The sequence below is a fragment of the Pseudonocardia sp. OZ21 genome, assembly GCF_059359135.1.
In genome coordinates this window covers 55,860-112,365 of record NZ_JCADBN010000019.1, presented here as the reverse complement: position 1 = coordinate 112,365, position 56,506 = coordinate 55,860, and the positions used below count along the sequence as shown (strand labels likewise).

54 protein-coding genes and 1 pseudogene (2 of these 55 only partly in view) are annotated in these 56,506 nt (G+C 73.3%); 24 read left to right on the top strand and 31 right to left on the bottom strand.

What is annotated here, in order from left to right:
- Positions 1-575 carry the 3' portion of a TIGR03086 family metal-binding protein gene (locus tag AC5L35_RS32045; RefSeq protein WP_495063474.1) on the top strand. It extends 55 nt beyond the left edge of the window, so only the last 575 of its 630 coding nucleotides appear in the window; the start codon falls outside the window, past its left edge; it ends in the stop codon at positions 573-575.
- Between the two features lie 24 nt (positions 576-599).
- Here the strand turns inward: AC5L35_RS32045 and AC5L35_RS32040 are convergent, their stop codons facing one another.
- The gene (locus AC5L35_RS32040; protein ID WP_495063473.1) at positions 600-1,967 is read right to left on the bottom strand and encodes a replication-associated recombination protein A; all 1,368 of its coding nucleotides are present in this window, start codon (positions 1,965-1,967) and stop codon (positions 600-602) included.
- A gap of 94 nt (positions 1,968-2,061) precedes the next feature.
- Between AC5L35_RS32040 and AC5L35_RS32035 the strand changes: the two genes are divergently transcribed.
- Both AC5L35_RS32035 and AC5L35_RS32030 read left to right on the top strand, forming a co-directional pair.
- Complete coding sequence (locus AC5L35_RS32035) at positions 2,062-2,631, top strand: Uma2 family endonuclease (RefSeq protein WP_495063472.1); 570 nt, start codon at positions 2,062-2,064, stop codon at positions 2,629-2,631.
- 39 nt (positions 2,632-2,670) lie between these two features.
- Positions 2,671-3,594, top strand: coding sequence for a TIGR03619 family F420-dependent LLM class oxidoreductase (locus AC5L35_RS32030; RefSeq protein WP_495063471.1), 924 nt, complete (start codon positions 2,671-2,673; stop codon positions 3,592-3,594).
- Between the two features lie 18 nt (positions 3,595-3,612).
- Here AC5L35_RS32030 and AC5L35_RS32025 read toward each other — a convergent pair whose 3' ends face one another.
- Positions 3,613-4,215, bottom strand: a complete 603-nt coding sequence (locus tag AC5L35_RS32025) for an AAA family ATPase (RefSeq protein ID WP_495063470.1) — start codon at positions 4,213-4,215, stop codon at positions 3,613-3,615.
- A gap of 173 nt (positions 4,216-4,388) precedes the next feature.
- On the opposite strand from AC5L35_RS32025, the gene AC5L35_RS32020 reads away from it, so the two are divergent.
- The 4 genes from AC5L35_RS32020 (at position 4,389) to AC5L35_RS32005 (ending at position 7,573) form a co-directional block, all read left to right on the top strand.
- On the top strand, positions 4,389-5,678 hold the full coding sequence (locus tag AC5L35_RS32020; protein WP_495063469.1) for an aminotransferase-like domain-containing protein: 1,290 nt from the start codon (positions 4,389-4,391) through the stop codon (positions 5,676-5,678).
- Complete coding sequence (locus AC5L35_RS32015) at positions 5,612-6,103, top strand: Lrp/AsnC family transcriptional regulator (RefSeq protein ID WP_169398528.1); 492 nt, start codon at positions 5,612-5,614, stop codon at positions 6,101-6,103. Before AC5L35_RS32020 ends, AC5L35_RS32015 begins: the two co-directional genes overlap by 67 nt.
- Positions 6,103-7,257: an aminotransferase class I/II-fold pyridoxal phosphate-dependent enzyme gene (locus AC5L35_RS32010; RefSeq protein ID WP_495063468.1), complete on the top strand. Its 1,155-nt coding sequence runs from the start codon at positions 6,103-6,105 to the stop codon at positions 7,255-7,257. Before AC5L35_RS32015 ends, AC5L35_RS32010 begins: the two co-directional genes overlap by 1 nt.
- 88 nt (positions 7,258-7,345) lie before the next feature.
- Positions 7,346-7,573: a hypothetical protein gene (locus tag AC5L35_RS32005; RefSeq protein WP_495063467.1), complete on the top strand. Its 228-nt coding sequence runs from the start codon at positions 7,346-7,348 to the stop codon at positions 7,571-7,573.
- A gap of 37 nt (positions 7,574-7,610) precedes the next feature.
- Here AC5L35_RS32005 and AC5L35_RS32000 read toward each other — a convergent pair whose 3' ends face one another.
- The 6 genes from AC5L35_RS32000 to AC5L35_RS31975 form a co-directional block, all read right to left on the bottom strand.
- A complete protein-coding gene (locus AC5L35_RS32000; protein WP_495063466.1) occupies positions 7,611-8,411 on the bottom strand; it encodes an SGNH/GDSL hydrolase family protein in 801 nt (266 codons plus the stop codon).
- A 105-nt stretch (positions 8,412-8,516) separates the two neighbouring features.
- Entirely contained in the window at positions 8,517-9,710 is a 1,194-nt protein-coding gene (locus tag AC5L35_RS31995; protein WP_495063465.1) for a hypothetical protein, read from the bottom strand.
- A gap of 11 nt (positions 9,711-9,721) precedes the next feature.
- A complete protein-coding gene (locus AC5L35_RS31990) occupies positions 9,722-10,663 on the bottom strand; it encodes a DUF389 domain-containing protein (RefSeq protein ID WP_495063464.1) in 942 nt (313 codons plus the stop codon).
- A gap of 40 nt (positions 10,664-10,703) precedes the next feature.
- Positions 10,704-12,512, bottom strand: coding sequence for an aspartate--tRNA ligase (aspS, locus tag AC5L35_RS31985; protein WP_495063463.1), 1,809 nt, complete (start codon positions 12,510-12,512; stop codon positions 10,704-10,706).
- Between the two features lie 69 nt (positions 12,513-12,581).
- A complete protein-coding gene (locus tag AC5L35_RS31980; protein WP_495063462.1) occupies positions 12,582-13,625 on the bottom strand; it encodes a CHRD domain-containing protein in 1,044 nt (347 codons plus the stop codon).
- A 334-nt stretch (positions 13,626-13,959) separates the two neighbouring features.
- Positions 13,960-16,011 (bottom strand): intein-containing Rv2578c family radical SAM protein, encoded by a 2,052-nt coding sequence (locus AC5L35_RS31975; protein WP_495063461.1) that lies wholly within the window; start codon positions 16,009-16,011, stop codon positions 13,960-13,962.
- Between the two features lie 69 nt (positions 16,012-16,080).
- Here AC5L35_RS31975 and AC5L35_RS31970 point away from each other — a divergent pair, with 69 nt between their 5' ends.
- Entirely contained in the window at positions 16,081-16,617 is a 537-nt protein-coding gene (locus AC5L35_RS31970) for a gluconokinase (protein ID WP_495063460.1), read from the top strand.
- A 74-nt stretch (positions 16,618-16,691) separates the two neighbouring features.
- Positions 16,692-18,206 carry a YibE/F family protein gene (locus AC5L35_RS31965; protein WP_495063459.1) on the top strand — a complete coding sequence of 505 codons (1,515 nt, stop codon included), beginning with the start codon at positions 16,692-16,694 and terminating at the stop codon, positions 18,204-18,206.
- A 19-nt stretch (positions 18,207-18,225) separates the two neighbouring features.
- Here the strand turns inward: AC5L35_RS31965 and AC5L35_RS31960 are convergent, their stop codons facing one another.
- The 3 genes from AC5L35_RS31960 to AC5L35_RS31950 are packed head-to-tail and all read right to left on the bottom strand — an operon-like array spanning position 18,226 to position 20,809.
- Positions 18,226-18,783, bottom strand: a complete 558-nt coding sequence (locus AC5L35_RS31960; protein WP_495063458.1) for a class I SAM-dependent methyltransferase — start codon at positions 18,781-18,783, stop codon at positions 18,226-18,228.
- 32 nt (positions 18,784-18,815) lie between these two features.
- On the bottom strand, positions 18,816-20,087 hold the full coding sequence (gene hisS / locus AC5L35_RS31955; RefSeq protein WP_495063487.1) for a histidine--tRNA ligase: 1,272 nt from the start codon (positions 20,085-20,087) through the stop codon (positions 18,816-18,818).
- Positions 20,088-20,119: 32 nt separating this feature from the next.
- The gene (locus tag AC5L35_RS31950) at positions 20,120-20,809 is read right to left on the bottom strand and encodes an MBL fold metallo-hydrolase (protein ID WP_495063457.1); all 690 of its coding nucleotides are present in this window, start codon (positions 20,807-20,809) and stop codon (positions 20,120-20,122) included.
- 160 nt (positions 20,810-20,969) lie between these two features.
- On the opposite strand from AC5L35_RS31950, the gene AC5L35_RS31945 reads away from it, so the two are divergent.
- The 3 genes from AC5L35_RS31945 to AC5L35_RS31935 all read left to right on the top strand — a co-directional run bounded on the left by AC5L35_RS31945 (position 20,970) and on the right by AC5L35_RS31935 (position 24,080).
- Complete coding sequence (locus AC5L35_RS31945) at positions 20,970-21,512, top strand: hypothetical protein (protein WP_495063486.1); 543 nt, start codon at positions 20,970-20,972, stop codon at positions 21,510-21,512.
- Between the two features lie 94 nt (positions 21,513-21,606).
- Positions 21,607-22,434: a peptidylprolyl isomerase gene (locus AC5L35_RS31940; protein ID WP_495063456.1), complete on the top strand. Its 828-nt coding sequence runs from the start codon at positions 21,607-21,609 to the stop codon at positions 22,432-22,434.
- An 11-nt stretch (positions 22,435-22,445) separates the two neighbouring features.
- On the top strand, positions 22,446-24,080 hold the full coding sequence (locus tag AC5L35_RS31935; protein WP_495063455.1) for a carboxylesterase/lipase family protein: 1,635 nt from the start codon (positions 22,446-22,448) through the stop codon (positions 24,078-24,080).
- Between the two features lie 12 nt (positions 24,081-24,092).
- Here AC5L35_RS31935 and AC5L35_RS31930 read toward each other — a convergent pair whose 3' ends face one another.
- From AC5L35_RS31930 to ruvC, 8 genes are all read right to left on the bottom strand, one after another.
- On the bottom strand, positions 24,093-26,435 hold the full coding sequence (locus AC5L35_RS31930) for a RelA/SpoT family protein (protein WP_495063454.1): 2,343 nt from the start codon (positions 26,433-26,435) through the stop codon (positions 24,093-24,095).
- A 90-nt stretch (positions 26,436-26,525) separates the two neighbouring features.
- Positions 26,526-27,101, bottom strand: coding sequence for an adenine phosphoribosyltransferase (locus tag AC5L35_RS31925; RefSeq protein WP_495063453.1), 576 nt, complete (start codon positions 27,099-27,101; stop codon positions 26,526-26,528).
- Positions 27,098-28,342, bottom strand: a complete 1,245-nt coding sequence (secF, locus tag AC5L35_RS31920) for a protein translocase subunit SecF (RefSeq protein WP_495063452.1) — start codon at positions 28,340-28,342, stop codon at positions 27,098-27,100. Before secF ends, AC5L35_RS31925 begins: the two co-directional genes overlap by 4 nt.
- Positions 28,343-28,345: 3 nt before the next feature.
- The gene (secD, locus tag AC5L35_RS31915) at positions 28,346-30,190 is read right to left on the bottom strand and encodes a protein translocase subunit SecD (RefSeq protein WP_495063451.1); all 1,845 of its coding nucleotides are present in this window, start codon (positions 30,188-30,190) and stop codon (positions 28,346-28,348) included.
- Positions 30,191-30,225: 35 nt separating this feature from the next.
- A complete protein-coding gene (yajC, locus tag AC5L35_RS31910; protein WP_495063450.1) occupies positions 30,226-30,645 on the bottom strand; it encodes a preprotein translocase subunit YajC in 420 nt (139 codons plus the stop codon).
- A gap of 51 nt (positions 30,646-30,696) precedes the next feature.
- Positions 30,697-31,728, bottom strand: coding sequence for a Holliday junction branch migration DNA helicase RuvB (gene ruvB, locus AC5L35_RS31905; RefSeq protein WP_495063449.1), 1,032 nt, complete (start codon positions 31,726-31,728; stop codon positions 30,697-30,699).
- Positions 31,725-32,330 carry a Holliday junction branch migration protein RuvA gene (gene ruvA, locus AC5L35_RS31900; protein WP_495063448.1) on the bottom strand — a complete coding sequence of 202 codons (606 nt, stop codon included), beginning with the start codon at positions 32,328-32,330 and terminating at the stop codon, positions 31,725-31,727. The genes ruvB and ruvA overlap by 4 nt, the downstream gene beginning before the upstream one ends.
- A complete protein-coding gene (gene ruvC, locus AC5L35_RS31895) occupies positions 32,327-32,929 on the bottom strand; it encodes a crossover junction endodeoxyribonuclease RuvC (RefSeq protein WP_495063447.1) in 603 nt (200 codons plus the stop codon). Before ruvC ends, ruvA begins: the two co-directional genes overlap by 4 nt.
- A gap of 162 nt (positions 32,930-33,091) precedes the next feature.
- Here ruvC and AC5L35_RS31890 point away from each other — a divergent pair, with 162 nt between their 5' ends.
- The gene (locus tag AC5L35_RS31890; protein WP_495063446.1) at positions 33,092-33,583 is read left to right on the top strand and encodes a hypothetical protein; all 492 of its coding nucleotides are present in this window, start codon (positions 33,092-33,094) and stop codon (positions 33,581-33,583) included.
- A gap of 18 nt (positions 33,584-33,601) precedes the next feature.
- Here AC5L35_RS31890 and AC5L35_RS31885 read toward each other — a convergent pair whose 3' ends face one another.
- Positions 33,602-34,018 (bottom strand): VOC family protein, encoded by a 417-nt coding sequence (locus AC5L35_RS31885; RefSeq protein WP_495063445.1) that lies wholly within the window; start codon positions 34,016-34,018, stop codon positions 33,602-33,604.
- A 47-nt stretch (positions 34,019-34,065) separates the two neighbouring features.
- Complete coding sequence (locus AC5L35_RS31880; RefSeq protein WP_495063444.1) at positions 34,066-34,509, bottom strand: helix-turn-helix domain-containing protein; 444 nt, start codon at positions 34,507-34,509, stop codon at positions 34,066-34,068.
- A 128-nt stretch (positions 34,510-34,637) separates the two neighbouring features.
- Between AC5L35_RS31880 and AC5L35_RS31875 the strand changes: the two genes are divergently transcribed.
- Together AC5L35_RS31875 and AC5L35_RS31870 are read left to right on the top strand one after the other, a co-directional pair.
- Positions 34,638-35,216, top strand: coding sequence for a class I SAM-dependent methyltransferase (locus AC5L35_RS31875; RefSeq protein ID WP_495063443.1), 579 nt, complete (start codon positions 34,638-34,640; stop codon positions 35,214-35,216).
- A gap of 114 nt (positions 35,217-35,330) precedes the next feature.
- Positions 35,331-35,930, top strand: a complete 600-nt coding sequence (locus AC5L35_RS31870) for an MOSC domain-containing protein (protein WP_495063442.1) — start codon at positions 35,331-35,333, stop codon at positions 35,928-35,930.
- Here AC5L35_RS31870 and polA read toward each other — a convergent pair.
- Positions 35,897-38,713: a DNA polymerase I gene (polA, locus tag AC5L35_RS31865; protein ID WP_495063441.1), complete on the bottom strand. Its 2,817-nt coding sequence runs from the start codon at positions 38,711-38,713 to the stop codon at positions 35,897-35,899. The two genes, AC5L35_RS31870 and polA, sit on opposite strands and share 34 nt — an antisense overlap.
- Positions 38,714-38,888: 175 nt before the next feature.
- Here polA and AC5L35_RS31860 point away from each other — a divergent pair, with 175 nt between their 5' ends.
- The 7 genes from AC5L35_RS31860 (at position 38,889) to AC5L35_RS31830 (ending at position 45,211) form a co-directional block, all read left to right on the top strand.
- Positions 38,889-39,464, top strand: a complete 576-nt coding sequence (locus tag AC5L35_RS31860; protein WP_495063440.1) for a TerD family protein — start codon at positions 38,889-38,891, stop codon at positions 39,462-39,464.
- A gap of 8 nt (positions 39,465-39,472) precedes the next feature.
- Positions 39,473-40,153, top strand: a complete 681-nt coding sequence (locus AC5L35_RS31855) for a TerD family protein (protein WP_495063439.1) — start codon at positions 39,473-39,475, stop codon at positions 40,151-40,153.
- A gap of 64 nt (positions 40,154-40,217) precedes the next feature.
- The gene (locus AC5L35_RS31850; RefSeq protein ID WP_495063438.1) at positions 40,218-41,381 is read left to right on the top strand and encodes an HpcH/HpaI aldolase/citrate lyase family protein; all 1,164 of its coding nucleotides are present in this window, start codon (positions 40,218-40,220) and stop codon (positions 41,379-41,381) included.
- Positions 41,378-42,733, top strand: coding sequence for a phosphoribosyltransferase family protein (locus AC5L35_RS31845; protein ID WP_495063437.1), 1,356 nt, complete (start codon positions 41,378-41,380; stop codon positions 42,731-42,733). Before AC5L35_RS31850 ends, AC5L35_RS31845 begins: the two co-directional genes overlap by 4 nt.
- The gene (locus AC5L35_RS31840) at positions 42,730-43,875 is read left to right on the top strand and encodes a cysteine protease StiP family protein (RefSeq protein ID WP_495063436.1); all 1,146 of its coding nucleotides are present in this window, start codon (positions 42,730-42,732) and stop codon (positions 43,873-43,875) included. The genes AC5L35_RS31845 and AC5L35_RS31840 overlap by 4 nt, the downstream gene beginning before the upstream one ends.
- Positions 43,872-44,723, top strand: coding sequence for an HAD family hydrolase (locus AC5L35_RS31835; protein WP_495063435.1), 852 nt, complete (start codon positions 43,872-43,874; stop codon positions 44,721-44,723). Before AC5L35_RS31840 ends, AC5L35_RS31835 begins: the two co-directional genes overlap by 4 nt.
- A gap of 32 nt (positions 44,724-44,755) precedes the next feature.
- Complete coding sequence (locus AC5L35_RS31830) at positions 44,756-45,211, top strand: tellurite resistance TerB family protein (protein ID WP_495063434.1); 456 nt, start codon at positions 44,756-44,758, stop codon at positions 45,209-45,211.
- 57 nt (positions 45,212-45,268) lie between these two features.
- Here the strand turns inward: AC5L35_RS31830 and AC5L35_RS31825 are convergent, their stop codons facing one another.
- The 4 genes from AC5L35_RS31825 to AC5L35_RS31810 form a co-directional block, all read right to left on the bottom strand.
- Positions 45,269-45,862, bottom strand: coding sequence for a TerD family protein (locus AC5L35_RS31825; protein ID WP_495063433.1), 594 nt, complete (start codon positions 45,860-45,862; stop codon positions 45,269-45,271).
- A gap of 168 nt (positions 45,863-46,030) precedes the next feature.
- On the bottom strand, positions 46,031-46,786 hold the full coding sequence (locus tag AC5L35_RS31820; RefSeq protein WP_495063432.1) for a YebC/PmpR family DNA-binding transcriptional regulator: 756 nt from the start codon (positions 46,784-46,786) through the stop codon (positions 46,031-46,033).
- Between the two features lie 151 nt (positions 46,787-46,937).
- Positions 46,938-47,576, bottom strand: a complete 639-nt coding sequence (gene pdxT, locus AC5L35_RS31815) for a pyridoxal 5'-phosphate synthase glutaminase subunit PdxT (RefSeq protein WP_495063431.1) — start codon at positions 47,574-47,576, stop codon at positions 46,938-46,940.
- Positions 47,577-47,769: 193 nt separating this feature from the next.
- A complete protein-coding gene (locus AC5L35_RS31810) occupies positions 47,770-49,164 on the bottom strand; it encodes an NAD-dependent malic enzyme (protein ID WP_495063430.1) in 1,395 nt (464 codons plus the stop codon).
- 166 nt (positions 49,165-49,330) lie between these two features.
- Between AC5L35_RS31810 and AC5L35_RS31805 the strand changes: the two genes are divergently transcribed.
- Positions 49,331-51,460 (top strand): elongation factor G-like protein EF-G2, encoded by a 2,130-nt coding sequence (locus tag AC5L35_RS31805; protein WP_495063429.1) that lies wholly within the window; start codon positions 49,331-49,333, stop codon positions 51,458-51,460.
- A gap of 303 nt (positions 51,461-51,763) precedes the next feature.
- Here AC5L35_RS31805 and AC5L35_RS31800 read toward each other — a convergent pair.
- The 3 genes and pseudogenes from AC5L35_RS31800 to AC5L35_RS31790 all read right to left on the bottom strand — a co-directional run.
- A pseudogene (locus AC5L35_RS31800) lies at positions 51,764-52,033 on the bottom strand (alpha/beta fold hydrolase); the annotation flags it as partial.
- Between the two features lie 30 nt (positions 52,034-52,063).
- Positions 52,064-52,372, bottom strand: coding sequence for an AzlD domain-containing protein (locus AC5L35_RS31795; RefSeq protein ID WP_495063428.1), 309 nt, complete (start codon positions 52,370-52,372; stop codon positions 52,064-52,066).
- On the bottom strand, positions 52,369-53,007 hold the full coding sequence (locus tag AC5L35_RS31790; protein ID WP_495063427.1) for an AzlC family ABC transporter permease: 639 nt from the start codon (positions 53,005-53,007) through the stop codon (positions 52,369-52,371). Before AC5L35_RS31790 ends, AC5L35_RS31795 begins: the two co-directional genes overlap by 4 nt.
- 102 nt (positions 53,008-53,109) lie before the next feature.
- On the opposite strand from AC5L35_RS31790, the gene AC5L35_RS31785 reads away from it, so the two are divergent.
- Complete coding sequence (locus AC5L35_RS31785; protein WP_495063426.1) at positions 53,110-53,664, top strand: helix-turn-helix domain-containing protein; 555 nt, start codon at positions 53,110-53,112, stop codon at positions 53,662-53,664.
- Between the two features lie 41 nt (positions 53,665-53,705).
- On the opposite strand, the gene AC5L35_RS31780 is transcribed toward AC5L35_RS31785, so the two are convergent.
- Positions 53,706-55,769, bottom strand: coding sequence for a glycoside hydrolase family 16 protein (locus tag AC5L35_RS31780; protein ID WP_495063425.1), 2,064 nt, complete (start codon positions 55,767-55,769; stop codon positions 53,706-53,708).
- Between the two features lie 235 nt (positions 55,770-56,004).
- Positions 56,005-56,506 carry the 3' portion of a pyridoxal 5'-phosphate synthase lyase subunit PdxS gene (pdxS, locus tag AC5L35_RS31775; protein ID WP_495063424.1) on the bottom strand. Its footprint extends 413 nt past the window's final position, so 502 of the gene's 915 nt are visible here — the last part of the coding sequence; its start codon lies off the right edge, out of view — the gene reads right to left on this strand; it ends in the stop codon at positions 56,005-56,007.

Here is a 56,506-nt window from a genome sequence, read left to right as displayed (position 1 = left end):
CCCGGGTTCGCCCGGCCGACCTCGCGCTCCCCACCCCCTGCACCGGCTGGGACCTGCGGGCCCTGCTGGAGCACATGACCGGCCAGGACCACGGCTTCGCGGCAGCCGTGCGCGCCGGGAACGAGACCGACGTCGACGCCGCAGAGTTCGCCCCGCGACCGCTCGGGGCCGATCCCGCTGCGGCCGCCACCGAGTCGGCGACCGAGGTCGGGGCCGCTTTCGCCGAGGCCGCCACCGACCCGTCCCGCACGGTCTGGCTGGCGGAGTTCCGGCACCGGTTCCCGCTGGAGGAGGTCGCCGGCTTCCACCTGATCGACACGCTCGTGCACGGCTGGGACGTCGCCGCCTCGCTCGGGATCGCCGTCGACTACGACGACGACCTCGTCGCCGCCGGCCTCGCGGTGGCCGAACGCGTGCCGACCGGCGCCTTGCGCGAGCAGCCCGGGTCACCGTTCGCCCCCGCCCTGGCGAGCGGAGCGACGGACGCGTGGGACCGCACCCTCACCCTGCTCGGCCGCGACCCGGCATGGTCCCCGGCCCGCACGACCAGCGCTCCCACCCACCAGGCCCGGTGAGTGGGGTCCGCCGGGCGTCGGGGGTCAGCCCTCGCCGCGGACGGCCCGGCGCAGCTTCGGGAGGCGCTCCGCCAGCACCCGCTCGCCACCCCGGCCGGTGGGGCGGTAGTAGTCGCGCCCGACCAGCGCGTCCGGCGGGTACTGCTGCTCCAGCACCCCCTCGGGCGTGCCGTGCGGGTAGCGGTAGCCCACGGCGTTGCCGAGCTTCTGTGCCCCGGCGTAGTGGCCGTCGCGCAGGTGCGCCGGGACGGCGCCGGTGGCCCCGGCCCGGACGTCGGCCATCGCCTCGTCGATGCCCGTGATCACGGCGTTGGACTTCGGCGCGGTGGCCAGGTGCACGGTGACCTGGGCCAGCGCGAGGCGGCACTCCGGGAGCCCGACGAGCGCTACCACCTGCGCCGCGGCCACGGCCGCCTGCAGGGCCGTGGGGTCGGCGAGCCCGATGTCCTCGCTCGCGTGCACCATCAGCCGCCGCGCGATGAACCGTGGGTCCTCCCCCGCCACCAGCATCCGGGCGAGGTAGTGGAGCGCGGCGTCGGGGTCGGAGCCGCGGATCGACTTGATGAACGCACTGATCACGTCGTAGTGCTGGTCGCCCTGGCGGTCGTAGCGGACCGTGGCCTCGGTGACCGCCCGCTCCACGGCGGGCACGTCGATCTCGGTGGCGCCCGTGCCTGCGACCCCGTCGGCGGCCGCCTCGAGCGCGGTGAGCGCGCGGCGGGCGTCGCCGGAGGCGAGCCGCACCAGCGCGTCCTCGGCATCGGACGTGAGCTCGACGGCGGCGCCGAGCCCTCGCGGGTCGGCGACGGCGCGGCGCAGCAGCGACCGCACGTCGTCGTCGGTGAGCGACTGCAACTGCAGCACCAGCGAGCGCGAGAGCAGCGGGGACACCACCGAGAACGACGGGTTCTCCGTGGTGGCGGCGACGAGCAGCACCAGCCGGTCCTCCACGGCGCCGAGCAGCGCGTCCTGCTGGGTCTTGGAGAAGCGGTGCACCTCGTCGATGAACAGGACGGTCTGCTGGTCGAGCCGGTCGCGTCGCCTGCGGGCGTCGTCGATCACCGCGCGCAGCTCCTTGACCCCCGACGAGAGCGCCGAGAGCGCGACGAAATGCCGGCTGCCCACGCCGGCCAGCAGCCGCGCGATGGTGGTCTTACCGGTGCCGGGCGGCCCGTAGAGCAGCACCGAGGCTGCCGCTCCGCCTTCCACGAGCCGCCGGAGCGGGGCACCGGGACGCAGGAGATGGGCCTGGCCGACGACCTCGTCGAGCGAGCGCGGGCGCATCCGCACGGCGAGCGGCGCCGTGGCGCGAGCCGGCTCGGCCGGGGACCCGCCCGCAGCGGCCGACTCCGGCTCGTCCAGCTCGAACAGCCCGTCTGCCTCGGTGCTCATCGCCATCAGCGTGCCACTGCCGGACGGGAACCACCGAACCGCCCGGAGATGTCGGTGCTGCGTGCGACCATGCCGTCGTCGGAAGGAGAAGGCGATGACGTTCCCGCGGACGCTCCCATGGCCGAGCCATCTGCTCACCCTCGAGGAGTGGGAGGCGCTGCCGGAGGACGAGGAGTTCCGGTTCGAGCTCGCCGAAGGAGTTCTGAGCGTGTCTCCCCAGCCCCACTCCTGGCATCAGCACGCCGGCAACCGCTTCACCCACCGGTCGAACGATCAACTTCCGCGCGAGCTGATCGCGCTGGCCGAGGTCGAAGTCGTCCTCGCCGACAGACCGCTCACCATCCGGGTCCCCGACGTGATCGTCACGCGCACCGCGCTGTTCGACACCAACCCTGCTCGGTACGTCGCACCCGACGTACTGCTGGCCGTCGAGGTGCTCTCCGACGGCACCCGCCGTGTCGACCGGGTGCTGAAGTTCTCCGAGTACGCCGACGCCGGTATCCCGCAGTACTGGATCATCGACCTCGGCGAGCCCACCAGCCTCACCGCGTATGTACTGGTCGACGGCGACTACGAGCTGTCCGGCGAGCACACCGGCACGGTCGCGCTCGAGGTCGCCGGGCACGCCCTCACCGTCGACCTCGACGCACTCACCCGCCGCTGACCGGTGTCGATCGCCGCGGGTGCCGTTCGTCGTCACGGCATGGAACGTCACCGCACGGAACTCGGAGTCGCACTCCCCAACGCCGGCCGCGCCGTGGTCGCGGAGGACCTGGTCCGGCTGGCGACGGGCGCGGAGGCGGCCGGGCTCGACTCGGTGTGGGTGATGGACCGCTGGCTGCGCCCACACAGCGCCGTCACGATGCCCGGCGTGCCCGTGCCGGTCGAGCTGCCCGCCGACGGCTACGCGTGCGTCCTCGACCCCCTCGACGTCCTCGCCCACCTCGCCGCGCTCACCCGCCGCGTGCGGCTGGGCACCAGCGCGGTGCTGGCTCTGCTGCAACCGCCGGTGCTGCTCGCCCGCCGCCTCGCCACCGTCGACCAGCTGTCCCACGGCCGGGTGGTCGCCGGCCTCGCCGCAGGCTGGATGCGCGAGGAGTTCGCCGCCGCGGGAACGCCTGCGAGCCACACCGGACGACGCCTCGAGGAGCATCTCGCGGCAGTGCGCGCCGTCTGGGGCCCCGACCCCGTCGAGATCCCCGGCGGCCCCCACCCGGTGCCGCCGTCGGACGTGGGGCCGAAGCCGTTCGGCCGCGCGGCGATCCCCGTCCTCCTCGGCTACAGCACCGCGGCCGGGATCCGGCGAGCGGCTCGGGTCGCCGACGGACTCCACCCGTACCGCACCGACATCGACGAGCTGGCTGCCGACCTCGCCGTCTTCCGCGCCGCGGCGGCCGAGGCAGGCCGGAATCCCGCCGCGTTGCCGGTCGTGCTGCGCGGTGACGCCGTGCCCGGCCAGGACGCGGGCGAGGGCCGGCCGCTGTTCCGCGGCACGGCAGAGCAGTGGGCGCAGGACGCCCGCCGGGTGGCTGAGCTGGGGGTCGGGCATCTCGTGCTCCAGGTCGCCGCGCCCCCCGAGGCCGCGCTCGACACCCTCGCCGACCTCCGCGAGCGGCTCGACCGTTGACGCCGGCGTCCGCCGGTATCACTCGAAGCGGACGTGCCGCAGTCCCGTTGCGTACCTCCGGAGCCTGCCGCGCAGCGGGCCGTCGGTGTTCGGGGCGATCGGCAGCCCGGCGGAGCCCGCGATGTGCTCGGCGACCTGTGCGATCGGGAGATGGTCGGTGTGGATGTGCTCGGCGAACTCCGGCTCCCGGAGCCGTTCCAGACAGTCGTCGAGACGGCGGACGGCGAAGCTCTCCCGCTTCAGCCCGCGGCCGAGACCCCGCTCCCGCAGCCGCCTCAGCACGGTGCCGCGCTCGGCGAGCAGCGTGAAATGGCGCACCTCGTGGCCGTCCTCGCGCAGCCGGCCGACGACCTCGCCGAAGTAGACCGGGTGCACGAGGGTCATCGGCGCGATGACCGGGCCGTCGTGCTTGCGGAGCGCGATGTCCAGCACCTCGCGCACACCCTGGCGCCAGGCGGAGAGATCCTGGAAGTCGCCGCGGAGCGCGGGCGGCAGCGTGCGGTGCAGCCCGAAACCGACGTGCTCGGGGTCGCACACGACGCTGCCCGGCAGCCGTCGGCGCAGCTCATAGGCCGTGTGGGTCTTGCCACCGCCGAACGGGCCGTTGATCCACAGCAGCATGCGCCCGACCGTATTCCCGGCGGGTTGATCACGCTCGTCCGGCCCCTCCCATTTGGTGGGAACCGGGTTCCGGATCGCAGGAAGGTCGGGCAGGCTGTCGGAGGGCCGGGCCCGCAACCGGGGCCTGCCGCCCGCCTCGCCCTGCCGATCCAGGGACGACCACACCCGTCCCCGTGTCGACGCCCGAAGGCGAGATCTCCGTGACCGTCCACCTCTCCGCCCGGCTGCGCGACGTGCGCGGCTCGGCCATCCGCGACCTGCTCGCGCTCACCGCACGCGACGACGTCATCTCGCTCGCAGGCGGCCTGCCCGGCACGGACCTGCTCCCCCGGGAGCGGATCGCCACCGCGCTCGCGACCGCGGCACGCGATCCCGCGGCCCTGCAGTACGGCGAGACCGTCGGGCTGGGGCGGCTGCGGGAGGTTCTCGCCACCACCGACGGTGCCCGGCTCGGGAGGTCTCTCACCCCCACCGAGGTCGTGGTGACCACCGGCTCGCAGCAGGCCCTCGACCTCGTCGCACGCACGGCGCTCGACCCCGGCGACGCGGTGGTGGTCGAGGACCCGGTGTACGTCGGCGCGCTCCAGGTGTTCCAGGCCGCGGGCGCGACGCTGCACGGAGTGCCCGTCGACGCCGACGGCATGGACGTCGACGCGCTCGCCTGGCTGCTGGCCGCAGGCCTGCGCCCTCGGCTCGTCCACACCGTGAGCAGCTTCCACAACCCGCGCGGGGTCACCCTCAGCGGGGACCGCCGCGCCCGGCTGGCCGAGCTCGCCGACCGGTACGGCTTCCTCGTGGTCGAGGACGACCCCTACGGCCTGCTCGCCTTCGACGGTCCGCCCCCGGTGCCGGTGGCCGCCCACGGCGAACGCGTCGTCCGGCTGGGGAGCGTGTCGAAGGTCCTCGCGCCTGCACTGCGGGTCGGCTGGCTGACCGGCCCCGCGCCCCTGCTGGCCGCGGTCGAGCGGCTCAAGCAGTGCAGCGACCTCTGCGGCTCCACGCTCACCCACGCCGTCGCCGCCGAGCTACTGGCCGACACGCACTGGTTCGAGGGTCACCTGCGCATGCTGCGCACCGCGCTGCGCGAGCGGGCGAGCGCGCTCACCGACGCCGTCCGGGAGGCGTTCGGGGACGCCCTCACCTGCTCCGTTCCCACGGGCGGCATGTTCTGCTGGCTGGAGTTCGCCGACGGCACCCGGCCGGTCGAGCTGCTCCCGCACGCACTGCGGAACGGTGTGGGGTTCGTGCCGGGTGCGGCCTTCGCGGTCACCCGGCGGCTGGACGGCGCCGCGCGCCTCTGCTTCGCCTCGAACCCGCCGCCGCTGCTGCGCGAGGCCGTGGACCGGCTGGCCGGTACGTGGCGCGAGCAGGCGGCACCGCGACGTAGGGTCGAACCGTGCGTCAGATCCTCGAACTGCTGGAGCGCGACGCCCAGCTCTCCCACGACACCATCGCCACCATGACCGGCCTGCCGGTCGCCGAGGTGAGCGAGGCCATCGCCACCTGGGAGGCGTCGGGCGCGATCCGCCGCTACAAGGCGGTGGTCGACTGGGACGCGGTCGACGACGACCCGACGAGCGAGACGGTCACCGCCTTCATCGACGTGTCGCTGGCGCCCGCCCGCGGCGTGGGGTTCGACGACGTGGCCGCGCGGATCGCCCGGTTCGACGAGGTCCGCAGCGTCCACCTCGTGTCCGGCAGCCACGACCTGCGCTGCACGGTGACCGGGCGTACCATCCGCGCGGTCTCGGACTTCGTCTCGCAGAAGCTCTCGACGATCGACCGCGTGCAGGCCACGGCCACCCACTTCGTGCTCAAGACCTACAAGCGCGACGGCGACGCCTTCACCCTCCCGGAGCAGGACCATCGGCTGCCGGTGACACCCTGATGAAGGAGCTCAACGCCGTCATCGCGGCCTGCCCGCCGTCGGGCATCCGGCGGTTCTTCGACATCGCCGCCGAGATGGACGACGTGATCTCCCTCGGCGTCGGCGAGCCCGACTTCGTCACGCCGTGGCGCGTGCGGGAGGCGGGGATCTACGCGCTGGAGAACGGGTTCACCACCTACACGTCCAACGCGGGGCTGCTGCAGCTGCGGGAGCTCATCTGCGCCGATCTCGCCTCCCGGTACGGCGCCGACTACGCGCCGGACGGCGAGTGCCTGATCACCACGGGGGTCTCTGAGGGCCTCGACCTCGCGCTGCGGGTGCTGCTCAACCCGGGCGACGAGGTGATCATCCCCGAGCCCTGCTACGTGGCGTACGAGCCGTGCGTCGCGTTCGCGGGCGGCGTCCCGGTGCGGGTGCCGACGCGCTGGGAGGACGGGTTCGCGGTCGACGCCGAGGTCGTCGCGGCAGCGATCACCCCGCGCACCAAGGCGATCCTCATCGGCTCGCCCGCCAACCCGACCGGCGCCGTGCAGCCCCGCGCCGCGCTGGAGGCGCTGGTCCGGCTCGCCGAGCAGCACGACCTGTACCTGGTCTCCGACGAGATCTACGACCGGCTCACCTACACCGGTGGCCACACCTGCCTCGGCACGCTGCCCGGCGCCCGCGAGCGCACGGTGCTGCTGGGGGGCTTCTCGAAGGCCCACGCCATGACCGGCTGGCGGGTCGGCTGGATCTGCGCGCCGCGGCCCGTGGCCGAGCTCTGCGTGCGGGTGCACCAGTACACGATGCTGTGCGCGCCGCACGTCTCGCAGCTCGCGGCGGTGGAGGCCCTGTCCGGCCCGGACGACGCCGTCCAGTCGATGGTCGCCGACTACGACCGCCGTCGCCGTGTGTTCGTGAAGGGTCTGCGCGAGATCGGCCTCGACTGCCCCGAGCCGGGGGGCGCGTTCTACGCGTTTCCCTCGATCCGCCGGTCCGGCCTCGACTCGGAGACCTTCGCCGAACAGCTGCTGCGCACCGAACGGGTGGCGGTGGTGCCGGGGAGCGTGTTCGGCCCGTCCGGCGAGGGACACGTGCGCTGCTCGTACGCCACGGCGTTGCCGCTGCTCGAGGAGGCCCTCGTACGCATCGACCGGTTCCTGGGCTCGCTCTGACGGACACCCGGTAGTCGGACGTCAACGCACCGCATCCGTTGCGCCGGGTTCACGGCCCGGCAAACTGGGTCCTCCAGAATCGTGGGGCATGGAGACTCGCCGCATCGAGAATCGTCGCTGCCCCCTCTGCTCCCGCCCGCGAACACCCGCCGATGCCACCGGCGTCGCCTGGAGCAGTCAGCACGAACCCGACGGATCCATCACCTGGATCTGCCCCACCTGCACCCGGGCCCAGCTGTGGCGCATCGAGGCCATGCTCGCCGTGGCCTCCCCCACCGCTCCGGTCGCCCCCACCCCGCTGCGCCCCGCAGCCTGACCGCACCCCCTGCCCGTTCGGGAGGCCGGCCCCGGGGTCAGCGGGCCACCCGCGCCAGCTCGCCGACCAGCCCCTGCAGGATCACCGGTCCGAGGTCGTGGCTGCGACGCACCAGCCAGGGCACACCCTTCACCACCAGCCACGCCGTACGCTGCGCCGCCGTCACCTCGCGTCCGCCGGCGCACTCGAGGCTCACCCGGTGCGGCACCGCGTAGCCGGCCCCGGTCAGCAGCGCCGCGAACCCCGCGGCGAGCATCCGATGTCCGAGCTCGGAGGGGTGCAGCCGGTCGACCGACCACGCCGCCCGCTCGTAGCCGCCCGGCAGCACGTCCAGATCCAGCACCCCGACCCCCGACGGGTCGGACGCCGCCACCGCGTCGGTCACGGCGTTGACGGCGACGATGCGCCGGTGCAGAGCCAGGCGCAGCGGTGCCGGCAACGGGAAGACCCTGGTGTGGTCGTGGTAGCGCACCATCAGCACGTGCGCCCCCGTTTCCCGCAACGCGGTGACGATCGCGGCGCAGTCGTCGTGCATGATCGCGGGGTCGAAGTCCGAGCGCAGGGTGTCGTTCATCCCGACCGACAGCACCACCACGTCCGGAGCGGCGGCCAGCGCCGGCGGCAGCTGCTCGTGGCGCACGCAGGCCATGCGCGCGCCCGTGCGGCCGAGGTTGACCAGCGCCGGCCCACCGAGGGCGTCACGCAGCAGCACGGGGAAGCCCCGCCACCCTCCGCCCGGGGCCGGATCGCCGAGCCCCACCGAGGTGGAGTCGCCCAGCGTCACCAACGTGGAGACCGGACGGGTCGCGGCCGGCGCGAGCACGGGCTGCAGAGTCACGCGGACACGATCACCGACGTCGGCTCACCAGGGGTGTGCGCCGGATGACGCGCTGTGGGCAGCTGAGGGAACGATCGGTGCCCTGACCTGCAGGGTCTCGGCCCCTCAGGCCACCGAGCGGAAGGCCGGGTACACCGGCAGTGAACCGGGGGCGTCCGGGAACCGTCTGCCGAGCGCGTCGGCCACCGCCGTGCCCAGCTCGGCCGTGGCGGGCAGGCCACCGGCCGCTGCGCTGCGGGCCATCTCCCGCCAGTAGTGCCCCAGCGCGGTGCTGATCCGCGGAGACCGGGTGGCGTCCTGGCCCACGGGCTTGTCCCGCACGCTGATGCGCGGCAGCAGCCACCAGGTGCACAACCACACCCAGAGCAGCTGCGCGTGCAGCAGCCTGCGGTCGAGCCGCTCGGGCTCGTCGAGATCCGGCCAGACGGCGGCGATCTCGTTGCGCCACGCCTCGAGCATCGACTCGGCCATGCCGGGTGGCAGGGCGAAGCTCGCCTCGCAGCCGGGGAAGGGCACGCGGAAGTAGGCCGCGTCGAGCGCGACGTCGCGGAAACAGCCCCATTCGAAGTCGACGAACCGCACCCCGCGGCTGGTGACGAGGTTGTTGTCCGGACACGTGTCGGACGGGCTGAACGCGCGGTAGCGGGTGCCACCGAGCAGTCGTGCGGTCTCGTAGGCCTCCACGGTGGCGGCTTCCGGCACCACCACCCCGAGCTGCTGCTCCAGCAGCCCGGCGACCCCGGCCAGCGCGACCCGCGCGTCCTCGGCCATCGGGTCGCGCCACGCCCGCTCCCCGAGCCTGCGCAGGAGCGCGCCGAAGTCGTTCTCCCGGCCCGCCGTGGCGGCCTGCATCCGGCCGAGCGCCCTGGCCCAGCTCAGGAGGCAGCGCTGGGCGGCGGCGGGGTCGGGACCGAACAGCTTGTCGGCCAGCGTGGAGCTGCGGCCGAGGTCCTCGAGCACCAGCAGCCGGGCCTGCGGGTCGTGTGCGATCAGCACCGGGCTGGGCCGGGAGTCGGCCGGCAGCGCGGTGAAGAGCTGACAGCTCGCCACCTCGTAGTGGAACGGGTCGGGACGGTCCGGGTCCGGCCGGCCCAGGTAGTGCTTGACGACGAGCGTGCGCGGCAGCGAGAACGGGTTGCGGGCCACGCGGGCGCGGGCCACCACCGAACGATCGCTTCCTCCGAGATCCTCAGGGTCGGCCAGTACGATGCCGGCTCCTGATCGGCGAGTGAGCAGCCGTTCGGCAGCAGTGAGCGCGGCGAGTACCGGCCTGGGGAAGCTGCCCAGGTCCTGAACCATCGTTCGTGACCCTACCCCGCCGACAACCGGCGGATGACCCGTTCGCGGCCGGCTGTCCGGCGCGAGAGGAGCAGCACGGCCCCCGCGGCCACGACGATGCCCACGAGGTTCACCAGTAGCTGCAGCGCCGACCCGCCGGCCTGCGCGTACCGGCCCTCCACGAGGGCGATCGACGCGTACGACGCGGCGGGCACGGTGGTGACGGAGATGAACACCCCGACCAGCGACGCGGACTTGGCCGAGGTCAGCGCGAGCATCCCCGCGGCGCCGGCGAGCAGCGCCACGATGAACGAGAACGGGCCGACCTGGTAGATGAAGTCCACCTGGGTGGCATCGTCGAGGGTCGCGGTGGACAGCAGACCGGTCGCGTCGAACGCCAGGGCGGCCAGTGCGGTGATCACCATGGCCAGCGGGAAGCCCGCGGCGAGCGCGAGGCCGCCGCGACGCAGCAGGTCCGCGCGGCGCAGCACCGCGCCCACGGCGATCGCGGCCAGCGGCCCGAACTCCGGACCGAGCACCATCGCGCCCACCACCGTCACCGGCGAGTCCGTGATGACGCCGATCGCCGCCAGCAGGCACGCGATCGTCAGGAACGCCTGGAAGCTCACCGAGAGGCGCGACTCCTCACCCGTGCGCGCCACCAGCTCGTCCCAGATCACGGCGTCCGTCGGGTCGCCCGGCGCGGCCTTCTCGGCGGCGTCGGCCGCGTCCGACAGCGAGGTGTCGATCGCCTCCAGCGTGACGCCACCCGCACGGTCGATGCCCAGTTCGCACAAGGCGTTGAGCAGGACGTCGACCGACTCGCGCGTCACGTCGGCCTCGACGACGTCGCCGACGGGCTGCAGCGCGACGCCGGGCAGGACGGTGACGTGGGTGGCGCCGGGCTCGTCGAGGAGCAGATCCCGGACCTCGCCGGTCTGCGCCTCCGGCGAGATCACCCTCATGTGCAGCACGAACTCGCTCCCCGCGGCGGCTTTACGGACGGAGGCGCGCTCAGAGCTTCGTCGGCGGCTCGTCGGCGGCCGGGGACGCGGCGGCAGGCGCCTTCGGCGGCTGCGCGTCGACACCCGCCTCCTTGCGCTGCTCCGGCGTGATCGGCGCGGGCGCCGACGTCAGCGGGTCGAAACCGCCACCCGACTTCGGGAAGGCGATGACGTCGCGGATCGTGTCGGAGTGGGCCAGCAGCATGCAGGTGCGGTCCCAGCCGATCGCGATGCCGCCGTGCGGCGGCGGCCCGAACTGGAACGCGTCGAGCAGGAAGCCGAACTTCTCCCGCTGCTGCGCCTCATCCATACCGAGGAGGGCGAACACCCGCTCCTGCACGTCGGAGCGGTGGATACGGATCGAGCCGCCACCGATCTCGTTGCCGTTGCAGACGATGTCGTAGGCGTAGGCGAGCGCCTTGTCGGGCGCCTCCTCGAAGCAGTCCATCCACTCCGCGTTGGGCGAGGTGAACGGGTGGTGCACCGCCGTCCAGCCGAGCTCGTTGCCCTTGTCGTCGCGGATCCGCTCGAACATCGGCGCGTCGACGACCCACACGAAGGACCAGGCACTCTCGTCGACGAGACCGCAGCGGCGGGCGATCTCGCCACGGGCCGCGCCGAGCAGCTCGCGCGCGTCGGCCGGGTGCCCGGCGGCGAAGAAGATCGCGTCGCCCGGCTCGGCGCCCACGGCCTTCGCGAGGCCCGCACGCTCGGCCTCGGAGAGGTTCTTCACGACCGGACCCCGCTCGCTCGCGGAGCCGTCCTCGTCCACCAGCACGTAGGCGAGGCCGCGGGCGCCCCGCTGCTTCGCCCACTCCTGCCAGGCGTCGAGCTGCTTGCGTGGCTGGCTCGCCCCGCCCGGCATCACGACGGCACCGACGTACGGCGCCTGGAACACGCGGAAGGCGGTGTCGGCGAAGTACTCGGTGAGGTCGGTGAGCTCGACGCCGAACCGCAGGTCGGGCTTGTCCGAGCCGTAGCGGGCCATCGCGTCGGCGTAGGTGAGCCGCGGGATCGGGCGCGGGATCTCGTACCCGGCGAGCTCCGACCACAGCGCGGCGACGATCGTCTCGCCGAGCTCGATCACGTCGTCCTGCTCGACGAAGCTCATCTCGATGTCGAGCTGGGTGAACTCGGGCTGGCGGTCGGCCCGGAAGTCCTCGTCGCGGTAGCACCGCGCGATCTGGTAGTAGCGCTCGGTGCCCGCCACCATCAGCAGCTGCTTGAACAGCTGCGGGCTCTGCGGCAGGGCGTACCAGGAGCCGGGACGCAGGCGGGCCGGCACGAGGAAGTCGCGGGCCCCCTCCGGCGTCGACCGGGTGAGCGTGGGGGTCTCCACCTCCACGAACTCGCGGTCGTGGAGCACCGTGCGCGCGATGCGGTTGGCCTCGCTGCGCAGCCGCAGCGCCGCCGCCGGCCCGCTGCGGCGCAGGTCGAGGTAGCGGTGCTTGAGGCGGATCTCCTCGCCGATCTCGCTGTGCTCGTCGAGCGGGAACGGCAGCGGGGCCGACTCCGACAGCACCGTGAGCTCGGTGGCCGTCACCTCGATCTCACCGGTGGCGAGCTCCGGGTTCTCGTTGCCCGCAGGCCGGCGGACGACCTCACCGGTGACCAGTACGCAGAACTCGGCGCGCAGCCGGTGGGCGCGCTCCGCCATCTCGCCCTCGCGGAACACCACCTGGGCGGATCCCGAGGAGTCCCGGAGATCGATGAAGATCACGCCGCCGTGATCACGGCGGCGGGCCACCCACCCGGCGAGGGTCACGGACTGTCCGGCGTGCTCGGCACGCAGTGTGCCGGCTGGGTGGGTGCGCATCACGTGTCGAGGCTATCCGCCACCCCGGGTCGGCCTGCCAGCAGGTTTCCCTGCGGCCGGACGCCGACCCAGCTACTTCGAGTTGATGAACAGGTAGTCGGCCGAGTACGGCACCGCGGTGACGGCCTGGGTCATCGGGTCGCAGGTGCCCGTCGGGGCGACGCCGCCGATCGTGTCCAGGCGCAGCACGGCCCGGGTGGCCGCGAGCTCGCCCTTGGACGCGCCCTCCTGCTTCGCGGAGAGGACCAACTCGGGGACGTTGTCGGGACCGTTCGAGATCGTGGTCACGGCCTTGCCGGTGACCGCGGACCTGTCGGGAGCGACCCACTGGGGCTGACCGGTCTTGCCCGCCGTGACGAACGTGTGCTCGATGCCGCCGGTGAGCAGGCTGTTCACGTTGTCCTGGGTGAACGTGAACGAGCCGTCGGAGTCCTGCCGGGTGCAGGTGTAGATCTGGTCGCCCTCGACGACCGGGTGGTTCCGGTCGTGGCTGATCGCGCTCCGCAGGTCCACCTGCACCGGCAACGCGTGCAGCTGACCGCGGAGGGCACCGCCGGGAAAGTCCTTGGTGTGCAGGTTGACGTAGAACTGCTCGGGGTGGCTCGTGATGTTCGCGAGCAGGTTCGCGTCGGTCACCGTCACCGTGCCGATCACGGAGTTGCGCCCGTCCGGCAGTTTCGTGGTGAAGAACGGGATCTTGACGTCACCGTTCACGCCCGCCGGTCCCTGGTGGATGTGGCCCTCAGTCGGCGTGCCGATTCCCGTCCAGGTGAAGGCGTACGACACCTGGTCGCCCTGGATCCGCACCAACGAGGTCCCGCTGCCGCCCTTGTCGCCGCCACCCGGTTGTTCCTTGCTCGGGACCTCGTTGCTGCCCCGCATCACGGTCGCGAAGAACATCGCGTCGCTCTGGTTCTGCGCGTCGTATTTCCCGATCGAGTCCACGGGCGTCTGCATGGGCATGTGCATCGGTGCGGATGCGGCCGGGCCGCCATGTGCCGCAGCGGGCGTGGCCTGAGCGGTGGGTGCGCCACACGCCCCCACGAACACCAGTCCGGCGAGCGCCGTACCTGCAGTTGCTGTGCCCAGCACGCGCCGGCGCATGGTGCGATTCATTCGTGGTCCTCCATTCGCGAGCCGTTGCCTGTGCATCGGCCGTCGGCTCACACACGGATGGGGACGGCGGGACCGGTCAATCAGAAGCATGAGGTGAACATCATGCTTTCCGCGTCAACCACGGTGGCCGCAGGCACGTGTCTTCTGAACCGCGCGGGCAGGCCGACGGAGGCAAGAACACGGAGAATGGCGGTGCATCATCTGCGGGAGAACTTGGGCGCGGCCCGGCAAACGGACTCCCAACGTCCGCACCCGGGCAGCGTAAGAATGCGCGAAAGCCGTCCGGGAATGGCGTTCATCACCGGATGCGGCACGGCCCCGGCAATCGGAGCGATCAGAGCAGTCGGAGCTGCTCCCCGGACGGCTGCGGCGCGTCCGTGGCCTCGTGCGCGGACCGGGTGTGCCCGCGCACGGTGGTGGCGGCGCCGGTGAGCCCGTGGCGGCGCAGCAGCGGCGCCACGCGCTCGCCGAGCGCGCGCCGGTACTCCGGATCGACGTAGGCGCCGCGGCGGTACAGCCGGGCATAGGGCTCCACGAGCGTCGGGTACTCCCGAGCGAGCCAGGCCAGGAACCACTCGCGGGTGCCCGGCCGCAGGTGCAGCGCCAGCACGCTGGCGCCGTTGGCCCCTGCCTGCTTCACCTGCCCGAGCAGGGCGTCGAGGGCTTCGGTGGAGTCGGTGAGCAGCGGCAGCACGGGCGCCACCATCACCCCGCAGGACTGGCCGGCGTCGGTGATCCGCCGGACCAGGTCGAGCCGCGCGGCAGGCGACGGGGTGCCCGGCTCGAGCCGCCGCTGCAGTGACGGATCGACGAGCGCGACGGAGACACCGAGGCCCACCGGGACGTCGGCCGCAGCCGCCGCCAGCTCCGGCAGATCGCGGGCGAGCACGGTGCCCTTCGTGAGCAGCGAGAACGGGGTGCCGGACCGGGCCAGCGCCCCGATCACCCCGGGCATCAGCCGGTAGCGGCCCTCGGCCCGCTGGTACGGGTCGGTGTTGGTGCCCATCGCGACCGGCTCCCGCTCCCACTTCGCCGACCGCAGCTCACGCTCCAGCACCCGCGCCACGTTGACCTTCACCACGATCTGGCTGTCGAAGTCGGCCCCCGCATCGAGGTCGAGGTAGGTGTGGGTGTTGCGCGCGAAGCAGTTGTGGCTGACCACGCCGTCGGCCACGAAGTCGCCCGTGCCCGTGGTGATGTCGTACATCGGCATCTCGACACCGAGCGGCTGCACCGACTCCACCGTGAGCGCGGTGGCGCCGGTGACGGACGCGCCGCCCACGTCCCGATGCCGGCTCACCGCGGGATCGACCACCCCGAGCAGCCGCAGCAGCGCCGAAGGGCCGCCGAGCAGCCGGACCGCACCCGCGCCCGCGCCGGCCTCCACCCGGAACCGGAAACCGAGGCGGCGGAGCGCGGCCGCCGCCCGCCGGGCGGTGTCACCGTCGGCGGGACGGATCCACAGCTCCCCCCGCACCACCGAACCGCGCGCGTCGACCGTGCCGGCGAGGAACCCCGCACACCAGTCGTCGCCCGCGTGCTCCGGCCACCGCACCACATGGGTGATCGGCGCGATCCCACCGCGGGGCACCGGAGCGGGGATCCGCCCCGGCTCCCCGCCACCGACCGGGACCGGCACCGTGGACGGCAGCTCCACGACGTGCTGGGCCGCGTCGGCGAGGAAGTGGTGGGCGCGGCCCAGCGCCTCGAGCTCCAGGTGCTCGGACGGGAAGCGCCACTCCCCGCCGGCCTCGGCACCGTCGCCCCGCACCAGCCCGCACAGGTAGCCCTGGCGGTAGGCCGCGGTGTGGGGGCGGCGCTCCTGCCCCATCGTGACGTCGAACGGCCCGGGGCCCACAAGAGCGCTCCCCGGCCGCAACCGCGGCCGCCTCCCGGAGCGGCACCATCCTCCGCTCACGTGGCGCCAGCCCTGGTCGGTGAGGAACCGGTGCTCGCCGCTCGCCACCAGCTCGGTGCCGCCCGTGAGCCGGACCCGGTGCGCCGGCTTGGTGGTGGACCAGTGGGCGAGAACCGTGGTGCGGACGTACCGCCGCTGCCCGTCGACCAGCTCCGTGCCCATCACGGAGTCGCCGACGCGCAGCTCGGAGATCGGACGGGTGCGCCCGTCGCCCAGCAGCACACGGGTGGGGCCGGCCAGGCAGTACACGCAGGCGTGGGAGCAGCCGCGATACGGGTTGACCGTCCAGCGGAACGGCATGGGCGAGGTGCCCGGCACGCGGTTGAGCACCGACCGGGCCTCGACCTCGTGGAACACCACCCCGGCGAACTCCGGGGTGCGCACCGAGCGGAGGAGCCCACGCATGCCGGGCAGCGCCGCCTCCGCCCCGACACCGTCGCCCAGCACCTGCTGTCCGCTCCACCGCATGGGCACAGTCGAACACATGTTCGACACCCGGGGCAAGTGACTGTCAGGGGGATGGTCCACTCTGCCTCCATGACGGTGACCCTGGTGGTGATGGGCGTATCGGGTGTGGGCAAGAGCTCGGTGGCCGCCGAGCTCGTCCGGCGCACGGGATGGGAGTTCGTCGAGGGCGACGACCTGCACCCCGAGAGCAACCGCGCGAAGATGGCGAGCGGCATCCCGCTCGACGACGACGACCGCTGGCCCTGGCTCCGCCGCGTCGCCGCATGGATCGGGGAACAGGAGGCGGCGGGCCGCAGCGCGGTGGTCACGTGCTCGGCGCTCAAGCGCTCCTATCGCGACCTGCTGCTCGACGGTCATCCGTCCGTGCAGTTCGTCCACCTGCTCGCGCCGCCCGAGCTGATCGCGTCGCGGGTCACCGCTCGCACCGACCACTACATGCCGCCGTCCCTGCTGGACAGCCAGCTCGCCACCCTCGAACCACTCCTGCCCGAGGAGCCGGGCATCCGGGTCGACACCACCGGCGATGCCGCCACCGTCGCCGAGCGGGCCCTGGAGCAGCTGGGCAACCACTCACCCGAGGACGCCTCCGGTGATCATCCCCGCTGATCAGCCCCGGACGGGTGGCGCCCGTCCGGTGGACGTGCCCGCGTCGGCGTGCGCCGCGTTGACGGGATGTGCCCGTGTCACCTGAACCACCCGGGATCCCGCGCGGCCCCGAGCAGCCCCCGCCCGGAGCACACGACCCCCGGCGCCACCGGCACGGCCGGTCCGCCGGCGGTCCGGCGCGGGGCCGCGACGCCGCGGACGACGGCTACCCGGACGACTACGACGACGCGGCGTCCGAGGCCCCCACGTCGCCAACGGGATGGTCTCCGGTCGGCGCCGACACCGGCGACCAACTCGTCGCCACCCGCGCCACACCGGGCCGCCGCAGGCGCGCCGACCGGGGCGCGGAGCCTGCCGACACCGGCCGGCACGCCGTAGCGGCGCCACCCGCTGCAGCCGCTCGCGGCCCAGCGTCCGGGCACGGACACGGGCACGGGCACTCCCCCGCGCCGCCGGCGGGGCGGCGGGTGCGCCTGCTCATCGCCGCGCTGCTCGTCCCGTGCGCGCTGGCCACCCTCATCGGCGTCGTGCTGCTGTGGCCCTCCGGTGGTCCGCCCAGCACCGCGCAGCCCGTCAGCCAGCAACCGGTGCGGGCCGAGGTCACCAGCGCGAGCGCGGCCGACTGCAGCCAGGGCTCCGGCGACGGCGGGTGCGTCGCGCTCATCGTCCGGATGGCCGACGGGCCCATGCCGGGCCGCGACCTCGTGCAGGTCGTGCCCGTCGAACCCGGCTCCCCCACCTTCGCCGTCGGCGACCGGGTGGTGCTGGGCTGGTCCGGGGCCGACCCGAACGACCCCGGCTCGTACCAGGTGGTCGACTTCCAGCGCGGCGCACCGCTGGGCTGGCTCGCCGCCGTCTTCGCCGGTGCCGTGCTCGTGCTCGGGCGCTGGCGGGGTCTCGCCGCGCTCGCGGCGCTGGCGCTGAGCTTCGTGGTGCTGCTGATGTTCGTGCTGCCCGCGATCCTGGACGGGCACAGCCCGCTCGCCGTCGCCGTCGTGGGTTCCTGCGTGATCATGTTCGTGGTGCTCTACCTGACCCACGGGCCCTCGGCGCGCACGTCGACGGCCGTCCTCGGCACCTTGCTGTCGCTGGCCCTGATCGGCGCACTCGGCGCGGCGTTCTCGGTGGCCGCCCGGCTCACCGGCCTCGACGACCAGACGAGCAACCTGATCGCCACCCTGGGCACCGGCGTCGACGCCCGCGGCCTGCTGCTCGCCGGGGTGGTGATCGGGGCGCTCGGCGTGCTCGACGACGTCACCGTCACCCAGACCAGCGCGGTGTGGGAGCTGCGCCGGGCCAACCCCGAACTGGGGGCGCCCGGCCTCTTCGCGGCGGCGATGCGGATCGGGCGCGACCACGTGTCGTCGGCCGTCAACACGCTGGTGCTGGCCTACGCGGGAGCTTCGCTGCCGCTGCTGCTGCTGTTCACGCTGTCCGGCCGCGGGCTCTCCGACGTGGTCACCACGCAGGACGTGGCCACCGAGGTGGTACGCACGCTGGTGGGCAGCATCGGCCTGGTCGCCTCCGTGCCGATCACCACGGCGCTCGCCGCGGTGGTGGCCAGCCGGGAGGCCCCGGTCCACGAGTGAGGCGGTCCAGGAGTGCGGCTCACGGGCGGCGCGCCAGCAGGCTCGCCTCGCCGTCGCGCTCGGTGTGGGCCAGCCGGGTCAGGTTGCTGAACGCCGCGGGCAGCTCCCCGGCGGCCGCGCGGAACCGCCCGCCCTCGTCCCCCACCACCGACAGCACCGTCACCACGAGCAGCCCGCCGGGCGCGAGGCAGCGCGCGAGCACCGGGTACAGGGCGGGATCGCGGAACCGCTGGCACACCACCACGTCGTAGGGTCCGGCGCAGCCCTCGGGCAGGCCGTCGTCGAGGTCGTGGGCCCACCAGTGCACCTGGTCGCCCACCCCGCGGTCGGCCGCGAGCGCAGCGCCGAGCGCCAGCGCGGAGTCCGAGACGTCCACCGCGTCGACGTCGAGACCCCGCTCGGCGAGCCACAGGGCCACCGCGCCCCGCCCGCAGGCCACATCGAGCGCGCGTCCGGTGGCGGGGAGCAGGCGCTCGCGGCCGCGCAGCGCGTCCGGGGGCATCGGGAGGGTGGGGCCATCGGCCGCGGAGACCGCGGCGTGCCGGGCGTCCCAGCGCTCGCGATCCTCCGCTGCCACGAGAGGGAAGCGTAGTGGGGCTGCCCGGCCCGTCAGCGCAGCCGGGCGAGCACCGCGTCGGTCGCGCCTGCCAGGTCGACGTCCTGCTGGTCCCCCGACACCAGGTCCTTGAGGCCCACGGTGCCGGCCTCGAGGTCCCGCTCGCCCAGCACCAGCGCGAAGCGGGCCCCGGAGCGGTCGGCGGCCTTCATCGCGCCCTTGAGCCCGCGGCCGCCGTAGGCGAGGTCGACCCGCACCCCGGCCTTGCGCAGCTCCCCGGCCAGCACGACGAGGCGTCGCTTCGCCGCCTCCCCCAGCGGCACGCCGAAGACCTCGCAGCGCGCCTCGGACCATGGCGCGATCCCCTCGGCGCGGCAGGCCAGCAGCGTGCGGTCCACCCCGATGCCGTAGCCGACGCCGGAGAGCGGCTGGCCACCGAGGGTGGCCATCAGCCCGTCGTAACGGCCGCCGCCGCCGATCCCGGACTGCGCGCCGAGCCCGTCGTGCACGAACTCGAAGGTGGTCTTCGTGTAGTAGTCCAGCCCGCGCACCATCCGCGGGTTCTCCACGTAGGCCACGCCCAGGTCGTCGAGGTGCTGCTTCACCGCGGCGTGGTGCTCGGCGGAGACGGCGGAGAGGTGGTCGACCAGCAGCGGGGCGTCGGCCAGCAACGCACGCACCTCGGGGCGCTTGTCGTCGAGCACCCGCAGCGGGTTGATCGCCGCCCGGTTGCGGGTGGCCTCGTCGAGCGGGAGCCCGGCCAGGAACTCCTGCAGCAGCGCCCGGTACGGGGGACGGGACTCGGCGTCGCCGAGCGAGGTGATCTCCAGGCGGTAACCGGTGAGCCCGAGCGCGCGGAAGCCCTCGTCGGCGATCGCGATGACCTCGGCGTCGAGCGCCGGGTCGTCGACGCCGATCGCCTCGACACCCACCTGCTGCAGCTGGCGGTAGCGCCCGGCCTGCGGACGCTCGTACCGGAAGAACGGGCCCGCGTAGCGCAGCTTCACCGGGAGACCTGCCCGGTCGAGCCCGTGCTCGATCACCGACCGGACGACGCCTGCCGTGCCCTCCGGGCGCAGCGTCACCGACCGCTCCCCGCGGTCGGTGAAGGTGTACATTTCCTTGCTCACCACGTCGGTGGACTCGCCGACGCCGCGCGCGTAGAGCCCCGTCTCCTCGAAGACGGGAAGCTCGATGAGGCCGTAGCCCGCGCGGTCGGCCGCCCCGGCCAGCGTGGCGCGGACGTGCTCGAACCCCGCCGAGTCCGGCGGCACGTACTCCGGGATGCCCTTGGGGGCGGCGAACGCGGCAGGACGCTGTTCCACGGTGTCGGTCCGCTCCTCGCTGCGCGCGGCCGTCACAGCCCGCGTCCCTTGGTCGGCAGGTCGAGCCCCTGCAGGAACGGGTTGGACGCCCGCTCGCGCCCCACCGTGGTGGTGGGCCCGTGCCCGGGGAGGACGACAGCGGAGTCGTCGCGGGTGAGCAGCTTGTCGCGCAGGCTCTCGAGCATCTGGGCGTGGTCACCGCCGGGGAGGTCGGTGCGGCCGATCGACCCCGCGAAGAGCGTGTCGCCCGCGAGGATCACCTCGACGCCCTCCTCGGTCGGGGTCGTGAAGACCACCGAGCCGCGGGTGTGGCCGGGGGTGTGGTCGACGCGCAACGTGAGCCCGGCGAGATCGAGTGCGGCGCCGTCGGTGAGCTGGCGCACCTCCCGGGGCTCGCGGAGCTCCAGCCGGCCGCCGAAGAGCGCCGCGGCATCGGCCGAGATGCCCTTCATCGGGTCGGCCAGCATCTCCCGGTCGTCCGGGTGGATCCAGGCGGGGACGTCATGACCGTCGCAGACGGGCGCCACGCTGAACGTGTGGTCGAAGTGGCCGTGGGTGAGCAGCACCGCCACCGGCGTGAGCCGGTGCTCGGCGAGCAGCTCCTCGAGCGGTTCGACGGCGTCCTGGCCGGGGTCGACCACCACGCACGCCTCGCCCGCAGCCGCTGCCACGACGTAGCAGTTGGTCTGGAAGGAACCGGCGGGAAACCCTGCGACGAGCACACCACCACACTAGGACGTGCCCCGTATCGCAGGCTCGCCGGTTTATCCCCGCCCGGCCGGGACACCCGGTGCCGTGGACATCGGAGGGAAGCACCCGCAGGACACGACGACGGACGGCACGGTCGTCCGGATGGGCCGGGACGCCCCGAAGGGCGGCAGGATGCTGCTGCGTGGGGTGGGCAGCGGTGTGCTGGCCGGCCTGGCCGGAGCCGCGGTGATGACGGTCGCCGAGAAGGTCGAACAGGCCGTCACCCACCGCCCGGACAGCCAGGTCCCGGGCCGGGTGGCCGAACGGCTCCTCGGGCTGCCGCCGACCGGGGAGGCAGGTCTCGCGCGGCGGAGCCGGGCGATGCACATCGGGATGGCGGCCGGGGTCGGCGCGCTGCGCGGGGTGATGGCCTTCGCCGGGCTGCGCGGTCCGTGGGCCTCGTCGATGTTCACCGTGATCCGCCTGACCGCCGACCAGATCGCCGAGAACTGGACGGGGGTCGGCGCCCCGCCGTGGACGTGGCCGCGCGACGAGCTCGCCGTCGACGTGGGCGGCAAGACCGTGTACGCCTTCGTCACCGGGGCCGTGGCCGACCGGCTGGCCGCGGCAGCAGGCGTTTCCCCCGGCCTGCAGCACGCCCGCCTCGCCGGCGGCAGGCGCGTGCGGGACGTGGGCCCGGTCCCGGGCGGACGGATGTACCCGCGGCCCGCCTGACCGGCACCACCCGCACGCGCCCCCGACCTCTCCGGGACCTCACAGGGAGACTCGTTATCCTGCGGCCCGAGCAGCGAGAACGAGGGAGTACCGGGTGGCGACCAACCAGATGCGGCGCGATGCGGCGAAGCGCAAGCTGGCGAACCAGCAGCAGCGGCGGATCGAGCGGGCCAAGCGCCGGCAGCGGATCGCCATCATCACGTCCGCCGCCGTGGTCGTGGTCGTCGTCGTGGGAGTCGTGCTGCTCTCCACGCTGGGCGGCCGGGGCGCGGCACCGGCGGACCAGGCGGCAGCCCCGTCGTCGGCGCCTGCCGCCCCGGCCGCGCTGGGCCACTGCACGTTCACGCCCACGCCGAACGACCCCGCGTCGAAGCCCGCGCCCGTCCCGACCGTCGCGGACGCGAGCACCAGTGGCACCGTGCCGGTGGCGATGCAGACCGACCGGGGCGCGATCCCGCTGACGCTGGACCGCGCGAAGGGCCCGTGCGCCGTGGAGAACTTCCTGAGCCTGGCCAAGGCCGGCTTCTACAACGGCACCCCGTGTCACCGGCTCACCACCACCGACGGCCTGAAGGTCCTGCAGTGCGGCGACCCCACGGGCTCCGGTTCGGGCGGCCCCGGCTACACGATCAACGACGAGCCGCCCACCGGGCTGGCGCCCGCCGCGAACGGCACCGTGGTGTACCCGCGGGGCACCGTGGCGATGGCGAAGACCTCCGCGCCCAACTCGGGCGGCAGCCAGTTCTTCCTCGTGTACGCCGACTCCACCCTCCCGCCCGACTACACGGTCTTCGGCACCATCGGGGACGCCGGACTGGCCACGCTCGACGAGGTCGCCAAGGCAGGGTCGGACAACTCGAACGGCACCGGTGACGGCAAGCCGGTCACTCCTGTCACGATCCAGACCGTCACCGCCGGCTGAACCGGGCGAGGGTGATCGGGGGAGGCCGCGCGTCGGTCGTCGTGCTGCTGGCGGCCGCAGCCGTGCTGACGGCCTGCTCCCCCGCCCCGCCTGCGGTGACACCACCGCTCGGTGACCACGTCCGGATCGAGCAGGGTGAGCTCGCCGGGGGCAGTGACTCCGGGATGCTGCGCTTCCAGGGCATCCCCTATGCGGCGCCGCCGGTCGGGCCGCTGCGCTGGCAACCGCCGCAGCCGGCGCCGGGCTGGAGCGGCACCCGCAGCGCGGCGCAGCCCGGCAGCCGGTGCGCGCAGCTCGGCGCGGGCGCGGACGTCCCCCACGGCACGCCGGGCAGCACGAGCGAGGACTGCCTCACGCTCAACGTGACGGTGCCGGTGGGGACGACGCCGACGTCGCGGCTGCCGGTGGTCTTCTGGATCCACGGCGGCGGTTTCAACGCGGGAGCGGGATCCGACGTCGACCCGCGGCGGCTCGCCGCGGCCGGGCCGCTGATCGTCGTCACGATCAACTACCGGCTCGGGGTCTTCGGTTTCTTCGGCCTGCACGGCCTGCCCGGATCCGGGTCGTTCGCGTTGCTGGACCAGCAGGCGGCGATGCACTGGGTGCGACGCAACATCACGGCGTTCGGCGGCGACCCGGGTTCGGTCACCCTGGCCGGCGAGTCGGCGGGCGCCGACAGCGTCTGCGCACAGCTCAGCTCACCCGGTGCGGTGGGCCTCTACCAGCGCGCGATCCTGCAGAGCGGCGGGTGCAGCACCGCGAACATCGTGGACGTCATCCGTCCCGGCGCCGGGCCCGGCGGCGACACGTGGAAACCGCTCCCGCTGGTGGAGGCGGCAGGTGCCGGCGTCGCGACCGCGCTGGGCTGCCCCGACCCCGCCAGGACGCCGGTCGCCGCGCTCGCCTGCATGCGCGCCCTGCCCACCGAGCGGCTCGTGGACGGGGCGGGCGTCTACTGGAGCCCCGCGACCGGCACCGCCACCCTCCCCCGGCGGCCGTCGGACGTGGTGGTCGACGGCGACCTGCGCCCGACACCGCTGCTCGCCGGCACCACGCGCGACGAGGGCACGCTGTTCACCGCCGCGTTCTTCGACCGCGGCGGCGGCCCGCTCACCGAGGCCGGCTTCCGGACCCTGCTCGGGGCGGCCGCGGGATCCCGTAGCGCCGTGGCCACCCGCAGCTACCCGCTCGGTGGCGGCCGGTCACCGGGCCGGGTGTGGTCCGACGTGGTGACCGACCGCGGCTACGCCTGCACCACCCTCGCCACCCACCGGCTGCTGGGCCCTCGGGCCCCGCTGTACGCGTACGAGTTCGCCGACCCCACGGCGCCCTCGCCGTTCGCGGCGCTGCCTCCCCATCTCGCCACCGGCGTCACGCACGGGGCGGAGATGCCCTACCTGTTCGACCTGGTGCCCGACCAGCCCCCGCTCGCTGCCGACCAGCAGGTGCTGGCCACCGAGATGGTGGGTGCCTGGGCCCGGTTCGCGGCCACCGGCAACCCCAACGGCGGCAGCGGCCCGGTCTGGCCGCACTGGGCCGGGGACGGCTCGATACTGACGATCACGGGCCCCGGCCGGGGCACCGTCGCGCGGCCGGCCGCCGAGTTCGCCGCCGAGCACCGGTGCAGCCTGTGGGACCTGGGCTGAGCCGCCCGAGGATCAGCTCGCCGACGTCACCCGGTACACGTCGTAGACGCCTTCGACGTTGCGCACCGCACGCAGCACGTGGCCGAGGTGCTTCGGGTCGCCCATCTCGAAGCTGAAGCGCGACACCGCGACGCGGTCGCGGGACGTCTGCACCGTGGCCGACAGGATGTTGACCTTCTCGTCGGCCAGCACCTTGGTGATGTCCGACAGCAGCCGGTGCCGGTCGAGCGCCTCCACCTGGATCGCCACGAGGAACACCGACCCCGGGGACACCGACCAGGCGACCTCGACCAGCCGTTCCGAGCGGTTCTGCAGATCGGAGGCGTTGGTGCAGTCGGTGCGGTGCACCGAGATGCCACCGCCGCGGGTGACGAACCCGAGGATCTCGTCGCCGGGCACGGGCGTGCAGCAGCGCGCGAGCTTCGTGTACAGGTCGGCGAGATCCGCACCTTCCCCGCGGACCACCACCCCCGCGTCGCCTCCGGCCCGGCGCAACCGCACCGTGGACGGCGTGGCACGCTCGGCGAGGTCCTCCTCGGCCTGCTCGACCCCACCCAGCAGGGCGACGAGGCGCTGGACGACGTGGCGGGCGCTCGCGTGGCCCTCCCCGACGGCGGCGTAGAGGCCCGACAGGTCCGGGAAGTGCAGCTCCCGCGACAGCGCGGCCATCGCGTCGGCGGAGACGAGCCGCTGCAGCGGCATCGACGTACGCCGAGCCTCCCGGGCGATCGCCTCCTTGCCCGCCTCGATCGCCTCCTCGCGGCGCTCCTTGGCGAACCACTGCTTGATCTTGGTCTTCGCCCGCGGGGACGCGACGAAGGCGAGCCAGTCGCGGCTCGGGCCCGCGCCCTCGGCCTTCGACGTGAAGATCTCGACGACGTCACCCGACTCGAGCTTGCGCTCCAGCGCGACGAGCCTGCCGTTGACCCGGGACCCGATGCACCGGTTGCCCACCTCGGTGTGCACCGCGTAGGCCAGGTCGACCGGCGTGGACCCGGTGGTCAGCGTGATCACGTCGCCCTTGGGCGTGAAGACGAAGATCTCCTTCGACGCGAGGTCGAAGCGCAGTGACTCCAGGAAGTCGCCGGGGTCGGCCGCCTCCCGCTGCCAGTCGAGCAGCTGGCGCATCCACGACATCTCGTCGACCTCGACGGTGGCCGTGGACCAGTTCGCGCCGTTCTGGTTGCGGGGGGTCTCCTTGTACCGCCAGTGCGCCGCGATCCCGTACTCCGCGGTGCGGTGCATGTCGTGGGTGCGGATCTGCACCTCGAGGGGCTTGCCGTCCGGGCCGATCACGGTGGTGTGCAGCGACTGGTACACCCCGAACCGCGGCTGGGCGATGTAGTCCTTGAACCGGCCGGGCATCGGCTGCCACAGCGCATGGACCATGCCCATCGCGGCGTAGCAGTCGCGCACCTCGTCGACCAGGACCCGGACACCCACGAGGTCGTGGATGTCGTCGAAGTCGCGGCCCTTGACGATCATCTTCCGGTAGATCGAGTAGTAGTGCTTCGGCCTGCCCTCGACCGTGGCCGCGATGCGCGCCGCGTCGAGCTGCTGCGTGACCTCGTCGATGACCTGCTTGAGGTACGTGTCACGCGACGGGGCCCTCGTCGCGACCAGCCGGACGATCTCGGAGTACTTCTTCGGGTGCAGGATCGCGAAGGACAGGTCCTCGAGCTCCCACTTGACCGTGGCCATCCCGAGCCGGTGGGCCAGCGGTGCCAGCACCTCGAGGGTCTCGCGGGCCTTCTTCGCCTGCTTCTCCGGCGGCAGGAAGCGCATCGTGCGCATGTTGTGCAGCCGGTCCGACAGCTTGATCACGAGCACCCGGGGGTCCCGGGCCATCGCGACGACCATCTTGCGGATCGTCTCCGCCTCGGCGGCCGATCCCAGCTCGACCTTGTCGAGCTTGGTGACGCCGTCGACGAGGTGGGCCACCTCCTCGCCGAAGTCGGCGCGCAGCCGGTCGAGCGAGTAGTCGGTGTCCTCCACCGTGTCGTGCAGCAGTGCCGCCACGAGCGTGGTGGTGTCCATGCCCAGCTCGGCCAGGATCGTGGAGACGGCCAGCGGGTGGGTGATGTACGGATCACCGGACTTGCGTTTCTGGCCCTCGTGCTTCGCCTCGGCCACGTCGTAGGCTCGCTGCAGCAGGGCGAGATCGGCCTTCGGGTGCAGGGCGCGATGCACGCTGGCGAGCGGTTCGAGAACCGGAGCGACCACGGCCACGCGCTGCGGGGTCATCCGGCGGGCGATCCGCGCCCGCACCCGCCGCGTTGCCGAGGGCTTGGACGTGGTCGCCACCGGACTCTCCGGCCCGGGGACCGGCGGCGCTACCGGTTGCACATCCGTCATGCGTTCTCGCGCTCCACCCGATGGAGGATAGTCCCGCGTCGACGAGGTGGCAGCGGCGCCCGAGTCAGGGGCGACGCCGGCGCCTCGGAATCAGACCCGCAGCAGGGCGTGCACCGGGATCGGCGCGAGCCGTTCCCGGCCTCCCAGTGCTGCCAGTTCCAGCAGCACGGCGAAGCCGGTCACGTCGGCACCGACGTCGGCCAGCAGCGCGTACGCCGCCGCTGCCGTGCCGCCGGTGGCCAGCACGTCGTCGACGATGAACACCTTCGACCCCGGGGCGACGGTGTCGGCCGACAGCTCCAGGGTGGCGGTGCCGTACTCGAGGTCGTAGGTCTGCGAGGCCGCCACCCGGGGCAGCTTGCCCGCTTTGCGGACGGGCACGAGCCCGGTGCCTGCGACGACGGCGACCGCCGCGCCGAGCAGGAACCCGCGCGCCTCCACCCCTGCCACGATCTCGGCGTCGCCCACGAGCGACGCCAGCTCGGTGACGACCGCGGCGAACGCCTCCGCGTCGGCGAGGACGGGCGTGATGTCGCGGAACAGCACGCCCGGCGACGGGTAGTCCGGCACGTCCCGCACGAGCGCGGCCACCCTGGCGAGGTCGGCCTCGGCCTCCGGGTCGGCGATGGCGACGACATCCGGGACGAGGTCAGGGCCCGGGGTCATCCCCGCCTCTTGCCGGTGGGACGCGACGCCTTGCCGGTGGGCCGGGCGGCGCGGGCGCCGCCATGGCGGTCGCCCGCCTTGCCCGGCCGGGACGGCGTGCTCGCGGCGGCCGCCATCGCGCGTTCCCTGCGCAGCTCGGTGGCGAGCACCCCGTCGTCGGTGAGGTCGGGGTCGCCGTCGGAGTCGTCCGCGCCGAGGGCACCGGCGAGTGCTCCCGCTGCCCGGCGGCGGCGGGCCAGCACGCGCTCGGCCTGCTGCCGGAACCTCTTGTCGCGCATCTTCAGGTCCACCAGCAGCGGGGTGGCGAGCAGCAGCGACGAGACGGCACCGGCGATGATGCCGACCATCTGCACAAGTGCGAGGTCGGCGAGTGTGCCGACCCCGAGCAGTCCGACGCCGACCACCATCAGCCCGACCACCGGCAGCACCGCGATCAACGACGTGTTGATCGAGCGCATCAAGGTCTGGTTCAGCGCCAGGTTCGCGGCCTCCCCGTAGGTGCGCCGCGTGAGCCCCAGCAGGCCGCGGGTGTTCTCCTTGACCTTGTCGAACACCACGACCGTGTCGTAGAGCGAGAAGCCCAGGATCGTCAGCAGACCGATCACCGTGGCGGGCGTGACCTCGAACCCGACGATCGAGTACACACCGGCGGTGACGATGATGTCGTGCGCGAGCGCGACCAGCGCCGCGACCGCCATGGCGCGCTCGAAGTAGAACGCCAGGAAGATCGTGACCAGCACGAGGAACACGGCCAGCGCGATGAGCGCCTGCCGGGTGATCTGGCCGCCCCAGCTCCCGCTGACGTCGCTGTCGCTGATCGCCTGCAGGGACGGCGCGCCGGCGGGACCCACGGGCTTGAACGCGTCGAACAGCGCCTGCTTCAGCGTCACGAGCTGGGCGGGGTCGAGCGACTCCGAGCGGATGAGCACGGAGGCGGCCTGGCCGGTGCCCACGGTCTGCACCGCGGCGGGCTCCTCGCCGATGGTCCGTTCGTAGACCCCGCTCACCGCGGTGACGTCCGCCGGGGCGGACGTACCGGCCGACGGGAACTGCAACTGCGTGCCACCGGTGAAGTCGATGCCGAGGTTGAAGCCACGGAAGACGATCGACACGAGGCAGACGAGCACCAGCAACCCGAACGCGATGTACCAGCTACGCCTGCGGCCCACGAGGTCGAACGACCCCGTGCCGGTGTAGAGGCCGGAGAGAAGACCCTTCCGAGAAGGGGTGGTGGTCGCCATCTCTCAGGCTCCCTTCGATGCGCCGGCCGACGTGGCGGCCCGCTTGCGGTCGGCACCGATCTTCGCCACCGCACCCAGGCCCGACAGCGCCGGGCTGCCGAACACCCGGGAGTTGGACGCGAGCGCGACCAGCGGATGCGTCACCAGGAAGACGACGATGAGGTCGAGCACTGTGGACAGGCCCAGAGTGAACGCGAAACCCCTCACCTGGCCGACGGCGAGCAGGTACAGCACGGCCGAGGCCAGGAAGCTGATCGCATCGGCGGACAGAATCGTGCGCCGCGCCCGCACCCAGCCTCGGGGGACCGCCGACCGGAAGCTGCGGCCCTCACGCATCTCGTCCTTGAGGCGTTCGAAGAAGATCACGAACGAGTCGGCGGTGATGCCGATGGCCACGATGAACCCGGCCACCCCGGCGAGGTCGAGCGTGAAGCCGATCCACCGTCCGAGCAGCACCAGCACCGCGTAGACGATCACGCCGGACAGCACCAGCGACAGGATCGTCAGCACCCCGAGCACGCGGTAGTAGAAGAGGCAGTAGATGAACACCAGCAGCAGGCCGAGGCCACCCGCGATCAGCCCGGCCTGCAGCGAGGCCAGCCCGAGCGTCGCCGAGACCGTCTGGGCCTCCGACGACTCGAACGACAGGGGCAGCGAGCCGTACCGCAGCGTGTTGGCGAGGTCCTGGGCGGACTTCTGGTTGAACTGCCCCGAGATCTCGGTGGGGCCGTAGATCGCGCTCTGGATCGTAGGGGCGGAGACGACCTCGCCGTCGAGCACGAACGCGGCGCTCTTGCCGATGTTCTGAGAGGTGTACTGCCCCCAGATCGCGGCGCCCTCGCTCTTGAACGTGAGGCTGATGACCCAGCCGGCGCCCTGCGAGTTCTGCTGCGCCATCGCGTTGTCGATCTGGGTGCCCTCGAGGAAGCTGGGGCCGAGGACGTACTTCTCGGTGCCGTCCTGGCTGCAGGCGACCAGCGGGAGCTTGGGGTCGTCGTATCCGCGCAGCGGGTCGTTGGCGCTGCAGTTGAGCGTGGTCAGCGCCATCTGCTGCACGGTGGGGTCGGTGCTCTGGCGCACCTGCCGGGCCGCGGCGATGGCCGCGGCCACCTGCGGGTCGGCGGGAGATGCCGGAGTGACTGCCCCCGGGTCCGGTGGTGGCGGCGGGGCAGGCTGTCCCGGCGGGGCGGACTGTGCCGGCTGCGCGGGCTGTGCCGGCGGGGCCGGCGGCGGAGCGGGTGTGGGGTTCTGCAGCGGCGCCGTGAAGGCCACCGGAGCCACCCCGCGCTCCACAGGAGCCGCCGGGTCGGCCGCGCCCTGCGGCTGGTCGGCCGGGGCGGGCGCACCGGACGGCGGCGCGGCGGGAGGCGGCGCACCCGGGCTGGGCGTGACGGCGGGGGCACCCGGGGCGGGAGCCGGAGCGCCCGGCTGGCCCGCCTCGGGACCCGGCGGCGCGGCCGGAGCCGACGCCACCGGGCCGCCGATGACCTCACGGAACCGCAGCTGGGCGGTCTGACCCAGCGATCGGGCCTGGTCACCCTCCTGGCCGGGCACCGTGATCGTCAGGTTGCTGCCGTCGAGCACCACCTCGGCGCCGCTGACGCCGAGACCGTTGACCCGGTCCTCGATGATCTGCTGCGCCAGCAGGAGCTGGTCCCGGGGCGGCTCCGCGCCCGTCTCGGTGCGCGCCTGCAGGGTGACCCGAGTGCCGCCCTGCAGATCGATACCGAGCTTGGGGGCGGCGCGACCGTCGCCGGTGAAGAACACCAGTGCGTAGAGCACGATGACGACACCGGCGAACGCCGCCAGGTAGCGCCAGGGACGAATCCGCCCCGGGGTGGTTGCCACTGCTGAATTCTCTTCCTGTCAGAAAACGCCCGCGTTCAGTTGCGGGAGGTGCCGTTCGCGGAGTCGTCCTTCTCCAGCGACGGTGCCTTGTCCAGCGACGGCGCCTTGTCGTCGTCGGCGACCGAGGGGGTCGCCTCGCCCGATGCCACCACCGGGGCGGCGGGCGCGTCGACCACGCCCGGCTCGAGTGCGACCGGGTTGACCTTCTCACGGACCGCGGCGCGCACCCACGTGGTGACGACGCCGTCCGCGATCTCCAGGTCGACGGTGTCCTCGTAGGAGGCGTCGACAACCGTGGCCCGGAGACCCGACGTGGTCATGACCACGTCACCGACCTCCAGCGCGGCCTGCAGCTTCTGCGTCTCCGCGACCTGACGGCGCTGGCGCCGCCCGGACAGGAAGATCGGGATGAACAGCAGCAGGATGAGTAGTGGGAACAGCAGCGAGAGGTCCATGGTCTCCGTATCTCCGCACGTCGAGAGCCACCCGAGTCTGCCAGCCCCCGCTCAGAACAACGCGGGAGGGCCACCCTGGGTGACGTTCGGTGGCGGAGTGATGCCCAGATGGGCCCAGGCAGCCGCCGTGGCCACCCGGCCCCGCGGCGTGCGGGCCAGCATTCCGGCCCGCACCAGGTACGGCTCGCAGACCTCTTCGACGGTACCGGGTTCCTCCCCGACAGCGACAGCGAGCGTGGAAACACCCACCGGACCACCGCCGAACGAGCGGACCAACGCCCCCAGCACGGCCCGGTCCAGCCGGTCCAGGCCCAGCTCGTCGACGTCGTAGACGGCCAGGGCGTCCCGCGCCACCTTCCGGGTGACCGCACCGTCGGCGCGCACCTGCGCGAAGTCGCGGACGCGGCGCAGCAGGCGGTTGGCGATCCGCGGGGTGCCCCGCGACCGGGAGGCGATCTCCTCGGCGCCGTCCCGGCGCAGGTCGACGTCGAGGATGACGGCCGCGCGGCGCAGCACGAGCTCCAGCTCGGCCGGCTCGTAGAACTCCATGTGCGCGGTGAAGCCGAACCGGTCGCGCAGCGGTCCCGTGAGCGCACCCGACCGTGTGGTCGCCCCGACCAGCGTGAACGGGGCGATCTCCAGCGGGATGGAGGTGGCACCCGGGCCCTTCCCCACCACCACGTCGACCCGGAAGTCCTCCATCGCCAGGTAGAGCATCTCCTCGGCGGGGCGGGCGATCCGGTGGATCTCGTCGATGAACAGCACGTCACCGGACTCGAGGTTGGACAGCATCGCGGCGAGGTCGCCCGCCCGTTCGAGCGCGGGTCCCGAGGTCAGCCGGATCGCGGCTCCCATCTCGGCCGCGACGATGAGCGCGAGGCTCGTCTTGCCGAGGCCCGGCGGCCCCGACAGCAGGATGTGGTCGGGCGGGTCACCGCGGCGCCGCGCACCCTCCAGCACCAGCTCCAGCTGTTCGCGGACCCGGGGCTGCCCGATGAACTCGGTGAGGTTGCGTGGCCGCAGGGTGGCGTCGACCTCGAGGTCCTCCGGTTCGGGCCCGGGGGTCAGTGCGACGTCACTCATCGGGACCGGCCCAGGCGGGCCAGTGCGGCACGCAGGAGCGTGCTCGCGTCGGTGTCGGCGCCGTCGCCCGCCAGCACCGCGTCCACGGCCTGTTCGGCGGGCTTCGCCGTGAACCCGAGACCGACGAGTGCCTCCACGACCTGCTCACGGCGCGGGTTCGCGCCGTTCGCCGTGATCGGGAGCGTGGCCGGGGCCGCCGACGGGGCGTCGACCTTGTCCTTCAGCTCCAGCACCAGGCGCTCGGCTCCCTTGCGCCCGATGCCGGGCACGCGGGTGATCGTGGTCAGGTCACCGTCGAGGAGGGCGCGGCGGAGCACGTCGGGGGCGAGCACGGCGAGGGTGGCGAGCGCGATGCGCGGCCCGATGCCGCTCACCGTCTGCAGCAGCCCGAACAGCTCGCGTTCCTCGTCGTCGGCGAAGCCGAACAGCGTGAGTGAGTCCTCCCGCACCACGAGTGCCGTGGCCAGGCGGCTCGGCTGCCCGCGCCGCAGCCCGGCCAGCGTGGTGGGCGTGGCGTACACGGCCAGGCCGACGCCGCCGACCTCGACGACGGCGTGGTCGAGCCCGATCTCCAGCACCTCGCCGCGCACCGAGCTGATCACGACGCCTCCCCCGCGGCCTTCGCCGCCGCCTTCGCCCCAGCCGCCTTCGCCGCGGCCGCCAGCCGGGCCCGGTGGGCTCGGGCCAGCTCGGCCGACCGGGCCTGTGCCTGTGCCATCCGGTCCAGCATGGGCGCCCGCCAGCAGTGGCAGATCGCCAGGGCCAGCGCATCGGCGGCGTCGGCGGGCCGGGGCGCCGTCTCCAGGCCGAGCAGGCGCGTGACCATGGTGGTGACCTGCTGCTTGCCTGCCCGGCCCTCACCGGTGACGGCCGCCTTCACCTCGCTGGGCGTGTGGAACGCGACGGGCAGCCCCGCCCGCGCCGCGAGCAGCGCCACCACCCCGCTGGCCTGCGCCGTTCCCATCACGGTGCGGACGTTGTGCTGGCTGAACACCCGCTCGATCGCGACGACGTCGGGCCGGTGCCGCTCGATCCAGCGCTCGACCTCGGCACCGACGGCCAGCAGCCGCTCGGCGACGGGCGCCTCAGGAGGGGTCGTGACGACGCCGACGTCCACACACCGCACGGTGCGCCCACCCGAACCGTCGACGACCCCGAGCCCACACCGGGTCAGTCCCGGGTCGACGCCGAGCACCCGCACACCGTCTCCTCTCGCGCGAACAGCCGTTCGAGAGGGCAGGCTACCGGCGCGGTATCCGGCCCCGATGGGGGCGCGCCGTCAGCGGTGGGCGCCTTTCCGTAGCACGCTGTGCGGCGTCAGCCGCTGCACGCCGCGCACGCCTCGTCGCCCCCAGGAGCGAGCATGTCCCCGACCGACCGTCTCGGCACGTACCTCAACGACCACATCGGAGGAGCGAACGCGGGCGTGGAGATGGCCCGGCAGCTCGAGGAGGCCGTCCGCGGCGAGCCGGCGGCCGCCGGGCTCGGGCCGATCGCCGCCGACGTCGAGGAGGACCTGGCGACGCTCCGCCGCCTCGTGGAGGTGCTCGGGGTCGGGAGCAACCCGGTGAAGCAGGCCGCGGGGTGGATCGCGGAGAAGGTCCATCGGCTCGGGGTGGACGAGCGGGTGACCCACAGCCGCGAGCTGACGCTGCTGCTGCAGGCCGAGAGCCTCGCGCTCGGCGTGGAGGGCAAGCTCGCGCTCTGGCTGTCGCTGCTGGAGGTGGCCCCGGCGTACCCGCAGCTCAGCTGCATCGACCTGCCCGCGCTGGCCGATCGGGCGCGGGACCAGCGGCGCCGGCTGGAGACCGTGCGGCTCGGCGCTGCCCGCGCCGCCTTCGCCGCCGCCGACTGACCGGACGGGCCCCGGCCGTCAGGCCACGCGCTGGGTGAGGCTGAACCAGTTGCCGGAGTCGTCGCGGAACACGGCCTCGATCCCGTAGGGCCGCCGCGCGGGCTCCTGGACGAACACGACGCCGCGGGCCGAGAGCTCCTCGTAGGTCTTCTGGCAGTCGTCGGTGCCCATCACCCCCGCGCCGAGCGCGCCCTTGGCGATCAGGGAGCGCATCTGGTCCGCGGTCTCCTCGTCCTGGCCCATCCCGACGGCGGCGAGGACGATCTCCAGGTCGGGCTGGTCGGGCGGGCTGACGGTGAGCCAGCGGAAGCCGGTGCCCGACCCCTCGAACTCCGCGCCCATGGTGAGGTCACCGCGCAGCTCGAACCCGAGCTTCTCGGTGTAGAACCGCTTCGCCGAGTCCTGATCGACCACGTACACGGTGGTGTGCGACATCCTGCTGATCATCTGGTCCTCCGGGTCGGTGACGGGATGCACAGACGCTAGGACCGCTCCACCGCCGCGGGCTTCTCCGCGCTTGCGGTGGTGGCGCCGGGACGGCTCCACGCCATGACGAAGCAGCCGGGCACCCGCGGAGCTCCCCGCTCGGCGTGCACCTTGCGGTACTGCGTGGGGGAGGCGCCGACGAGCTCCGAGAACCGGGCGCTGAACGAGCCGAGGCTGCTGAAGCCGACGAGGTGGCAGATCTCGGTGACGGTGAGGTCGGCCGAGCGCAGGAGGTCCTGTGCCCGCTCCACCCGGCGGCGGGTGAGGTACTGGCCCGGTGTCTCGCCGTAGGCCGCGCGGAACCCGCGGGCGAAGTGGTAACGGGAGAAGCCGGCGGCCCGGGCCATCGCGTCGAGGTCGAGCGGCTCGGCGTACTGCCGGTCGATCAGGTCACGCGCCCGCCGCAGATGGAACACCGCGGGCACGACAGGGCCGTTCACGCCCCCATCCTCCCGTACCCGCCCCGCGCTCTCACCGCGCGACACCGGACGGAAACCCGCTGGTGGCATGCCGGGAGTCGGGCGGATCATCCCGGTTCACCCGCGTCCGGCCGCCGTACGCTGCGACGATGCGCGACGACCGGCTCCTGCTGCGCGAGTTCCTGCGCGCCCCCACCCAGGTCGCCACGGTGACGGCGAGCTCCGACGCGCTCGTCGCCGCGATGCTCGCCCCGCACGTGATCGGGGACGAGTCCGTGGTCGTCGAGCTCGGGGCGGGCACGGGACACCTCACCGACGCCGTCCAGCGCCGGCTGGGCGGTCGCGGCCGCCACCTCGCCATCGAGCTCAGCCCCGTGCTGGCGCAGCGGCTGACCGCCCGCCACCCCGCCGTCACCGTGGTGTGCGCCGACGCGGCCGAGCTGCCCGACGTGTTGCACGCCCACGGGATCACGACGGCCGACGTGATCTGCAGCCTGCTGCCCTGGGCGGCCTACGCCGCCGCACCGATCCCCGCCATCGCCGCCGCCGCTCTGGCGCCCACCGGCACGTTCACCCAGGTCTCACTCCTGCTGACCCACCTGCTGCCCCCGGCCCGCCGTCAGGAACGCGACCTCAGGGCCGCGTTCGCCGAGCTCACCGTGAGCCCGCCCGTGTGGCGCAACCTCCCCCCGGCCCGCATCCTCGCCGCCTCCGGCCCGCGCGGCTGAGCTGCCGCAGGCGGTTCCGCGCGCCCGGCCCGGCCTTTGCAGGGTCCGGGGGCTCTGCGAGGACCTGACGCAGCGCGCGGAACCGCCCGGCTGTCGGGCTGTAGCGTCGATGCCATGGTCGAGGAGCCGGGCGCCGTGCCCGTGGAGATCGTCGAGCTGCTCGTCTCGCCCGTGCACGCCTACGAGGGACGCCCGCTGGACGGCCCGCGTCCCGACCCGGACGGCACACGGCCCGACACCGTCGAGGTCCGCGCCGGCCTCGGCCTGGTCGGGGACCGGTACTACGGCCGCGCGGCGCACCGGCGCGCGGCCGTCACGTTCTTCGCGGCCGAGTCGCTCGCCGAGGTCGCGCACGAGCTCGGCCTCGCCGACGTGCCCGACGCCGGGCTCACCCGGCGCAACGTGGTGCTGCGCGGCTTCCCGGTGGACCGGCTGGCCGCCAGGCGGGGCACCGAAGGGGCGATCTTCAGCATCGACTCCGGTGCCGGCCCGGTGCGCTTCCGCGCACACCGCCCGGCCAACCCCTGCAGCTGGATGGACGTGGTGCTGGCGCCGGGCGCGTTCCGCGCGATGCGGGGCCGGGGCGGGGTGCGGTGCGAACCGCTCGACGACGGGGTGCTGCGCCGCGGGCCGGCGGTGCTGCGCGTGGAGGCGACGCCCCACGAGCAGCCCGAGGCCGGTCAGTGGGCCGCGTCGTCCCAGCTGCGCCCGTAGCCCACCGAGACCTCCAGCGGCACGCTCAGCGACGCGGCGGCACCCATCTCGCGGCGCACGAGCGTCTCCACGACCTCGCGCTCACCCTCGGCGAGCTCGAGCACCAGCTCGTCGTGCACCTGCAGCAGCATCCGGCTACGCAGCCCCTCGCCGGTGAGCGCCCGGTGCACCCCGAGCATCGCGACCTTGATGATGTCGGCCGCGCTGCCCTGGATGGGGGCGTTGAGCGCCATCCGCTCGGCCATCTCCCGGCGCTGGCGGTTGTCGTTCGTGAGGTCGGGCAGGTAGCGGCGGCGACCCATGATCGTGGCGGTGAAGCCGTCCTTGCGGGCGATGTCGACGATGCTGCGCAGGTAGTCGCGCACCCCGCCGAAGACGTTGAAGTACTCGTCCATGAGGCCGCGGGCCTCCTCGGTGGAGATCCGCAGCTGGCCGGCCAGGCCGAACGAGGAGAGGCCGTAGGCCAGCCCGTAGTTCATCGCCTTGATCTTGGCCCGCTGCTCCCCCGAGACCTCGGTGGGCTCGCAGCCGAAGACCCGCCCCGCCGTCTGGGCGTGGAAGTCGTGGCGCGAGCGGAAGGCCTCGATCAGCGCGGCGTCCTCCGACAGGTGGGCCATGATCCGCATCTCGATCTGGCTGTAGTCGGCCGTCATCAACTCGCCGTACTCCGGGCCCACCACGAACGTCTCGCGGATGCGCCGGCCCGCCGCGGTGCGGATCGGGACGTTCTGCAGGTTGGGCTCGGTGGAGCTCAGCCTGCCGGTGGCCGCGATCGTCTGGCTGTAGGTGGTGTGGATCCGCCCGTCGTCGGCCACGGACTTGAGCAGGCCGTCGACGGTGACCTTGAGCCGCGTTGCGTCGCGGTGCAGCAGCAGATGGGAGAGGAACTCGTGCCCCGTCTGCTCGAAGAGCGTCTGCAGCGCGTCGGCGTCGGTGGTGTAGCCGGTCTTGGTGCGCTTGGTCTTCGGCATGTTGAGCTCGTCGAACAGCACGGCCTGCAGCTGCTTCGGCGAGCCGAGGTTGATCTCCTTGCCGATCACCGTGTAGCTGTCCTGCGCGGCCTGCTTCACCTGCGCGGCGAACTCGGACTCCAGCGCGGCGAGCGCCTCACCGTCGACCGCGATGCCGGCCTGCTCCAGGTCGGCCAGCACGAACTCCAGCGGCAGCTCCAGCTCCGCCAGCAGCTCGGTGCCGCCGCGTTCGGCCAGCTCGGCGTCGAGGGCGTCGGCCAGCTCCGCGACGGCGGACGCGGCGATCATCTGCGCCTGGGCGCGCGCGGCGTCGGCCTCCTCTTCACCGCTCGGAGCGTCAGCGGAGAGCGCATCAGCACGGCCGAGGAGGGAGAGCTGGCCGTCCTCGGCCTCGCCGTCGGCCCGCAGCTCGCGCCGCAGGTAGCGCAGCGCGAGGTCGGCCAGGTCGAAACTGCGCTGGCCCGGCCGCGACAGGTAGGCGGCCAGCGCGGTGTCGCTGGTGAGCCCGGCGAGGCTCCAACCTCGACCCCGCAGCGCGTGCAGCGCCGACTTGGCGTCGTGGGCGGCCTTCGGCACGTCCGGGTCGGCGAGCCACTCCCCCAGCGCGGCCTCGTCGTCGGGCGTGAGCACGGTGACGTCGAGGTAGCCGGCCTGTGGGACGCCCGCCGTGGCACCGGCCGCCCTGGCCTCGACCGTGGGCTCGCCGGCCGCGAGCCCGATGCCGGCGACGTCGGCAGCCGTGGGGCCGCCGGTGAGGCCGTGGAAGGCCAGGCCGACGCGGCGACCGTCGCGGGCGTGCGCGTCGAGCCAGGCCCGCACACCGCCCGGCTCGATGGCCCCGCCCTGCACCTCGATGCCGCCCTCGGCCTCCGGCTCCGCGCTCTGCAGCGTGGCGAACAGGCGCTCACGCAGCACCCGGAACTCCAGCTCGTCGAAGAGCCGGTGGACGGCGTCGCGGTCCCACGGCCGCAGTTCGAGATCGGCGGGCGCCGCCTCGAGCGGGACGTCGCGGATCAGCTCGGTGAGCTGGCGGTTGAGCAGTACTCCGGCCAGGTGGGCGCGCAGCGCGTCGCCCGCCTTGCCCTTGACCTCGTCGACGCGGTCGGTGAGCTCGGCGAGCGAGCCGAACTCGCGTACCCACTTCGCTGCGGTCTTCTCCCCGACGCCCGGGATGCTCGGCAGGTTGTCGCTGGGGTCGCCCCGCAGGGCCGCGAAATCGGGGTACTGGGCCGGGGTCAGGCCGTAGCGGTTCATCACCTCGGCCGGGTCGATGCGGCCCAGGTCGGACACCCCGCGCTTCGGGTACAGCACCATGACGTCGTCGCTGACCAGCTGGAACGCGTCGCGGTCGCCGGTGGTGATCAGCACCTGGAAGCCGTCGGCCTCCGCCTGCGTGGCGAGCGTGGCGATCAGGTCGTCGGCCTCGTAGCCCTCGACGCCGAACTCCGGGATCGCGAGCGCCCGCAGCACCTCCTTGATGAGGTCGACCTGGCCCCGGAAGTCGTCGGGAGTGGCCGAGCGGTTGGCCTTGTACTCGGTGTAGCGCTCGGACCGGAACGTGGTGCGCGAGACGTCGAAGCACACCGCGAGGTGGGTGGGCTGCTCGTCGCGCAGCAGGTTGATGAGCATCGACGTGAAGCCGTAGACCGCGTTGGTGGTCTGCCCCGTGCCGGTGCGGAAGTTCTCGGCCGGCAGCGCGAAGAAGGCGCGGTAGGCGAGCGAGTGCCCGTCGAGCAGCAGGAGCCGCTTTCCGGTGGACGACGGCGCAGCGGGCGCGGCAGGCCTCTGGCGGGTGCGGGTGGCGGGGCTCATCGACGGCGAGTCTAGGACCGCACCCCGACAGTTCCGCACACGGACGGGCTCCGTTCTCGAAGAGCCGGGAACCACACGGCCCGTTCCGCCGTTCCCGTGGTGACATGTGATCGTCCGTCCGGTTGATCCCGTTAGGGTGGATCCGGCAGGACCGACAACAGAAGCGGAGCAGTACGTGAGCGTCAGCCTCTCCAAGGGTGGAAACGTCAGCCTCACCAAGGAGGCCCCCGGCCTCACGGCCGTGGTCATCGGCCTCGGCTGGGACGTCCGATCCACCACCGGCACCGACTTCGACCTCGACTCCTCGGCGATCGTGGCCAAGGCCGACGGCAAGGCCGTCTCCGACAAGCACTTCGTGTTCTTCAACAACCTCACCACCCCCGACGGCACCGTCGAGCACACCGGCGACAACCTCACCGGTGAGGGCTCGGGCGACGACGAGCAGGTCAAGGTCAACCTGGCCGGCATGGCCGCCGAGGTCGACAAGATCGTGTTCGCCGTGAGCATCTACGACGCCGACGCGCGTTCGCAGAGCTTCGGCCAGGTCCGCAACGCGTTCATCCGGGTCGTCAACCAGGCGGGCGGGGCCGAGATCGCCCGCTACGACCTCAGCGAGGACGCCTCCACGGAGACGGCCATGGTCTTCGGGGAGCTGTACCGCAACGGTGCCGAGTGGAAGTTCCGCGCGGTCGGCCAGGGCTACGCGTCGGGCCTCACGGGGATCGCCCGCGACTACGGCGTCAACGTCTGACCCGGCCGGTGGCCATCGACTACACCAAACGGCGTCCGACCACACCGGCAGCGGGAGGCGCGAGCGGCGACGGGGTGTCGCTGTCGAAGGTCACCCTCACGAAGGCCGCGCCGAGCGTCTCGCTCACCAAGCGGGGCGCCACCGGCGGTGAGCTGCGGGTCAACCTGCAGTGGACCGCGGGTGAGGAGGCCCGCGGCGGCCTGTTCGGCAAACGGCGCGGCCGGTCGATCGACCTGGACCTCGCCTGCCTGTGGGAGTTCAGCGACGGCAGCAAGGGTGTCGTGCAGGCTCTGGGCAACGCGTTCCAGGCGCCGTACCAGGGCGCGCCGATCATCCGGCTCGACGGCGACGACCGCTCGGGCTCCGCCGCGGGCGGCGAGAACATGGTGATCGACCTGTCCCGGGTCGACGAGATCCGCCGCATCCTCGTGTTCGCGTTCATCTACCAGGGCACGCCCAACTGGGCGGGCGCCAACGGCGTCGTGACGCTGCATCCGGCGTCGGGGCCCGAGATCGAGGTGCGCCTCGACGAGCACGACACCGGGTCGCCGACCTGCGTGATCGCGATGCTCGAGAACCAGGGCGGGGAGATGCTGGTGCGCCGCGAGGTGCGCTACGTCAGCGGTGGGCAGGCCGACGTCGACCGGGCGTACGGCTGGGGAATGGAGTGGGCGCGCGGGCGTAAGTGACCTGCGCCGACGACCGCGCTCCCGGTAGGTGCCACACCGGGCGACTTCGGAAAGGGATCGCACCGTGCGGCACTTCGCCTACCTGAGCGCGTCCGAGACGGGCGCCCTGTTCGAGACGCCACCGGAGCCGTTCCACCGCGACAGCGGCCGGGACCTGCTCTCGGTGGCGCTCGGCGCCACGCTCTACATGCCGGCCACCCGGCCGGCCCTCACCGCCGACATCACCAAGCAGGCGGCCGCCGGTGTCACGTCGGTGGTCGTCTGCCTGGAGGACTCCATCGCCGACGACGAGGTGGCCGAGGGCGAGGCCAACCTGGTCGCGACGCTGCGCGACCTGCACGAGCAGCCGCAGACCGAGCCGCCGCTGCTCTTCGTCCGGGTCCGGGGCGCGGCGCAGATCCCCGCGCTGGTGGCGCGGCTCGGGCCTGCCGCCGCGGTGCTCGACGGGTTCGTGATGCCGAAGTTCACCGCGGCCAGCGGCACCGAGTACCTGCACGCCATCGACGACGCCGACCGCATGGCCGGCACGACGCTGCTGGCGATGCCCGTGATCGAGTCGGGGGCCGTGCTCTACGCCGAGACCCGCGTCGACGAGCTGACACGGCTGCGCGCGCTCCTGCACCGCGACCGGCGCCGGATACTGGCGGTGCGCCTGGGCGCCACCGATCTGTGCGCCCTGTACGGCCTGCGCCGCTCGCCGGACCTGTCGATCTACGACGTCAAGGTGGTGAGCAGCCTCATCTCCGACGTCGTCAACGTCCTGGGCCGGGCCGACGGCAGCGGCTTCACCGTCACCGGGCCGGTGTGGGAGTACTACTCCGGCGTCGAGCGGATCTTCAAGCCGCAGCTGCGCTCCTCCCCGTTCGCCGAGCACAATGAGCGGGAGCTGCGCGGCCGGCTCGTGGGCCGGGCGATCGACGGGCTCATCCGCGAGGTGTCGCTCGACCGGGCCAACGGCCTCACCGGCAAGACCGCGATCCACCCGAGCCACGTCGCCGTGGTCCACGCGCTGTCCGTGGTCACGAGCGAGGAGCACCGGGACGCCTCCGACGTGCTCCGGGCGGACCGGGCGGGCGGCGTGCTGGCGTCCGGTCACCGCAACAAGATGAACGAGATCGGCCCGCACACCGCGTGGGCCCGGCGGACGATGCTGCGGGCGCGGGCGTTCGGGGTGGCCGCCGACGACGTCTCCTTCGTCGACCTGCTGGCTGCGAGCCTGCCGCGATGACCGGCATCGCGAGCGAGCGGCGCGCGCCCCTGGCCGCGCGGCTCGGCATCCGGCTGCGCACCGTCGGCGCGGGCGCCGATCCCGCCGTGCTGCTGGGCCTGGCGCTGCGGCGCAACCCGCGGAGGGCGCAGCTGCTCGTGTCGCGGGTGCTCGGCAAGCACGTCCCCACCGATCCCCGGCTGGTCCGCGCCGCCGGGCTGCTGCTGGGCGGGCTGGTGGCCGACACGCTGGCCGGGAAGCCGCCGCGGCCGTTGCCCGTGGCGACGCTGCACGCCGCCGTCCGGGGCGACCGTGCGGCAGCGGCCACGCTGCACGGCGACGCCGAGCGGGCCATCGGGACGGACCCCGGCGCGCTCGTCCTCGGCTTCGCCGAGACGGCCACCGCGCTGGCCCACTGCGTCGCCGAAGGGCTGGGCGGTGCCGCCTGCCTGCACTCCACGCGCCGGCCGGTGCCCGGGTACGCCGTCGCGGGCGGCTTCACCGAGGACCACTCGCACGCCACCCACCACCTGCTGCTGCCCGCCGACCCCGCTCTCCTGCACAGCGGGCGGCCGCTCGTGCTCGTGGACGACGAGCTGAGCACCGGGCGCACCGCGCTGAACACGATCACCGCGCTGCACCGCACGGCCCCGCGCGAGCACTACGTCGTGGCGGCGCTCGTGGACGTCCGGCCCGCCGGGAACGAGCTGGTCGACGGCATGGCGGCTCTGGGCGCCCGGCTGGACGTCGTCTCGCTCGCCCGTGCCGCGATCGAGCTGCCCGCCGACCTCACCGACCGCGCGGCCGCCCTGCGCGCCGAGCTCGGTGACGCGCTCCCGCCGTCACCGATCCTGCCCGGCGGTGCACCGCAGGTGCCGACGCTGGTGCTCGCCGACCTCGGCTGGCCCGCCGGCGTGCCGGCCGGTGCCCGGCACGGGTTCACGGCCCACGACCACCGACAGCTCACGGACGCACTGCCCCGCCTCGGCGCCGGTCTGGCCCGCGCGGCCGGGCTGGTGCCCGGAGAGCGGACGCTGGTGCTCGGCACCGAGGAACTGATGCATCTCCCCCTGCGGCTCGCCCAGACCCTCGCCGACGCGGGCCATCACGTGGCGTTCTCCAGCACCACGCGCTCGCCCGCCGTCGTCGTCGCGGCCGAGGGGTACGCCCTCACCAGCGGGATCACGTTCCCGGCCCACGACGATCCCGCCGACGGACCGGGGCCCCGCTTCGCCTACAACGTCGGGGACGGCGCATGGGACCACGTCCTCGTCGTCGTCGACCCACCCGCCGACACGGCCGCCCTGCGGTCCGGGCTCCTCCCGGCGCTCGCCCCGCACACGCGACGGACGAGCCTGGTGATCACGCCGTGACCCCCGCTCCGCTGCGCGGCCCGCACTTCGGCAGCTACGCCCCCGACGACGTGGCGTGGCTGCTCACCGACCTGTCCGGCGTGGCGCTGGAGGCTCCCACGGAGGAGCGCGAGGAGGCCGTCCAGAGCGGCGGGAGCCACTACGCCGAGTCGCTCCCGCACGAGTACCTCCCGGATGCGAGCTACCTCGCGCTGTACCGCGCGGCGCTCGCCGCCACCGCTCCCCGGCTGGCGCAGGCCGTCGGCACGGTCACCGAACTGGTGCTCCGCGAACGCGGGCCCGACGTGGTGCTGGCCTCCCTCGCCCGCGGAGGCACCCCGGTCGGTGTGCTGATGCGCCGCTGGGCGGCGTGGGCCCACGGGCTGGACCTGCCGCACTACGCCGTCTCCATCGTCCGCGGGCGGGGCATCGACCGGCTCGCGCTGCGCCACCTCGCCGAGCACCACGACCCGTCCCGGGTGGTGTTCGTGGACGGCTGGACGGGCAAGGGCGCGATCACCCGGGAGCTCGCGGAGGCCGTGGCCGAGCACGAACGCGACACCGGGGCGCGCTTCGACCCCGACCTCGCGGTGCTCGCCGACCCCGGCCGCTGCACCACCACGTTCGGCACGCGGGAGGACTGGCTGATCGCGTCCGCCTGCCTGAACTCGACGGTGTCGGGGCTCGTCTCCCGCACCGTGCTGAACCCGCGCCTGCTCGGGCCCCACCAGTACCACGGGGCGAAGTTCTATACGCACCTCGCGCGGTCCGACGTCTCCACCGGCTTCATCAGCGCCGTCACCACGAAGTTCGCCGGCGTCCACGACACCACGCCGCCGTCCGACCGGGTCGCCGACGGCGCAGGCAGGCGAGCCGTCGAACGGATCACCCAGGCCTACGACGTCGGCGACGTCAACCTCGTGAAGCCCGGGGTCGGCGAGACCACCCGGGTGCTGCTGCGCCGGGTGCCGTGGCGGGTGCTGGTGCGCGCCGGGGCGCCCGCCGCCGACCTCGCGCACATCCGGCTGCTGGCGCAGCGCCGCGGCGTTCCGGTCGAGGAGGTGGCCGACCTGCCCTACAGCTGCGTGGGGTTGATCCGCCCCCGGCACGCCCGCCGTCCCGTCCTCCGCCGCACCACCGGCGCACGGACGGCGGCGCCGTGACGGCCGGAGCGATCACGGTCGCCCGTCCGGTCGCCTGCCTCGACCTCGACCGCACCACCATCTACTCGGCCGCCGCCCTCGACCTCCGCATGCCCGACCAGCACGCCCCACGGCTGCTGTGCGTCGAGGTCCTCGCGGGCGTCCCGCAGTCGTTCATGACCGAGGAGGCCGTCCACGCCTTCCGCGCGCTGCAGGGCGCGGCCGTCGTCGTCCCGACCACCACGCGCACACCCGAGCAGCTCGCCCGCGTCCACCTGCCCGGGCCGCCCGCCCGCTTCGCGATCGCCAGCAACGGCGGCCACCTGCTCGTCGACGGCGAGATCGACCCCGGCTGGAACGCCGCCGTGCGCACCCGGCTCGCGGGGTGCGCGCCGCCCGCCGAGGTCGAGGCCCACATGCGGGCCCGCGGCGGCCCGTTCGTCCTGAGGCTGCGCACGGCGAGCGAGCTGTTCTGCTACGCCGTGGTGGACCGGGCCGCCCTGCCCACCGGCTGGGTGGAGGCGCTCGCCGACTGGTGCGCCCCCCGCGGCTGGACGGTGTCGTTGCAGGGCCGCAAGGTCTACGCGGTGCCTGCCGGCCTGACGAAGTCGGCGGCCGCTGCCGAGGTGCTCGCCCGGTCGGGCGGCACCCACCTGCTCGCCGCAGGCGACTCACTGCTCGACGCCGACCTGCTCGACGCGGCCGACCTCGCGGTCCGCCCGGCCCACGGCGAGCTCGCCGCCACCGGCTTCACCCGGCCGCACCTGGCCGTCACCACCGCCACCGGAGCCGCGGCAGGGGCCGAGCTGCTGGCCTGGCTGTCCGAACGGGCCGGAGCGTTCGTCCTGTCCGGCTCCGGCAGGCCCTGATCACACCGAAGAACAACAGGAGGAAACGCTTCATGGCGCTGTGGGACCAACTCAAGGAACGTGCGCTCGACATGACCTCGCAGGCGAAGACGCAGGTCGGCAAGCACAAGAACAAGGAGTTCGCCGACGCGAGCATGGCCGTGTGCGCACTCATCGCCGCAGCCGACGGCACCATCAGCGGGGAGGAGCGCCGCAAGACGGCGGGCTTCATCACGAGCAACGACGTTCTGTCGATCTTCTCGGCCACCGAGCTGCTGGAGAGGTTCAACCACTTCGCCGGCAAGCTCGAGAGCGACTACGACTTCGGCAAGGTCGAGGCGATCCAGGCCCTGTCGAAGCTGAAGGGGAAGCCGGACGCCGCCCGCGCCGTGATCCAGGTCGGCATCATCGTCGGCGGGTCCGACGGCGACTTCGACGAGAACGAGAGGCAGGCCGTCCGCGAGTCGTGCAACGCCGTCGGCGTGGCGCCCTCGGAGTTCGATCTGTAGCAACAACGGGCTCCCCGGCGCGATGCGCCGGGGAGCCCGTCCTGCACGGCGAAATCCTCAGATGTGGGCGGCCGTAGCCGGCAGCAGCTCCTGGAACGTGCGCCCGGTGGCCACGGCCCCGATCGCCGTCATCGTCCAGCCGCCGCCGTCACCCCGGCCCACCTTGGCCATGATCTGGGCGTTGTGCTGCCCGGAGCCCGACAGCACGAAACGGGCCAGCTCGTCGCCCGTGGTCTGGTCGACGAGCCGGCAGAAGGCGTTCTCGATCTGCGAGAAGTCCTGCCCGGTGAACGAGCTGACCACGAACGCGATCTGGGTGATCGAGGCCGGAAGCCGCGCGAGATCCACCAGGATCGTCTCGTCGTCGCCGTCCCCGGCGCCGGTCTGGTTGTCGCCCGTGTGCTGCACCGAGCCGTCCTGGCTGCGCAGCTGCCGGAACCACACCGCGTCGACCAGGTCGCCGCGCGCGTCGAAGAGCAGCGCGGAGGCGTCCAGGTCGATCTGCTGCGACTTGGAGCCGAACAGGCCGCGCTTCTTCACCGCGTCCCAGCCCAGCCCCATCCGGACCACGCTCAGGCTGCCACCGTCGCGTTTGGCGAGCGAAACCTTCTGACCCTTGGTCAGGTTGATCGACACACGTACTCCGTTCATCGGCACACGGGGAGCGATCGGACGCCGTGACACGGCACGCGTCCGATCGGGGTGATTCGTCCATAGTGCCCGAAATCGGAGTGCCCCGGGGCGCCGGCCCCGCGGAAACGAAACGGCACCCTCCCCCGGGTGGCCGGGGCGAAGGTGCCGTTCGCAGGAACTCAGGAGCTAGGCGTTGACCTCTTCGAGAACCTCGTCGGAGACGTCGAAGTTGGCGTAGACGTTCTGCACCTCGTCGCTGTCCTCGAGCGCGTCGATCAGCCGGAACACCTTCTTGGCCGCCTCGGCGTCGAGCGGCACGGACATCGACGGCAGGAAGGTGGGGTCGGCCGAGTCGTAGTCGATGCTCGCCTCCTGCAGCGCCGTGCGCACCGGGATCAGGTCGCCCGCCTCGGACACCACCTCGAAGCTCTCCCCGAGGTCGTTGACCTCCTCGGCGCCGGCGTCGAGCACGGCGAGCAGCAGGTCGTCCTCGGTGAGCTCGCCCGCCTTCGGGACGATCACCACGCCCTTGCGCGTGAAGAGGTACGCCACGGAGCCGGGGTCGGCCATCGCGCCACCGTTGCGCGTCATCGCCGTGCGCACCTCGGTGGCGGCGCGGTTGCGGTTGTCGGTGAGGCACTCGATGAGCACCGCGACACCGTTGGGGCCGTAGCCCTCGTAGGTGATCGTCTGGTAGTCGGCACCACCGGCGTCAGCACCCGAGCCGCGCTTGACGGCGCGGTCGATGTTGTCGTTGGGCACCGAGCTCTTCTTGGCCTTCTGGATGGCGTCGAAGAGCGTGGGGTTACCGTCCGGGTCACCGCCGCCCGTGCGCGCAGCCACCTCGATGTTCTTGATCAGCTTGGCGAACATCTTGCCGCGCCGGGCATCGATGACGGCCTTCTTGTGCTTGGTCGTCGCCCACTTGGAGTGGCCGCTCATCGAGTTTCGCCGTCCTTTCCCAGCTCATGCTCACCTGCCGGGACCCGGACGTCCGTCGCCGGCCTCCTGCCGTGCGGACCGGATGACACCGACCTCTGCCTGATCGTGGCGATTCTACCGACCCGCTCGGACGGCCGGCGGCACCGCCACCTCACGCCGCCCGCGCGCTCTCCTTCACGAGGTCGCAGAACAGCCCGTGCACCCGCAGATCACCGGTGAGCTCCGGGTGGAACGCCGTGGCGATCACCGACCCCTGCCGCACCGCGACCGCCCGCCCGGCCGCCGGCCCCGCATCGGCGCCGGTGATCGTCAACCGCGGGACGGTGGCGAGCACCTCCACCCCCGGCCCCGTGGACTCGACCCACGGCGCCCTGATGAACACCGCGCGCATCGGGTCGCCCAGCAGACCCCGGAAGCGCAGGTCGGTCTCGAAGGAGTCGACCTGGCGGCCGAACGCGTTGCGCCGCACCACGACGTCCAGGCCGCCGACCTGCTGCTGGTCGGGACGCCCGTCCAGCACCTCGCGGGCGAGCAGGATCATCCCGGCGCACGACCCGTAGGCCGGCATCCCGGCGGCGATCCGCTCGCGCAGCGGGTCGAGCAGGTCGAAGACCTCCAGCAGCCTGCTCATCGTGGTCGACTCCCCGCCGGGGATCACCAGCGCGTCGACAGCGTCGAGCTCCGACGGACGCCGCACCGCGACACCACGGACGTCACCACAGGCCGTCACGGCGGCCAGGTGCTCGCGGACGTCACCCTGTAGAGCGAGCACACCGATCACGGGAACCACGGTGACCAGCGTAGTCGCCCCCACGTCCCCCGGCCCCGCCCACCGACGGCCAGGTGGTGATCACCACGAGACGCACGTGATCGCCCCGCCAAGGGCGATCACGTGCGGTTGACCGCGACTGCCCACCCCCACCCCGCGGATTCCGGGCGACTCACCCGCACGAAACGGGCGACTCGCGGGGTCGGGGCGGCGGTCAGACCGGGGCCACGTCCTGCCGCCCCGTGGCGGAGCGGACGGCTTCCGCGACCGCGGGGGCGACTGCGGCGTCGAAGACGCTCGGCACGATGAAGGACGGGTTCGGCTCGGCGACCACGTCGGCGATCGCGGCCGAGGCGGCCAGCAGCATGGCGTCGGTGATGTCGCGCGCCTGGGCGTCCAGCAGACCCCGGAACACCCCGGGGAACGCGAGGACGTTGTTGATCTGGTTGGGGTAGTCCGAACGGCCGGTGGCCACCACGGCGGCGTGGGCCGTGGCGATGGCCGGGTCGACCTCGGGGTCGGGGTTGGCCAGCGCGAACACGATGGAGTCGGGAGCCATCGTGGCGAGCTCCTCGGCACCGAACAGGTTGGGCGCGGACACCCCGATGAACACGTCGGTGTCGACGAGGGCGTCGGCCAGGGAGCCGGACACGCGCGCCTCGTTGGTGTGGTCGGCGATCCAGCGCAGGTTGTCGTCGAGCCCGTCGCGCCCCGGGTGGACGATGCCGTCGATGTCGACGGCCAGCACGTCGCCGGGCATGCTGGAGCGCAGCAGCCGGATGATCGCCGAGCCGGCCGCGCCGACCCCGCAGACCACGACCTTGCAGTCCGAGAGCTTCTTGCCCACCACGCGCAGCGCGTTGCGCAGCGCGCCGAGCACGACCACCGCCGTGCCGTGCTGGTCGTCGTGGAAGACCGGGATGTCGAGCATCTCGCGCAGCCGGGCCTCGATCTCGAAGCAGCGCGGCGCCGCGATGTCCTCGAGGTTGATGCCGCCGTAGGCCGGGGCGAGGATCTGGACGGTCCGGATGATCTCCTCGGTGTCCTGGGTGTCCAGGCAGACCGGCCAGGCGTCGACGCCGGCGAAGCGCTTGAACAGCGCCGCCTTGCCCTCCATCACCGGCATCGCGGCGGCGGCACCGAGGTTGCCGAGGCCGAGCACCGCGGAGCCGTCGGTGACGACGGCGACGGTGTTGCGCTTGATCGTGAGGCGTCTCGCGTCGGCGGGGTTGGCCGCGATGGCCTGGCAGACCCGGGCTACGCCGGGCGTGTAGGCACGCGAGAGGTCGTCGCGGTTGCGCAGGCTGACCTTCGACTCGACGCTCAGCTTGCCCCCGAGGTGCAGGAGGAACGTGCGGTCGGAGACCTTCCGTACCCGCACGCCCGGCAGCGCTTCGAGCGCCGCGGTGATCTCGCTGGCGTGTGCCTCGTTCAGGGCGTTGCAGCTGATGTCGACGATGAGCGTCCGGGTGTGCGACTCCACCACGTCGAATGCGGTGACGACGCCGCCGACGCGGCCGACCGCCATCGTGATGTCGCCTGCGGCACTGGCGGAGGCGGGCGCCTCGACGCGCGCGGTAATGGCGTATCCGGGACCGGGAACTGGCACCCCAGAACACTACCGCCGGTGCGGACGGGGCCGGTCCGGGCCGGGGCCCCGTCACGGCGATCCCGGCCCGATGCGTCGAGAGGGGTTGTGACCACCCGAGGTCGGGTGTGAGATGGCGCACACGTCAGCTTCGGACGTCGACGCAGTGCCGCGGAGGTGGTCCCCCATGGCCGTCAGAGCAGAAGCCGGGCAGCGGAGCGGAAACCGGGCACCGGTTCCGACCGTCAGCGACCCGTCCCGGGTACGGAACGTGGTTCTCGTCGGGCCGTCGGGGTCGGGGAAGACGACATTGGTCGAAGCGCTGCTCGCCCACACCGCCGCGATACCCCGGCCCGGCGCTGTGGTGGAAGGCACAACGGTGTGCGACCACGACCCGGCGGCAGTCCGGCAGCAGCGGTCGGTCGCGCTCTCCGTGGCTCCCCTGCTGCACGAGGACACCAAGATCAACCTGATCGACACCCCCGGCTACGGGGACTTCGTCGGTGAGCTGCGCGCCGGGTTGCGCGCCGCCGACGCCGCGCTGTTCGTCGTGCCGGCCAACGAGGGGCGCGAGGGCACGATCGACCCCGCTGCCGTCGCGCAGTGGGAGGAATGTGCCGCCGTCGGCATGCCCCGTGCCGTGGTGGTCGCCCGCTGCGACCACGCCCGCGCCGACCTGGAAGCCACGATCGCCGCGTGCCAGGAGGCGTTCGGCGGCGGTGTCGCCCCGCTCTACCTGCCCATCCGCGACGGGGACCGGCTCACCGGCCTCTACGGCCTGCTCTCGGAATCGCCCCCGGGACAGGCCCCGCCCGGCGCCGAGGACGCCCGCGGCGAACTGGTCGAGGGCATCATCGAGCAGTCCGAGGACGAGTCGCTCATGGAGCGCTACCTCGACGGCGAGGAACTGGACGTCAGCACGCTCATCGACGACCTCGAGACCGCCGTCTGCCGAGGGTCGTTCCACCCGGTGATCCCGGTCTGCGCGAGCAGCGGGACCGGGCTCGACGCGCTCCTCGAAGTGCTCATCGGCGGCTTCCCCTCGCCGCTGGAGCGCCCCCTCCCGCCCGTCAGCGGTATCGAGGGCGCGACGCACCCGCCGCTCACGGCCGATCCCGACGGTCCGCTCGCCGCCGAGATCGTGCGGACCTCCGCCGACCCCTACGTGGGGCGCGTCTCCCTGGTGCGGGTCTTCTCCGGGACACTGCGCCCGGAGTCGACAGTGCACGTGAGCGGACACCACGTGAGCATCCCGACCCAGCGGGACGGGAAGACCAACGGCGCGGGCTCGGGCGGGCACGACGGGCACGACGCCGACGAGCGCCTCGCGCACGTCTACGCCCCGCTCGGCGCGGCCCTGCGCGAGGTACAGGCCTGCGTGGCAGGCGACATCTGCGCCCTCACCAAGCTCGGGACCGCCGAGACCGGGGACACGGTGTCGGCCGCCGAGCACCCGCTGCTGCTCTCCTGCTGGGACCTGCCCCGCCCGCTCCTGCCCGTCGCGGTGGCCGCCCGTACCCGGGGGGACGAGGACGCCCTGGTCAAGACGCTCGGGAAGATCGTCGCAGCCGACCCGACGCTGCACCTGGAGCGCAACCAGGAGACCCACCAGACGGTGCTGTGGTGCATGGGTGAGGCCCATGCCGACGTCGTGCTGTCGCGGCTGCGCGCCGGTGGAGCCGACGTCGACACCGAACCGGTGCGCATCCCGCTGCGCACCACCCTGTCCGCGCCTGCCCGGGTGACCGGACGCCACGTGAAGCAGTCCGGTGGCCACGGCCAGTACGCCGTCTGCCACATCGAGTTCGAGCCGCTGCCGCGCGGGGCGGGCATCGAGTTCGTCGACAAGATCTTCGGCGGCTCGGTCCCCCACCAGTTCATCCCGAGCGTCGAGAAGGGGGTGCGGGCCCAGGCCGCGCGCGGGCTGACCGACGACCACCATCCGGTCGTCGACTTCCGCGCCACCCTGGTGGACGGCAAGGCGCACAGCGTCGACTCCTCGGACGCCGCGTTCCAGACCGCGGGCGCGATCGCTCTGCGGGAGGCGGCGGAGGCCTGCGGCGTGCAGGTCCTCGAGCCCTACGACGAGGTGACGGTGCGGGTACCGGACGAGCACCTCGGAGCCGTGCTCGGAGACCTCTCCGGCAGGCGCGGACGGGTGCTCGGCACCGACCTCGCCGGCCCGGGCCGGTCACTCGTGCGGGCCGAGGTGCCCTGCACAGAGCTGTGCCGGTACGCCGTCGACCTGCGCGCGATGACGAGCGGCGCGGCGACGTTCACCCGCCGGTCCGCCCGTTACGACGTGGCACCGGGCTGACCCCGCAGGAAGCCCAGCAGCTCAGCGGTGACCTCGTCGGGGCGTTCCTGCTGTGTCCAGTGACCGCAGCCCGGAAGGATCACCGGCTCGCGGAGGCCGGGATGCACGCGACCGATTGCGTCGAGGTCGTCCTCGCTCAGCCACTCCCGGGCTCTCGTGGGGCTCCTGCATGCCGTCCAGGAGGCCGCCACCGTGCGGCACGAGCAGAAGCTGCGGGTTCTCGGGGTTGTCGCCGCTGAGCGCATGGAAGAACCGGCGCAGGCTCGTCCGCACGTCGCGACCGAACTCGCGATCGGCGACTCCCTACTGCTCGAAGTAGCCGGTGTAGAAGCGGCCCTCGTAGATCTCCTGCATCCGGCGGACGGCAGGACCTGAGCCACGCGGACGCGGCGGCACGCTGAGACCGACGACGCCCCGCACGAGGTCGGGACGCATGAGGGCGAGGTTCCATGCGACGGTCGCGCCCCAGTCGTGGCCGACCACCACGGCCTCCTGCGCCCCGGCGTCGTCGATGAGCCCCACGGCGTCGGCGACCAGATGCATGATCGTGTAGGCGTCCACCGAGTCCGGATGGGAGCTCTTCCCGCTGTCGGCTGACTGTCGTCACGGCACGCCGAGGTACCGCAGCCCCGCTGTGGTGGCCGCCGCCAGGACCACGACCAGCACGAACGGGACCTTGCGCCACGCGGCGAGCGCACCAACGGCGACACCGGCGGGCCGGGCCCAGCCGGCGAACCCGGTGCCGTCGGTCAGCGCGGCCGTCGCCACCAGAGCGACGAGCAGCGCGGTGGCCCCGAGGTCGACGTAGCGCTCCACCCGCGAGGAGATGCGCACCCGGTCGCGCAGGACGATGCCCGCGAGGCGCAGCAGGTAGGTGCCGGCGGCGAGGACCAGGACGGCAGGCCAGTTCACGCCGCCTCCCGCCGGTCGCCCGGCAGCCGCGCGACGACCAGACCGAGCAGGCCGGCGAGCACCGGCACCCCTGGCGGCAGCAGCGGCGTCGCCACCAGCGCCGCCGCGGCGGCCAGCAGCCCCACCCGGCGCGCGTCGACCCGGCGCAGCGACGGCAGCAGCAGAGCCAGCAGCGCGGCGGGGAAGGCGGCATCCACCCCGAAGGTGTCCGGGTCCGGGACGGCGCCGCCCGCCAGCACCCCGACCACGGTTCCCACGTTCCAGAAGACGAAGAGCAGTGAGCCGCAGAGCCAGTACGCGGTGCGGGCCCGCGGGCCACCGCCCCGGGCCCGGGAGAACGCCACGCTCTCATCGACCATGAGGTGCGTTCCGAGCAGCCGCGCCGGCCAGCCGTCGGCGATGTTGCCGCCCACGGCCAGCCCGAACGGCACGTGCCGCGCGTTGAGCAGCAGCCCGGCGGCCACGGCGGCGATGGCGCCGCCGCCCGCAGCCACCACGGCCACCACGAGGAACTGGGCGCCGCCCGCGAACACCAGCAGCGACAGCGCCATGGCCAGCACCACCGGCACGTCGGCCGCGGCAGCCAGCGCGCCGAACGAGGCACCCACCACGCCGACGGCGGCCGCCAGGGCCATGGCATCCCGTAGGTCGTCGCGGTCTATTGTTCGACGTAGCGAACGCATGACCGATAGAGTGAACGGAACCTCAACCGTTCGTCAAGCCGAACGAGGATACTGATGGATCGAACGGCACCGCTGGCGACGATCGCCGCCGCGCTCCGCCGGGAGCGGGAGCGACACGGCCTCTCCTCGTCCGAGCTCGCCCGCCGGGCAGGCATCGCGAAGTCGACGGTCTCCCAGCTCGAGGCGGGGGCGGGCAACCCCAGCGTCGAGACCCTCTGGGCGCTCGCCGTGGTGCTCGAGATCCCCTTCAGCCGCCTGGTGGACCCACCGGAGGCCCCCGTCCACGTGCTGCGGGCCGGCGAGGGCCTGGCCATCCCGTCCGAGCATTCCCCCTTCACCGGCACCCTGCTGGCCGCCTGTCCACCCGGCGCCCGGCGCGACCTGCACGTCATCGCGGCCGAGCCCGGCCCGGCCCGCAAGGTGCACGCCCACATCCCCGGCACCACCGAACACCTGCTCGTCACGGCCGGACGCTGGCGCGCCGGTCCGGTCGAGGCGCAGGTCGAGCTCGGTCCGGGTGACTACGCCCGCTTCCCCGGCGACCGCGCACACCTCTACGAGGCCCTCGAGCCGCGGAGCGCCGCGGTGCTGGTGATGGAGTACGTGTAGTACTCCATCACCAGCACCGCGGCCGCCGCTCCGCCCTCCTGTCAGCCGCCGCCCCCGGTGTTCCCGGCCGGGTCATGACGGGCCGGGGGCGCGTCCGGGGCGCCCTCGGTCAGCGTGCGGACCGTGTCCCGGACGAGACCCGGTCTCCCGGACTGGTCCCTGGTCGAGCTGGTCAACCGGCCCGCCGCCGGCCCGACACCCTGGGTCACGTCCTTCGCCTGGCCCGGAGTGAGCACCTTCTCGGGGGTCCGTTTGGGGTCCTGGACGAGGCCGCTCACCAGCTCGTCGAGGGGCAGCGTGTACTGCTTCACCCAGTCCACCTGCATGGAGGACTCCTGGACCGGGCCGGAACCGCTGCCCGGGAACCAGTCGAGCTGGATGCACAGGTGCATGGGGCCCGGCGGGAGGATGCTCCTGTCCGTGGTCCGGTACCACTCCCTGCCGTCCACGAAGGCGGCGACGTGGGTCGGTGTCCACTCGACGGCCCAGTTGTGCCACTGGGTCCCGTCGATCCGCACCTGGCCGTGCACCTGGTTGTTGTTCGGGCCGTAGTGCAGGAAGAAGTCCGTGGTCTGGCGGGTGTGGTCCATCATCTCCATGAAGTCGATCTCTCCGCCCACCGGGAAGTTCTCCGCGTCCGGCCAGAGCAGCATCAGCGCGTTGTACGACTCGTCCGAGGCCGGGGCGCGCACCCTGCCCTCCCAGCGGCCGTACATCTGGCCCGGGTTCCACGCCATGCCCTCGGTGTTGCCCTGGGAGTCGCCGGTGATGGTCAGCACCCCGTTCTGGACGGTCACCGCCGATGGCGTGCGCCGCCCGTTGCCCCCGTGGCCCGGGCCGTCGTAGAGCTCCCAGTTGGGGCCGAGACCCGAGGTGAACTCGTCCACCCGGTTCGGTGTGCCCCACCCCCGCACCGCGGCCGCGGTGGTGCCGCCCGGGTCACAGTCGACACCCGGCGGCGGCAGCGGCGGGGCGATCGGCGTCGGCGCAGGGAGCGGCACCGGCAACGGTGGCAACGGCACGGTCGGCACCGGAGGCAGCGGGGGCACCTTCGGGACCGGAGGCAGCGGCGGCACCGGAGGCAGCGGCGGCACCTTCGGGACCGGAGGCAGCGGCGGGACCTTCGGGACCGGAGGCACCGTCGGGACCGGAGCCACCGGCACCGGCGGCACGGCGGGTACCGCCGGAACCTGACCCGGAGTCAGCGGCGTCAGCACCATCGGCACGGGGAACGGGATCGGGAAGGGAACCGGCACCGGGAAGGGCACCGGGTACGGCACCATCACCACGTTCGCCGCCGGCAGGGGGAGCGGGGCGGGCACCGCGGACGTCTGCTGGACCGGCAACCGCGGCGCGAGTGCCGGGTAGGGCTGGACGGGCGCCGGTACGGGCGCAGGCAGTCCAGGCGGCACCAGCGGTGCCGGCAGGACCGAGGTCGGCGCCACGGGCGGCACCGGGTTCGGCACCCCAGGGCGCGGCAGCACCGAGGTCGGCGACAGCGGCGGCAGCACGGGGAGCGGCACTGCCGATGAAGGCGGCACGGGCCTGGGCAGAACGGGGAGCGGCAACGCCGATGTCGGCGCCACCGGGCCCGGCACCAGCGGCGGCGGCAGCACAGGCAGCGGCACCACCGAGGTCGGCGTGACCGGCGGCAGCACCGGGGGCGGCAGCGGGGGCGGCACCGGGCCCGGCACCAGCGGCGGCGGCAACGCCGGAGCCGGAGCGACCGTCGTCGGCAGCACCGGACCCGGCGTCACCGGCAGCGGCCGGATCGAGGGCGGCAGCACCAGGGTCGGCGCGGGGGTCGGGGATACCGGGACCTGCGCGAGCCTGCCCGCATCCGCCGGCTGCGACCCGTTCTGCTCCGACCGGCCCAGCAGCGGCACACCGACGGCGCCCATCACCGCGCCGCTCTGCGCCGGCGCGGGGGCGGCCAGCACCCCCGGCGGACCGACGGGCGCCGGGGTGACCGGCGGCGCCGCGATGCCGGGCCCGGACGGCACGCAGCCCTTCGGCGGAGGCGGTGTGGGTTGCGCGATCGCCGCCATCGAGCCGCTGAGCATCGTGGTGACGACGATGCTCCCGATGGTCACGTATCGCCTCATCTACCTCACCTACCCCTCGTGTCACATATCGGACACGAGCGACCCTAGGCGCGGGTGATTACTCGGTCGGCCCCATTCACCGGACCGTGTAGGGCGGACAACCACTTCGGGCAGCAGCGGGCAACACAGAACGAAGTCGCCGCCGCGTCCCGGTACGGTGACCGGTGACACGGCGGCGACGAATGGAGCAGCGAGCGCTACGGGGTGGCGCGTGAACCCCGAGCGGGTGACGGGCCTACCAGCCGCGCGAGGCGTAGCGCTGGTCGGCGGGCAGCTCGGAGACGTTGATGCCGACCATGGCCTCACCCAGACCGCGGGAGACCTTCGCGATCACGTCGGGGTCGTCGAAGAACGTGGCTGCCTTGACGATGGCCTCGGCGCGCTGCGCAGGGTCGCCGGACTTGAAGATGCCCGAGCCCACGAACACGCCCTCGGCGCCGAGCTGGCGCATCATGGCCGCGTCGGCGGGGGTGGCGATGCCACCCGCGGTGAAGAGCACCACCGGCAGCTCGCCCGCGCGGGCGACCTCCGCCACCAGGTCCACCGGAGCCCGCAGCTCCTTCGCGGCGACGTAGAGCTCGGCCTCGTCGAGCGTGGTCAACCGGCGGATCTCCGACCGGATCGACCGCATGTGCCGCGTGGCCTCGACGACGTTGCCCGTGCCGGCCTCACCCTTCGAGCGGATCATCGCCGCGCCCTCGGAGATGCGGCGCAGGGCCTCACCGAGGTTGGTGGCG

Bases quoted from the DNA above. Each gene is read 5' to 3' on its own strand.
- AC5L35_RS31975 (WP_495063461.1), bottom strand. From the start codon at position 16,011: ATGCGGTGGAGCGGACAGCAGGTGCTGGGCGACGGTGTCGGGGCGGAG.
- AC5L35_RS31890 (WP_495063446.1), top strand. From the start codon at position 33,092: ATGTCCCCGACCGACCGTCTCGGCACGTACCTCAACGACCACATCGGA.
- AC5L35_RS32035 (WP_495063472.1), top strand. From the start codon at position 2,062: ATGACGTTCCCGCGGACGCTCCCATGGCCGAGCCATCTGCTCACCCTC.
- AC5L35_RS31885 (WP_495063445.1), bottom strand. From the start codon at position 34,018: ATGTCGCACACCACCGTGTACGTGGTCGATCAGGACTCGGCGAAGCGG.
- AC5L35_RS31995 (WP_495063465.1), bottom strand. From the start codon at position 9,710: ATGGTTCAGGACCTGGGCAGCTTCCCCAGGCCGGTACTCGCCGCGCTC.
- AC5L35_RS32010 (WP_495063468.1), top strand. From the start codon at position 6,103: ATGAAGGAGCTCAACGCCGTCATCGCGGCCTGCCCGCCGTCGGGCATC.
- AC5L35_RS31805 (WP_495063429.1), top strand. From the start codon at position 49,331: ATGGCCGTCAGAGCAGAAGCCGGGCAGCGGAGCGGAAACCGGGCACCG.
- AC5L35_RS31830 (WP_495063434.1), top strand. From the start codon at position 44,756: ATGGCGCTGTGGGACCAACTCAAGGAACGTGCGCTCGACATGACCTCG.
- polA (WP_495063441.1), bottom strand. From the start codon at position 38,713: ATGAGCCCCGCCACCCGCACCCGCCAGAGGCCTGCCGCGCCCGCTGCG.
- AC5L35_RS32030 (WP_495063471.1), top strand. From the start codon at position 2,671: ATGGAACGTCACCGCACGGAACTCGGAGTCGCACTCCCCAACGCCGGC.
- AC5L35_RS32005 (WP_495063467.1), top strand. From the start codon at position 7,346: ATGGAGACTCGCCGCATCGAGAATCGTCGCTGCCCCCTCTGCTCCCGC.
- AC5L35_RS31970 (WP_495063460.1), top strand. From the start codon at position 16,081: ATGACGGTGACCCTGGTGGTGATGGGCGTATCGGGTGTGGGCAAGAGC.
- AC5L35_RS31785 (WP_495063426.1), top strand. From the start codon at position 53,110: ATGGATCGAACGGCACCGCTGGCGACGATCGCCGCCGCGCTCCGCCGG.
- AC5L35_RS31780 (WP_495063425.1), bottom strand. From the start codon at position 55,769: ATGAGGCGATACGTGACCATCGGGAGCATCGTCGTCACCACGATGCTC.
- AC5L35_RS31825 (WP_495063433.1), bottom strand. From the start codon at position 45,862: ATGAACGGAGTACGTGTGTCGATCAACCTGACCAAGGGTCAGAAGGTT.
- yajC (WP_495063450.1), bottom strand. From the start codon at position 30,645: ATGGACCTCTCGCTGCTGTTCCCACTACTCATCCTGCTGCTGTTCATC.
- AC5L35_RS31980 (WP_495063462.1), bottom strand. From the start codon at position 13,625: ATGAATCGCACCATGCGCCGGCGCGTGCTGGGCACAGCAACTGCAGGT.
- AC5L35_RS31845 (WP_495063437.1), top strand. From the start codon at position 41,378: ATGACCGGCATCGCGAGCGAGCGGCGCGCGCCCCTGGCCGCGCGGCTC.
- AC5L35_RS31820 (WP_495063432.1), bottom strand. From the start codon at position 46,786: ATGAGCGGCCACTCCAAGTGGGCGACGACCAAGCACAAGAAGGCCGTC.
- AC5L35_RS32025 (WP_495063470.1), bottom strand. From the start codon at position 4,215: ATGCTGCTGTGGATCAACGGCCCGTTCGGCGGTGGCAAGACCCACACG.
- AC5L35_RS31925 (WP_495063453.1), bottom strand. From the start codon at position 27,101: ATGACCCCGGGCCCTGACCTCGTCCCGGATGTCGTCGCCATCGCCGAC.
- AC5L35_RS31945 (WP_495063486.1), top strand. From the start codon at position 20,970: ATGCTGCTGCGTGGGGTGGGCAGCGGTGTGCTGGCCGGCCTGGCCGGA.
- AC5L35_RS31930 (WP_495063454.1), bottom strand. From the start codon at position 26,435: ATGACGGATGTGCAACCGGTAGCGCCGCCGGTCCCCGGGCCGGAGAGT.
- AC5L35_RS31870 (WP_495063442.1), top strand. From the start codon at position 35,331: ATGGTCGAGGAGCCGGGCGCCGTGCCCGTGGAGATCGTCGAGCTGCTC.
- secF (WP_495063452.1), bottom strand. From the start codon at position 28,342: ATGGCGACCACCACCCCTTCTCGGAAGGGTCTTCTCTCCGGCCTCTAC.
- ruvB (WP_495063449.1), bottom strand. From the start codon at position 31,728: ATGAGTGACGTCGCACTGACCCCCGGGCCCGAACCGGAGGACCTCGAG.
- AC5L35_RS31790 (WP_495063427.1), bottom strand. From the start codon at position 53,007: ATGGCCCTGGCGGCCGCCGTCGGCGTGGTGGGTGCCTCGTTCGGCGCG.
- AC5L35_RS32040 (WP_495063473.1), bottom strand. From the start codon at position 1,967: ATGAGCACCGAGGCAGACGGGCTGTTCGAGCTGGACGAGCCGGAGTCG.
- AC5L35_RS31875 (WP_495063443.1), top strand. From the start codon at position 34,638: ATGCGCGACGACCGGCTCCTGCTGCGCGAGTTCCTGCGCGCCCCCACC.